This is a genomic window from Burkholderia sp. JPY481 (assembly GCF_038900515.1).
Classification (GTDB): Bacteria; Pseudomonadota; Gammaproteobacteria; order Burkholderiales; family Burkholderiaceae; genus Paraburkholderia; species Paraburkholderia youngii.
The window spans coordinates 1-57,671 of sequence record NZ_JAYMRT010000005.1 but is presented as its reverse complement, the minus strand read 5'-3'; the positions used below and the strand labels follow the sequence as shown (position 1 = coordinate 57,671).

Genomic DNA, 57,671 nt, shown 5'->3' with positions numbered 1-57,671 from the left:
TTGACCATCAGCATGACTCGACAGAGCTGATTCTGATTCTAGAGGGCGTGTTTACTGATGATGACGGTACGGATTTTCTTCCGGGACAGGCGGTATCGTATCCAGCGGGGTCGCGGCACAGTACATCGTCGAGAGAAGGTTGCACCGTTTTGGTCGTGGCTCATACCGGGTCGACGATAGTCTCGCAATCACAAGACACCTATGTCTGACGCAGGGAGAACATGTCAGACAGCCCGTCATCGCCATCGGCAACAATACACAATTACCATCAGCCCAGTTTGACTGGAGGGGCGAGATGAAACCGGCAACTGCGAGGACGAAAGGATACCGGCGGCTCATCCCTTCGGTGACCGCCCTCGTCGAATTCGAAGCCGTCGCGCGCCACAGCAGCTTTACTCTGGCTGCTGATGAGCTCGGAGTGACCCAGGCTGCCGTTAGTCGCCAGGTCAAATTTCTGGAGGAAACGCTTGGGACCCGGCTCTTCAATCGCCTGCATCGTTCAATCGAACTGACTCAGGAAGGTGAAGCACTGTATCTGGTTGTCGCTGACTCGATGCAGAAAATTGCCGGCGTTTTCGACCGGCTATCCAGCGGGCCGGTCCAGCAGGAACTGGTGCTTGCGGCAACGTCCGCCTTCTCGCATTTTCGCATCATGCCCCGGCTGGCGTCCCTTAAGGAGGCTCAACCGAATCTCCAGCTGCGCATCTCGACGCAGATGTTTACGGCTGACCTTCGACCCAAGGAGATTGATGTCGCCGTTAGGTTTGGAAACGGGCGCTGGGGCGATGGCTCGGCAACCCTGCTTTTTGACGAGGAAGTCTTTCCCGTCTGTTCGCCGCGGTGGGTGGAAACGAGAGCCATGCCGGAATCGCTGCAGGAGGTCGCCAACGCCGCTCTCATAGAATCGGATTCGACTTCTGAAGGCTGGATGGGATGGGAAGAGTGGTTTCAGGCTTTGGGCTTCCGGCCAGTGCGGCTGAACTTCGCCTTGCGTTGCAGTCTTTACACGGATGCAATCGAAGCTGCACGCTATGGCCAGGGCATCGCCCTTGGCTGGGGGAGACTGGTCCACGACCTTATCGAGGCTGGCGAACTCGTCCGTCTGCCAGTCGAGTCGCTCAAAGTGAGCGATTCGTATTACGTCATAGTGCCGCACGGACGCACCATCGCCCCGGCAATTGAGGGTCTCATCGACTGGCTTCGGCAGGACTCTGGCGACGCCTGAAGCGCTCCGACGCCCGATGACACGGTCCAATCCGGTCTGGGCTTTCGCATAACTTAAAGTAATGCCCGACCGAAAATAAAGCGCATTGACGCTATTTCTCGGCAATCCAATACTGAGGTCAGCGGGAACAATCGAAGTCCCGAAACCCCTGAACATTGGAGAAGACGATGTCTGACGTGCAACCCAAAACCCATGGTGAGTTGATTCGAAGCCGTCAGCCCGGCCACGGTATGCCCGGTGGGCTCTTTGGCCGCCAGGATGTTTTCGAAACGGACGTCGAGGTTTTTTTTCACAAGCATTGGATTCTCGTCGGCGTGACAGCGGATGTTCCCGAACCGGGCGATGTCTCAACCGTGGACATTGGCAAGGCCTCCATCATCATTGTCCGCGACGACGACGAAAACATCCGGACCTATCGCAACGTCTGTCGACATCGCGGCGCGCGGCTCAAGGAAGCCGGGAAATCGACGGTTGGCATGCTGGTGTGCCCTTATCACCAGTGGACCTATGATCTTGACGGAAGCCTGCGCCACACGACGCACATGGGGAAAGACTTCGACCCGACCTGCCGCAGTCTGACTCCGGTGCACACCAGGATTATCGGCACGCACATCTTTGTGTGTCTTGACGAGAACGCGCCCGAAGACATCTCAAAGCTCGAAGAAACGATGACGCCGCGTTTCGCACCGTACGATTTGCGGAACACGAAGATTGCGTTCGAGCAGGAAATCATTGAGAACGGCAACTGGAAACTCGTGATGGAGAACAATCGCGAGTGCTATCACTGCCAGGCTACGCATCCCGAGCTGACGGCGTCGTTTCTGCCGGAAGACTTCGGTTTCTGCCCGGAGAACCTGAGCGAAGAATCGTTGCGTGCGCTCGAAGACTACAAGACGCGTAACGCAACGTGCCAGACAAGCTGGGAGCGCGACGGCTTTATTGGCGAGACCGTCGAGTGGCTCGACGAAGATGCGGTGACCCAGTTCCGGACGCAGCAGCTTGTCATCGCGGGCGAAGGCGAGTCGCAGACCATCAGCACCAAGGTCGCCAGCACGAAACTGTTCGCGAATCTCACGCGACGCGACCTCGGCGACCAGCATCTGTGGACACACAACTCATGGACTCACGTCATGAGCGACCACGCGGTCGTGTCTTACATCATTCCGCTTGCCCCAGACAAGACGCTGGTGCGCTCGAAGTGGCTCGTCCATCCCGATGCGATTGAAGGTGTCGATTACAACGTCAAGGATTTGACTGAAGTCTGGATTGCGACCAACTCACAGGACAAGCACCTGGTGGAAATCACGCATGAAGGTACGCAAGACCCGGCATATGTGCCGGGTGTGTTCTCACCGTTCACCGAAGCCTACGTCGACCAGTTTTCACGCTGGTATGCAGCTCGCCTGAGCGCGCACGGCATCTGAAGCAGAGTCACCATCATGAATTCTGTAGAAAAATTGATTGACCGGGCGCCAGAGGCTGTCGACCGACTCACTAACGCAGGAACCTGGGAAAGCGGTGCCCGCCATTGGCCGAGTAGTGAACAGCAAACGCTGACGTGTTGCCGCGTCGTTGACGAAACGCATGACGTAAAGAGCTTCGAGTTCCGCACGGAGGATGGTTTGCCAGTGCGATTTGAGCCGGGGCAGTTCATGACGGTGTCCGCGACCGTACAGGGACAATCGGTCGAGCGCTGCTACACCATTTCTTCTCCGCCAACGCGTCCCTATCTGGTGTCCATTACTGTCAAGCGCATGCCCGGCGGCGTCATGTCGAACTGGCTTCACGACAACATGAAGGCGGGAAGCCAGTTGCGCGCATACGGCCCGTCCGGAACATTCACGTCTACGGCTTCTGCTGCGCCCAAGTCACTCTATCTATCGGCCGGTTCGGGAGTGACACCACTGATGTCGATGACACGGGCGAGCATCGACCTTGGGCTTGACCGGGATATCGCATTTGTGCACAGCGCGAGGACGCCTGCCGATATCGTTTTTCGCGCGGAACTGCAGAGACTGGCGAAGCTGTCGCCGCAACTGAAGCTGTTCTTCGTATGCGAAGGCGTCGGTGACGAAAGCGATTGGGCAGGCGCAACAGGTAGGCTTACCCTGCAACAGCTTTCTGAATGGTTGCCCGATTTCAGGGACCGAGAAGTCTTCACCTGCGGCCCTGCCGGCTACATGTCCGCAGTAAGAGATTTGCTGCGGGAAGGCGGTCACGACCCGGACCGTTACCACCAGGAAAGCTTCACTTTCGCACCGGCCGTACCACCGGAGCCTGCGCACGAAAAGAGCGGTGCGGCTCAGGAAGTATTCACGGTAAGGCTTTCGCGCTCGTCCAGGACGTTCACAATGAGCCCGTCTGACACAGTGCTGGCTGCTGCGAAGAAGAATGGCGTCCCGATACCGTCGTCCTGCAGTCAGGGCATATGCGGGACATGCAAAACCAGGGTGCTTGAGGGCACTGTGGATATGAAGCACAACGGTGGGATTCGGGAAAGAGAGGTTCAAAAGGGTCTCCGTCTGCTTTGCTGCAGCCGACCCACATCGGACCTCGTCCTTGAGCTTTGAAAGTGCGCTCCGAAGTCCTTACGCGATAGTACAGCTGTGCTGGCTGCGCTCGACGTGGAGGTTCTCCTAAGCATCATTAGGACTCCAATTTACACATCGACTAGGAGGGGTTACATGCTTAGCGGTGACACGATTGACGCGACTGATGTCGTCGATTATGCGCGAACGGAGCAGACGCTCCTTGATGTTCGCGCCTGGCGACTGTCACGCGTGCAGGAGCAACTTAAGAAAGATAACTGTCCGGCGATTCTGCTATATGACCCCGTCAATATTCGCTACGCAACGGATACCTCGAACATGCAGATATGGACGGGACGAAACCCGTCCCGGTATGTGATGGTGTTCGCGGATGGCCGCGTCATCGGATGGGAGTTCCACAGCTGCAAGCATGTATGGGACGGTTTAAATCTGGACGTTGAATTGCGAAGCGCAGTGGGCTGGTCGTTCTTTAGTGCTGGCGGCAATGCAGAAAATCGTGCGGAGGTCTGGGGTGAAGAAATCCTCGATGTCTTGCGTGCGCGCGCACCGAACGAAACGAGGTTGGCAGTGGACCGGCTTGACCCGATGGGTGCCGCGTTCCTTGCGAAAAGAGGGGTGACCCTTCTGGACGGCCAAGCCATGATGGAATTGGCGCGCTCAATCAAGTCGCCTGGCGAGTTGGTCCTTATGAGCGAGTCAATCCGTGCATGCGAAAGCGGAATTGAACGCATGCATCGTGAGCTTCGTCCGGGAATGACTGAGCAGGACCTCTGGGCTCATCTTCACTACGAGAATATCCGTCATGGCGGAGAGTGGATTGAGACGCGACTGCTGGCATCCGGCGACCGTACGAATCCATGGATGCACGAGTGCTCATCGCGGGTTTTGCAGTATGGCGAGTTGCTGGCTTTCGATACTGACATGGTGGGGCCGAATGGCTACTGCTCTGATATTTCCAGGACATGGACCGTCGGCCACACGCGGCCGTCTGGCGACCAACGTCGTCTCTACGAAATAGCCTATTCACAGATTCATTTCAATATGGATTTGCTCCGTCCAGGCATGACCTTCCGTGAGTTTTCCGAGAAGGCTTGGAAGATTCCGGAAATCTACGTCAAAAACCGATACAGCTGCGTGGCCCATGGCATTGGCATGGTCGATGAGTATCCGCATATCGCGCACCAGGTTGATTGGGAAAGTGGTGGATATGATGGTCAGTTCGAGTCAGGCATGACTCTATGCGTCGAAAGCTACATTGGTGCAGAAGGAGGAACTCAAGGGGTGAAACTTGAGCAGCAGGTGGTCTTGACCGACCATGGCTGCTTGCCGCTGACATCGTACGGGTTCGAGACCGAGTGGCTCTGAAGTGCTCACGGCGAATCCGCAACCGAGTTGGCAAACACAACCAGGAGACATTATGTCAGGAAATCGTGGAGTTGTTTATGTCGGACCGGGCAAGGTTGAAGTGCAGAACATCGCGTTCCCCGAACTGGTGGACCCGGCCGGTCGAAAAGCTAACCATGGCGTCATTCTTCGCGTAGTCGCGACCAACATCTGTGGGTCGGACCAACATATGGTGCGTGGGAGAACCACTGCACCCGCGGGCCTTGTACTTGGTCACGAGATTACGGGTGAGGTAATCGAGGTAGGCTCAGATGTCATGACCCTACAGAAAGGCGACCTTGTATCTGTACCGTTCAACGTTGCGTGTGGTCGCTGTCCGATGTGTAAGGCACAGAACACCGGTGTCTGCCTGAATGTGAATGCTGCGCGCGCTGGCGGCGCCTATGGCTACGTTGACATGGGCGGCTGGATTGGTGGTCAGGCTGAGTTCGTGATGGTCCCGTACGCGGACTTTAACCTGCTCAAATTCCCAGACCGCGACCGTGCGATGGCGAAGATTCGAGACGTCACCTGCTTGTCCGATATTCTTCCAACGGGATATCACGGTGCGGTGACTGCCGGCGTACAGCCTGGGGCAACCGTTTACGTTGCTGGCGCAGGGCCCGTTGGGATGGCGGCTGCTGCATCCGCGAGACTTCTCGGCGCCGCTGTGACTATCGTTGGTGACGTGAACCAGAAGCGGCTGGAGCATGCCCGACGTGTCGGATTCGAGACCGTCGACCTATCGGAAGACGCATCTCTCGCGGAGCAGATTGCGAGTTTGCTCGGCGAGCCGGAGGTGGACTGTGCCATCGATTGTGTAGGCTTCGAAGCGCGCGGGCATGGGCACTCGGGGTCTCAAGTCGAAGCGCCCGCGACGGTTCTTAACTCCCTCATGGAAGTCACTAGAGCTGCCGGCAGCATTGGTATCCCGGGGCTGTACGTGACCGATGATCCGGGTGCCGCCGACGCAGCGGCACAAAAAGGCAGTCTCTCGGTGAGGTTGGGGCTAGGCTGGGCGAAATCTCACTCGTTCTTCACTGGCCAGACGCCTGTCATGAAATACAATCGGAACCTCATGCGGGCAATCTTATGGGACCGACTGAACATTGCAGAGGTTGTCAACGTTAACGTCATCAAACTCGATGACGCGCCGGCTGGATACGCCGAATTTGACTCGGGTGTCCCGAAAAAATTTGTCATAGACCCGCACGATAATTTCAGGACAGCGGCGTGATTCCATGGCGGTTTCTAGCTCAGTAGCGGCGAACTGTCTTAATTGAAGGGACTCTTCTCCAAGGAAGGGTTGGTGCCGGCTTTCGCCGGCATTTTTTTCTTCAGAGAAATTCTTGCCTGGATGCTGGGCTCCTCTGCTCGCAGCCATTCTATCAAGGTCGCCACCGTCGGCGTGGTTGAGCGACGGTGCGGGACCACGGCGTAGTACGCATCTTTGGGCTTATATGTCCGCGACGAGACGCGCTCGAATCTTGTGGCTCGAGCGTTTGCGCGTTCTCTTCAGCGATGAACGTTCGCGCCATGGTGGACCCGCGTCTGAGTCGGCTCCGGCACCAACAGACGCGATGAAGCGCGTATTCCACGCCAAACCGAACGCTGATTCGACGGCAAACCGAGCACGGACTCCACAGGGCAATTCGTCGTTTACCGGCGAAACCCATGGGACTCGCCAAGACGAGGGAAAAATCTGCCAATCGGAAGCCCACTGCGCTGGTGGCCCCGCGCCTTTGGCAGCGCCGCCGGCTGACTGCCTGCATCCGCGAAGCCCCGCTCGGTCGGCTACCGGAGCACCAGAAGCCCGACGATTCTGCAGAGACTGACGTCAATATCGACGAGAGGAAGGTGGGAGCGAAATTCGCCGAACTCTATCCGCTATCGGCCAGGTGGCATACCGGCTGTAACTGACGTCGACCCGGGCACCACCGCCTTGTATGGCGGCGTCGCGGAGACCAGCAGACCGCCCTTAGACGAGCTGATTTGTGCCTTCCTGGCTCGGTCGCCGACCGGTAGTCCACCCCGTCGCGCGGGGCGCACCATCAAAGCGGCGACAGCCTCAACCTGGAACTTTCCCTGGCGCTTCTGCAAGGCAAACTTTATATTTTCATCTTGCAACTATTTGTATCTGTAACTAATATGGCATCGGGTCGCGTACAGGAATCGACCAAGGCGGGCGCGTCACGAAACGTATCTGGCTCAGCGCCGCCGGCCGACACTATCGGGGCCGCGCGGAGGAGGGTGGAGAGCTAGGTGAACCACACCAGCTTTGCAATAACAATAAATAAAGAAGTACTTAAATTGCTGCTTCCGGAAAGAACGCATCGCGCCTTCCGGGCTGCCGCAACTTTTCGCCGTTGATCACCGTGGACGTAAGCGCTAAGGCAATGCTCGGGTATCCAAAATATTCAAAAAGGGAAGCCCGGAGCGAGCCTCCCATGTTTCGTTTTCGCTGGAGAAAAAAGCATGTTGTCTCTTAAAGCTATCAAGTATGCGGTATCGACCGTTGCTTTCGTTCTTGCCACTTTCAACGCGCAAGCGAACGAAGTCGTAAAGATTGGTATTGCAGGTCCTCTGACGGGAGCTGAAGCACACTTGGGGAAAGACGTGGAGTACGGTGCACGTCTGGCGATCGACGATTTGAACCACCAGGGGCTTGTCATCGCCGGCACGAAGGTGACTTTCGAGTTGGTGTCAGAGGACGACCAAGGCGATCCAAAGACTGCGGTCCAGGTTGCCCAGCGACTGGTCGATGAAGGCGTGAAAGGTGTCGTGGGACATCTCAGCTCGGGTCCGACCATTGCTGCGTCGCGTATCTATGCGAGCGCCGGAATTCCGCAGGTGGCGACGGCGGCGACAAACCCTGTGTACACGTCCCAGGGCTTTCCTACAACGTTCCGCCTGATGGCGACTGACCGCCAACAAGGAGCAACGCTGGGGGCATTTGCACAGAAATTGGCCGGTAAGGGAATGGTTGCGATCATTGATGACCGCACCGCGTACGGACAGGGACTCGCAGACGAAGTCGCAAAGTATCTCGACGTACACCACGTCCCGGTCGCTGACCGTGAGTACACCAATGAAAAGGCCGTCGAGTTTTCATCGATCCTGACGAAGATAAAGGGGGCGAGCCCGACCGTGATTGTGTACGGCGGTGCGGATGCACAGGCTGGACCGATGGTGCGCCGCATGAAGACTCTCGGCATCAATGCAGCCTTTATCGGCGGGGATGCAGTCTGCACGGGTAACTGGGACTCGCTCTCGAGTGGGGCGGCGGAAGGTCAATACTGCACCGAAGCAGGCGCTCCCCATTCGGCGATGCCGAAGTATGGTGAATTTCAGGAGCGCTTCCAGAAGGCCTACGGGAAGATTGTCGCGTTCGCCCCTTATTCGTACGACGCGGTAATGATTCTTGCGAAGGCAATGCAGGACGCCAACTCGACCGACCCGAAGGTCTACCTGCATGCACTCGCCAAGGAGAAATACGACGGCATCACAGGGCATATCGAATTCACCCCGAATGGTGATAACGCTAATGGAACGGTCGTCGTCTACAAAATGGTGAAGGGCGAACTTACGCCGGTCACCCAGTAGCATTCTGCCCGGCCGAAAAATTCGGCCGTAGGCGCCCGCCTCATTCAGATCGCGGGTATTGCTCTAGTCCCCTTCGCGTGGCGGCGGGGACAATATCAGACGGCTAAGGACGCGGCATCGGGACTGTGGAAAGTTTGCACCGGCATGCCCGCAACATCACCGCGTGGTTTTGATCTGGACTATCCATCATGATGAAGATTGAGAATAGCGCGGCGCCATACGCCCGCGCCGTTTCGCCTTACGTCATAGGGCTGTCGACTTCTGAGGTCGCACAAAGAATCTCCGTCCCCGCAGAGAAGATCATCAGATTGTCGTCGAACGAGAATCCGTTGGGAGTACCGCCGGGTGTCGTGGAGGCAATAAAAGAGCAAATCGGCACGCTGAATCGATTTCCGGACAACGACGCCTGCAGGCTGAGGCAGGTACTCGCTGCACGGTTCGCAATACCAGAAAACTGGATAACGCTTGGAAATGGGAGCAATGAAATACTCGAAATGGCAGTTCGCCTTTTCGTTGAGAGGGGAGAAACGACAGTCTCATCGCAGTTCGCCTTCTCAGCATACCGGCTTGCGACCACGGCGATCGGTGGGCGCAACATTGTGGTTCCGGCAAAAAGCTACGGCCATGATCTGGAGGCCATGCGCCGTGCCGTCGCCGGAAACACAAAGGTACTGTTCATTGCTAATCCAAACAATCCGACCGGCACATTCATCCCTCGCGCGGAGCTAGAGTCATTCTTAAGCGATGTGCCTCGTCGGGTTCTGGTGATACTGGACGAGGCTTACACAGAATACCTCGCTGCGGGTGACGCGTATGACGGAATTTCCCTCGTCGAAAAGTTCCCGAACTTGCTCGTTTGTCACACGTTCTCGAAAGCTTTCGGTCTTGCCGGCATCAGGGTCGGCTTCGGCGTTTCGCAACCGGAGGTGAGTGCACTGCTAGACCGCATCCACCGACCTTTCAGCGTCAATAGCCTGGCTCAGTCGGCTGCTATCGCTGCGCTTAACGATGAGAGCTTTCTGCGCGAAACGGCGGAAAGCAACGCGCAAGGCATTACGCAGTTGACTGAAGGTTTCGACGTAATCGGCTTGCGCTACATCCCCCCGCACGGCAACTTCGTCTGCGTGCGCGTAGGTGACGCCCGGGGAGCGACGAAAGTGTTCGACAGCTTGCTCGCGCAGGGTGTCATCGTGAGACCTCTGGCGGACCACGGCTTGCCTGAATGGATCCGCGTGACGGTCGGGGCGCAGAATGAAAATCGAATTTTCCTTCAGGAACTTGCAGCCTCGCTAACTTGACCTAGGCAATTTGCGCCAGGTATCCAAGGTCATGGCGGCAATCTGGGTATTTGGGTTTTGATGGCGGCGATTTGCTGATGCCGCTTGAATTCATTCGTTTATCTCACTAGTGGGTGGAAGCGTCGATAGAAAGTCAACATAAATACAATTAGGGATGCAAATCAAATAGACGACCGTGGACAGATCATTTAGGTCTGTTCCAGGAATACGTGTGGCGATTATAAAAGCTTTCAAACATCCAATTACTGGAGATCAAATGAAAAAGTCCTCGATTCTCGCAATTTCTCTTGCTGGAGCCTTTTCGGTTCCGGCATTTGCGCAGAATAGCGTCACGCTGTACGGCATCATCGATGCCGGTATTACCTACACGAACAACGCGGGCGGCCACAGCCTCTGGCAGGCTCAAAGCGGGATCGCACAGGGTAGTCGCTGGGGTCTTAAGGGTACGGAGGAACTGGGCGGCGGCACAAACATCATCTTCCAGCTCGAAAGTGGTTTTAATGCGTTCAATGGATCCCTCGGACAGGGTGGCCTCCTGTTTGGCCGACAGGCATACGTCGGAGTCACGAACGCGGCATGGGGTACTTTAACACTCGGTCGCCAGTATGATCCGATTGTCGACATCGTTCAGCCGACGACGTTCAATGGACAGTGGGGCGCGCTGTATTCGCATCCGAGCGACATCGATAACACAGACAACGGATTTCGCGTGAACAACGCGGTCAAGTACGTGACACCGACGCTAAGGGGTTTCAGCGCGGAGGCAATGTACGCGTTCGGGGGCGTTGCTGGCAGTTTTGGTCAAAAAAGCACCGTTGCGGCTGGCGCAAGTTACAACCAAGGGCCGTTGTACGTGGGTGCAGCGTACTTCTACGCGAAAAACCCGGCCACGCAGTTCCAGGATGGGAATTTTCAGCCGAACGGGACCCCGGGCGTATCGAACGGGGAGGGTGCGTTTGGATACGTCGGTTCGCCGCGCAACATGCAGGTTATCGGTGCTGGCGGGACATACACGATCGGTCAGGCACAGGTCGGCCTCAACTATACAAATACGCGTTTTGACGATGCCAGCGGCGTGGTCGGGAATACGGTCACGTTCGACAATTACGAAATCTGGACCCAGTACCATCTGACGCCCGCGATTGCCCTCGGTGGTGGCTACACGTTCACGGAAGGTAAGGTCGATTACAACGACGCGAGACCCAAGTACAACCAGTTCAATCTGGTGGCCGACTACATGTTGTCCAAGCGTACGGACGTATATCTGACCGGTATCTATCAGAAATCGTCTGGGGGGGCGAACGCAGCGATCTACCAAGGCCTTGCGGGCAGCGAGTCAAGCACGACTTCGCAGGTGGTGGCGCGTATCGGCATCCGCCACAGGTTCTAACGCTCACGCCGACCACGAAGCGGCAATGCGGCTGAGACGATCAGCGCTGCGGCCGCGCAGATTGCAGTTGGGCTGCAGCACGGCGAAAGCCTTGCTGCAGCATAAGCGTAGTCCGCGTCGGCGCAGATGGTCGCTGCAGTCGGACGCGTGCTGGGGGGCACGTTTCACATGCGATCCTGTAGACGGCGTCGCCGCGACGGGGCAACGGTGGCTGAGACGCGCGATTGCGCGATGTAACGAACTTGTGGAACGGTGTCTGGTGCAGACCCTAATGTAATCCGACGACTGTCGGCCCAACATCTACGAGGGTAACCTGCGGACATATACCTTCGTTGGAGAAAGCAATGGGCGTTGAAATCGTCGGTTGGGCACATGTTCCGTTCGGAAAGCATGACGCTCTGAGTCTGGAAGACCTGATCGTGCACGCCGGCCGTGAAGCCATCGCGAGCGTCGATCTTCCTGCAGGTGCGGTGGACGGCATCTGGATCGGCAACCTGAATGGTGGCTTTGTTCCGGATATCTTTGCCTCATCGCTTGCGCTCAATTGCGATGACGGGCTTCGCTGGAAGCCCGCAGTGAGGCTTGAAAATGCGTGTGCCTCCGGGTCTGCCGCAATCTACGGAGCCTGTGACGCGATCGAGGCTGGGCGGGCACGAATCGCTCTCGTAGTCGGCGCCGAAAAGATGACGTCGGTTTCCGGATCGGAGGTTACGCGCATTCTTGGCGATTGCGGGTATTCCGGGGAGGCCGGAAATCCGCCCGGCGGGTTTCCTGGCATCTTCGGTAGCATCGCGATGGACTACTTTCGCGACTACGGCGACCAGTCGGTGGCGCTGGCGAAGATCGCGGCCAAGAACCACGCGAACGGTGCGGTCAATCCATGGGCGCACATGCGCCGCGATCTCGGCTTCGATTTCTGCAACACCGTTTCAGAGAAGAATCCCATAATCGCGCCGCCCTTGCGTAAAACGGATTGCTCGCTGGTCTCCGACGGCGCAGCGGCATTGATTCTTGCGTCTACCGATGTGGCCGCCGATTTCCCTCGGTCGGTCGCCTTTCGATCGCGCGTGCAGGTCAATGACTACCTGCCCCTGGCACGGCGTCGAGCCGTGGAGTTCCTGGGTCCCCGGAGGGCGTGGAAACAGGCCCTGGAGGTCGCCGGCTGCTCAATCGATGACATCTCGTTTGCTGAGGTGCACGATTGCTTCACAATCGCTGAACTGCTGAGTTATGAGGCTATGGGACTCGCGGCCGCCGGACAGGGCCATCGTCTGCTCGAGGATGGGGTGGTGATGCGGGACGGGCGACTCCCTGTCAATGTATCGGGCGGACTGAAGGCGAAAGGACACCCCATTGGCGCCACCGGGGTTTCCATGCACGTGCTTTCGGCCATGCAACTTACCGGGCAGGCAGGCGAGATGCAGTTGCCGCATCCCGAACTCGCCGGTGTTTTCAACATGGGCGGGGCAGCCGTTGCGAGTTACGTCAGCGTTTTGGAGCGCACTCGCTGACGCGTCGCAGCCGGACGGGGCCGCTAGCGTTCTCCTCTGAATGGTTATGCCGATGCGCGTGTGGGGCAAGGAGATCACACGGTATACATCGTCGTTTCACAGTACTACGAAAGAAATATCACACGACACTAAGCCAGCCGACTTATGAATGGTCCCAGGTGCTTGGATCTATGAGTCGAGGGAATCGCTGGCGAGTCTTTAATGAGCCCCGACAACTCCCGGCGTTTGGGAGCGTGGTGAATCTTGTGTGGCGGGACTGGGCGCGGTTCCGGCACGGCGGTTACGCGGAGAGAGTTATGCAAGATGAAAACGGCATGTCCGGAACCCTGAAAAAGCAGCTTGGTAACCGGCACATTCAACTTATAGCGTTGGGCGGCACGATCGGAACCGGTCTATTCCTGGGATCCGCTGGTGTACTCCAATTGGCGGGCCCATCGATGCTCCTCGGTTACGGCATCGGAGGTGTAGTGGTCTTCCTGATAATGCGATTCCTCGGGGAGATGCTTGTCGAGTCACCGGTGTCGGGATCATTCAGTCATTTCGCCGGAGAATATTGGGGAAACTTCGCTGGTTTCTTTTCCGGGTGGAATTGTTGCGTGCTGTACATCCTTGTGAGCATGCTTGAACTTACAGCCGCCGGGAAATTCATCCAGTTCTGGTGGCCGTGGATTCCGACGTGGGCTACGGTTGCGTTCTTCTTTGTCGTGATCAACGGCCTGAATTTTGTGAACGTTCGGCTCTATGGGGAGACGGAATTCTGGTTCGCGATGGTTAAGGTCGGTGCAGTGGTGGCAATGATTGTGATGGGCGCCTTCCTGCTGATTACAGGTTCGGGCCACGCCAGCGTAAGCAACCTTTGGAAGGCCGGTGGCTTTTTCCCGAGTGGCGTTCAGGGGCTTGTCATGGCCATGCCGTTCATCGTCATGTCTTTCGGCGGTCTCGAAATGCTGGGGTTCACCGCTGCTGAGACAGAGAACCCGACGAAGACGATTCCGAAGGCGATCAACCAGGTCCTGTTTCGTGTGCTGATCTTCTACGTTGGCTCGATGCTGGTTCTACTGTGCCTGACACCGTGGACCGACCTGGTCGCATCGCTGAACGCTCAAGGCGGGACTTTTAGCAACAGCCCGTTTGTCATGATCTTCTCGGTTCTTCACTTCAAGTTCACCGCAGATATTTTGAACTTTGTGATACTTACCGCTACGCTGTCTGTGTATAACAGCATGGTCTATTGCAACAGCCGACTGCTGTATGGGATGGCCAATCAGGGCCACGCCCCGAAGTCGCTGCAGCGCGTGAACCGCCGCGGCGTGCCGGTGGCGGCAATCCTTCTTCCAGGTGCGTTCACCGCAATCTGTATTTTGCTGAATTACGTGATGCCGGGTAGCGTCATCGAACTTCTGATTGCCCTGCTCACCGCCTGTTTGATATTCATCTGGGCGATCATCATTATTTCGCATCTCAAGTTTCGTCGCGGGATGCAAGCACGTGGGCAGCAGCCCCGGTTCCGGGCCTTGGCCAGTCCGGCAAGCAACTACGTATGCCTCGCGTTCCTGTGCGCCATCATCGGCGTCATGCTTTTCACTCCCGCCATGCGGCTGTCTGCGTGGGCCATGCCAGTCTGGCTTGCAGCCCTGTACGTGGTCTATTGCGCGCGGTCGCAGAAGGGGCAACGAGTTGATAGGGCACACACCCGCGCGGTGGCAACGTCCGGAAATGCCGCACTTCCGAGCCAGGAATCGTGACGATCGGTCGATAGCGTCCACGGCTCGTTCGGGACGAGTGACCTCCGCCTCGGGCGGCGCGATATGAGAGCGTTCAGCGGCTGCGGGTAGCGGCACGAGATATGACCGGTGGCCGCGCCGCGATTCCATACCGCCTTGGGGTGGGGTTCGTTGCGAGGCATCTTTCTGCGGTTGACCCCGAATGACTACGCGTCGTGAGTCATTGGCGTAGTCGTTGTCCGGTTCAGAAGACCATTGGAATTGGTGCGACTTTCACGAAGGGGATACCGAAGTGCATGTGTTTCCACACACTGCAATCGAATGGATCAAGCGACTGGTGTCTTATGACACGGTCAGCCGCAATTCGAATCTTGCACTCATTGAATCGGTCCGCGACGACCTGGCCCGGGCGAGTGTCCATTCAACGCTCAGTTATGACCCTTCCTGTGCGAAGGCGAATCTCTTCGCCACCATCCCGGCGTGGAACGGTAGCGTTCAGGGCGGAATTGTTCTGTCGGGGCATACGGACACCGTCCCTGTGGACGGACAGGCGTGGGACTCGGATCCGTTCAAGGCGGAGATCAGGGAGGGACGGCTTTACGGGCGCGGTACGTGTGACATGAAAGGATTCATCGGAACAGCGCTGTCGCTTGTCCCCACGATCCTAAAGACGGAACTCAAGCAGCCAATACACTTCGCCCTGAGTTACGACGAAGAGCTCGGCTGCGTGGGCGCTCCTGTCATGCTTAAGGACCTCGTGGCCCGAGGGGTGAAACCTGGCGGCTGTATCGTTGGTGAGCCGACGTCCATGCGGGTCATCGTCGCACACAAGGGCGTGAATACCTGGCGTTGTTGCGTCGAGGGGCATTCTGCCCATTCGTCTCTGACGCCGCGCGGCGCCAACTCAATTGAATATGCGGCAAAACTCATCTCTTTCATGAGGGATCTTATCGATGCCATGAAAGTGGATGGTCCGTTCGATAACGACTTTGACGTCCCGTTCAGCACCGCGCAGGTGGGAACCATTCGTGGCGGCATGTCTGTCAACACGATTCCGCAGAGTTGCGAGTTTGAATTTGAATACCGCAATCTCCCTGGCGTCGATCCCGCCGAATTTTTTGGGAGGATCGAGGACCACGTTGAGAGGACGCTTCTGCCCAGGATGCGCGCGGAGCACCCTTCCTCAAATGTGCGGTTCGTCCAGCTGGCGAAAGCGCCTTTCCTTGAGGCACAGGAAGAGGCGGCTGTCACGCAGCTTGTTCGCGCGTTGTCGAACGACAGATCACATCAGAAGGTCGCATATGGCACAGAAGCTGGCCAGTTTCAGGAAGTCGGTATCCCGGCGGTGATCTGTGGGCCCGGGGACATCCAGCAGGCACACAAGCCAAATGAATTCGTCGAGGTAAGTCAGGTCGCCGCCTGCGTCGATTTTCTGACCAGGGTAATCGGAAGCATTGCGCGCCAGGACATCGCTGCCGGCTCAACTGTAGAAGGATGATTAACCATCATGCAGAACGGCTTCGCGAACAGTCCTGCGTTAGAGCGCGATGCACCAGCGGCGTGGCGCATCATCATCCCCGCCTCCCTGGGCAATGCGTTGGAATGGTTTGACCTGGTGGTTTACGGCTTTTTCGCCGTGACCATCAGCAAGCTCTTTTTCCCAACGGGCAGCAGCGGAGTGTCGCTGCTTCTGGCGCTGGGCACTTTCGGCGTGTCGTTCTTCATGCGGCCGCTTGGCGCGATTGTGCTTGGTGTCTATGCCGACAGGGCTGGCCGCAAAGCGGCATTGATGATGTCCATCACACTCATGATGGCTGGGACGCTCCTGATAGCGCTGCTTCCGACGTATTCGAGCATCGGGTTGTGGGCGCCCGCCGGCATGGTAGTGGCACGGATGATTCAGGGTTTCTCCGCAGGTGGAGAGTTCGGCAGCGCCACGGCGTTCCTTGCCGAGCATGCACCTCGCAGGCGCTATTTTTACACCAGCTGGCAGGTCGCGAGTCAAGGCGTTACAACACTGCTGGCTTCCGGGTTCGGCGCTGCATTGAATGCGACGCTAAGCCCGGAGCAGATCAGCAGCTGGGGGTGGCGCACGCCTTTCGTTTTCGGCTTGCTGCTAGGGCCTGTCGCTTACTATATCCGACGGAACGTCGACGAGACCCCGGAGTTCACACGCGGTGAGCAGACGATCACTCCGTTGGCAGAAGCGATGAAGAGCGATCGGACGCGGCTGCTGTATGCCGTTGGGTTAGTGGTACTGGCGACGATCGCGACCTACTTCGTCCTCTACATGCCGACATACGCTGTACAACGACTCGGAATTGCGCCCCTTGGAGCTTTCCTCGCAACGCTTGCCGCAGGAACCACGCAGTTTATCGTCGCTCCCATTGCCGGCAGGATTGCCGATCAGCGTGGATGCCTCGGGATCATGAGCTGGTCGTCGACGTTGTATCTCTTACTTGCTTACCCGCTGCTTCTTTTGCTGAAGGCCCATCCCAGCGTCCTCATGATGCTGTCGGTGGAAGTCGTCCTCGGCGCGCTTGTAGCCACATATTTCGGCGTTCTGCCCGGACTCCTATCTGATCTTTTCCCCACGAGAACCCGCTCGACTGGACTTTCGCTTGCCTACAGCATTGCTGTCACGATCTTTGGCGGCTTTGCACCATTCATTATCACGTGGCTCATACAGGCGTTTCATAGTGATCTCGCGCCCGCATATTACGTGACGGTCGCAGCTGCGGTCAGCTTGGCCACGGTCAGCATGCTCCGCGCTCGCGGCGGGAGGGGCTGGGTAGCCGCGGACGTGTGACTGTCTCTGGCGGGGCTGTTTGTCGGCGGTGCCCGGATGTTCGCTGCGTCCGGCCGGTAAGAGCTCCGGATTCGGACCTGGGCGGGACGGCAGGTGGTGCGGACGCAGATATTTTTCCTTCATTGTGAAATAATTACAGCGCCGACCACTACCAGCCACAGCTCATGCGCGCTTCGACAGAATCCACCAGGCTCGATCTCGATTCTTGGCTGCCCTACCGTTTTTCGTTCATCGTCAATCATGTGAGCGCGAAGCTGCATACTTTCTGTTATGACAGGTTCGGGATGTCAGCGGCGGCGTGGCGCGTGATGGCGCACCTCGGGAACGCCCTGCAGCCACTGTCGGCGAAAGACGTTGCAGAACGGGCGGCAATGGATAGCGTCAGCGTGACGCGGGCCCTCAACCAGCTGGAGGATCTGGGACTGCTGAGCCGAAAAATTGACACCGAAGATCGCCGCCGGGTGACTCTACGGTTGAATAAAAAGGGACTCAGTGCGTATGAAGAAATCGTTCCGCTGGCGATCCAGCTTGAGGACGAACTTCTCGCAGGCCTGTCCGGGGAAGAGCGTGCGACGTTGGTCACGCTTTCCCTTCGGGTGTGGCGAAACGCAGAAAACGTAACCTAAGCGGCAGGGCCGCTGCTAACCGGCTCAAGCTTTCGGCCGCCGAGGCCGATGCACGGGTTTGTCCCAATGATTTCCTATTTTAATAATTTCATTTTGAAGCTAATATGCCTCTATGAATCGCCGGGTCGATGTGGCGGTGAGAGGCGTCGTTGGTTCGGCGTCGGCGCACCACTGGCCGTCGACGGGAATTGGGTTGCACACGGTCCAGCTTTGCGCAGGACCCACGCACGAAGCGGTTGACTGAGTGTGCCCCGCGGCCGTCGAGGCCGAGACCTCGAAAGCGGGGCGCAGATGTGTTCCGTTCTGGACGTCATGCGCCGCAGGAGCCGCCTGGCGTTCGCATTACAGGCTGATCAGCGCTAGGACGTTCCGTGAAGCGGGCGTTCGGGCGGTTTTATGCCGAACTCAATATTTTTCAGGAGATTTCTTTGAAACTTGCGACGCTACGCGACGGCACTCCAGATGGCAAGCTGGTGCTGGTCGACACCACCCGGAAAACCATGTGCGCTGTCCCGGAGCACGCCGCGACGTTGCAGCAGGCGCTTGACCGGTGGGATGCGGTCGCGGCGCCGCTGAGCGACGTTTACCGACGTCTGTGCGCGAACGAGGTGGACGGCATCCAGCCGCTCGATTTCGATGAACTCGTTGCCCCGCTGCCGCGTAGTTTCCAGTGGCTGGACGCCAGCGCGTATCTGCGCCACGTTGAGCTCGTCCGACGCGCGCGCGGCGCTGGGATGCCGCCCTCGGCGCTTACCGACCCGATCATGTACCAGGGGGTCTCCGCCCCCTTCCTTCCGTGGAACGGGGCCATAGAGGTGCTGGGCTCGAACTGGGGCACGGACTTTGAGGCCGAACTGGTCGTCGTGACGGGCGAGATCGCCGCAGGTGCGTCGAAGGCGGAGTGTGCCCAGGCAATCAGGCTGATCGGACTGGCGAACGACATCTCGCTACGCGGCCTGATTCCGGAAGAGCTGGCCAAGGGCTTCGGGTTCATTCATGGCAAGCCGCCGACCGCGCTGGGCCCGCTCTTTATCACGCCAGACGAACTCGGTGATCAGTGGGACGGTGAGCGAGCCCATCTGGAACTCCGCGTGTCGCACAACGGCACGACGGTAGGGAGCCTGCAGACGGGGGAGGACATGCATTTTTCGTTCGCCGATCTGATCCATCACGCGACCCGCACGCGCCCCCTTTGCGCCGGGACCGTGCTGGGTGCCGGGACGGTTTCGAACCAGCGTGAAGGCTCGGGTTACGGCTGTATCGCCGAGCGACGGGCCGTCGAAATGATTGGCGGCGTCACCCCTCTGGCGTCCTTTCTCGTCGATGGCGATATCGTACGGATTGAAGCGTTTTCTAACCGCGGGAACAGCGTGTTTGGTTGCATCGAGCAACGCGTACACCATGCCGCAACGTGACTGGCTGTGAATCTAATGGAAAATACACATCTGCTCGAGATCGTCGAGCCGTACGAAGGCGATCCCATCCTTTCGCTCAATGACGCTTTTAACCGCGATCCGCGGGAGGGGCGCGTGAACCTGAGCGTCGGCGTCTACTTTGACGACGCTGGGAGAATCCCGGTCATGGAGGCAGTGCGCCACGCCGAGACTGCCCGACTCGGCACCATTGGGCCGCGGCCGTATCAGCCGCTCGAGGGGGCGCTGAATTACCGCGCTGCCGTCCAGGTCCTCGTTTTCGGTGCTACGCATGAGGCCGTTGAGTCGCGACGTATCGCGACAGCGCAGACTCTTGGCGGGTCGGGCGCGTTGCGCCTTGGTGCGGATTTTCTACACCGTTACTTCCCCAAGAGCGGTGTCTGGATCAGCAATCCGTCCTGGGAAAACCATCGCGCGATCTTCGAGGCTGCCGGCTTCCCCGTCCAAACGTACCCGTACTTTGACGCGGCCACGGGCGGACTCGACTTCGACGGCATGATGGGAACGCTTTGCGAACTCGCGCCCGAAAGCATCGTGGTTCTCCACGCTTGCTGCCACAATCCGACTGGCGTTGACCTTACACGCGAGCAATGGGCAAAGGTGTTCGCCGTGGTAGCCGAAAGACGGCTGTTACCCTTCATCGACATGGCGTATCAGGGTTTCGGTGCGGGGCTGGACGACGACGCCTGGGCCGTTCGTACCCTCGCTGACGTCCGTCAGGGCGGTCGACCGATGCCGATGTTCGTCGCCAACAGCTTCTCGAAGAATTTCTCGCTCTACGGCGAGCGTTGCGGTGCGTTGAGTGTGGTCTGTGCGGACGAAGAGCAGGCGCAACGAGTGACCGGCCAACTGGCATCGACTGTCCGTCGTATCTACTCGGGACCGCCAACGCATGGCGGGCAGGTGATTACCTCCGTGCTGAACTCGAACGAACTGCGCGCCGAGTGGCAGGCCGAGCTCGACGCCATGCGCGGTCGTATCAAGCGAATGCGAAGCGAACTGCACGACGGCCTGCAGAAGGAACTGCACAAGCGTGGCGCGGAGGACAGGGCTGCAAACCTTCTTTCGAGTCTGATCGAGCAGCGCGGCATGTTCAGTTACACCGGGCTTTCTGCGCAGCAGGTAGACACGCTGCGCGACGAGTACGCGGTCTATCTGGTGCGTTCCGGTCGACTCTGTGTGGCTGGACTGAACGACGGCAATGTCGGCCGCGTTGCAGTCGCAATGGCCAATGTAGTGACCGCGGCGCTTTCCTGACGCGAATATCCAGAATCGGCTGACCGAGAGGCGGGCGGGCAGAGGGCATCCGTGTATCGGATGCTGGGTCCCGCCCAATCCACATGCGTTATCGACTCCTGGGGCATGCAGCCCCACGAGAAACGCTTGACAAGGAAGGTCCAATAGCCAACACTTAGTTTCAATATGAAACTATTTCAGTGTGTATAAAAGGGTGAATTCATGCGATTTGTGAAATTTGAGGGAAGGGCCCCGCGCCAGGCACATACCGGCATCCCGCAGGGGGTATACGAACGGGAAATGGGCAAGGCTGGCTTCGATGGCCCGGTCTCGCACATCTATCAGGCTCATCCTCCGACGGCCTGGTTGCGTTGGGAAGGCGTGCTTCGTCCGCGCGCCTTTACGACCAAGCGCCTTGCCGGCGTCGTGCCGTCGCTGTGGGACGCACCTGTTTTGGCCCGGAGCGCGTCGTTCGAAATGCGTTTCTGGCGGCACGATACGAATTCGGCTTTGTGCCGGAACGCAGACGGCGATCTGTTCCTGTTTGCGCATGTCGGTGGTGGTGTGATTTTCAGCGACTTCGGCTCGCTCGACTTCGAAGCGGGTGACCTCGTGTACTTGCCGAAGGGCACCGCATGGCGCGTGGAGCCGTCGACCGTTTGCGAGTGGTTGTCAATCGAGTCGGCGCAGCCGTTCGGTATCCCCGATCGCGGTCTGCTGGGTCAACACTCGCCATTTGATCCAGGCGTGCTTGAGACGCCGAAACTGGATGAGCGCTATGCGAAGCAGCGCGAGCAGAGCGAGTGGCCGCTCATGGTCAAGCGACGCGGTCAAATTTCAACCGTAGTCTATCCCTTCAACCCCCTGGATACGGTCGGCTGGAAGGGAAGCCTGAGCGTGATCAAGCTCAACTGGCGCGATATCCGTGCCGTGGCGAGCCACCGCTACCACGTGCCGCCAACCGCGCATTGCGCCTTCGCTTCTGCGTCAGTCGCGATCTGCGTTTTCACGCCGCGGCCGATCGAGTCGAGTGCTGATGCACTGAAGGTACCGTTCTTTCATTCGAACGACGACTACGATGAATTCGTTTTCTTCCACAGTGGTCGGTTCTTCAGCCGCGATAGCGCTGAGCCGGGCGCCCTGACGTTCCATCCGGCCGGCGTCCCTCACGGTCCGCACCCTCAGGCGTTCCGCAATGCAGAGCAGCGCGCGGGGCAGATAGCTGAAGAAGTGGCGCTGAACATCGACGTGGCCGAACCCGTCGAGATCGTCGCACCGCCGGCAATGGAATTGCACGATTACGCGGACTCGTGGCGTGGCTATCTTGAGCAGGAAGTAGCCGAAGCGGGTGCAACGATGGCCGAGCGGGCTGAACAGTAAAGCATTTGACGAAACTGGAAAATCTATCAGGAGCATTGGCATGACCGACTTTATCCCCACTACCGAAATCTGCTTTGTCGAATTCGCCGTGGCCGACGCCGCCGCGCTGGACGCACAGCTTCGTGCGATCGGTATGACGCTCGTTGCGCGTCACCCGTCGCGTGCGCTGACGCTCTACGCCCAAGGCAAAATCCTTTTCATCGCAAACGCTGAGCCGGATACGCACGCGAGTGCGTTCGCCGCAGTGCACGGCAACAGTGTTTCGGCGATCGGCATTGGCGTGCCGTCGTCCGCGCAGGCGCTTGTTGCCGCCGCGCGGGTGGGCATGGGTCGCCACGACGGTCCGCTGCGTCAAAGTTTCGATGCACCCGCGCTCGGCGGTATCGGCGGCAGCCTGCTGTACCTCGTCGACGAAGCCGCTATGGGTGCCATCCTGTCAGGATTTGGGGACGTGAAGCCGGCAGTGGGCGCGGGCCTGGGACGCATCGACCACATTACCCACTGCGTTGCCGAGGGGACCATGGGGCGCTGGGTAGCGTTTTACGAGCTCCTGTTCGGCTTCCACGTGTGTTTTGAACTGGAAGCGCGCGGCGAGCGTACCGGGTTCCGTACGCAAGCTGTCAAGAGTCCGTCGGGCGGCGTTGTCGTCACGGTGCTCGAGCCGACGGAACCCGCGTCGCAGATCCAGGAGTTCATCGACGAGTACCACGGCGAGGGCATCCAGCACATGGCACTCTCGACCGACGACATCTACGCAAGCGTTGCCACTCTGCGCGCGAATCATGTGGACTTCCTCAAGACGCCGGACACGTACTACGGCGGGCTGGAAGCACGCGTGCCGGGGCACGGCGAACCGGTGGACCGCCTCAAGCAGCTCGGCATCCTGCTCGATGGCAGTGACAAGGGCGAGGCTCCCGGCGAACCCGGCGGAACCCTGCTCCAGATCTTCACGAAGAAGATGATCGGTCCGATTTTCTTCGAGATCATCCAGCGCAAAGGTAACGAGGGTTTCGGCAACGGCAACGCCAAGGCCCTGTTCGACGCCATCGAAAAAGAGCAGGTCGCGCCGGGCGCGAACGCGTAAGTACCGGTTGCCGGCCTCGTATCTTGACCGGCGAGGCCGCACCAAAGCCACGCCTCCGGGTGGAAAACCTGAGGCGTGGCGTCAAACACAGAACGGAGCGCTGCGCCCGTAGAGCCACCTGGCAGCAAGTTCCGTCTTCGACAAGGCGCCCATCTGCAGCGCGTTCCCTCGGGCGGCGCCACGCATTTCGTCTATGTGGCGTCAACGTGCGAATCGCTCCTGAATTTCAGCAGCGCCGGGCAGCCATGATCCATGGAACAGCGCCAAACCCTGCACTTTGCGGAAAGTCCGCAAATCGTGGCTTTGTGTTGCTCTCCCCCTGAATTCTCAACAAATAGATCGCTAAAACTGTAGTGGGACTGTCCCGCCCGATGGAGAGTTAGAAATGGCGAGAGGCCGCCCAAAAGGGCAAGTCGTGATGAGCCTCCAGGATCGAGAGACGCTTCAATCGATGGCGTCACGCGACGACGTCAAGCCATCAATCGCACTTCGCGCAAGAATTGTTCTCGCATGTGCCGACGGTCTGGACAACAACTCGGTGGCAAGGACCAACAGCGTGGACGCACACACTGTTTCAAAGTGGCGCAACCGCTATATCGACTGCGGGGTCGATGGATTGCTGGATATGCCCAGAAGCGGCGCGCCGCGGAAGATCGAGCCTGCCAAGGTCCTCGCGGTTGTTGAAGGCAATGCTGGAGCGCACGGTAAGCCGCTGAGCATCCGCAGCGTCGCGCGGGAGTCGAACGTCTCGCCTTCGAGCGTCGCCAGAATCTGGCGAGCCTCGGGACAACCGGCGGCACGCCCCGCACATAAAGCGATGCACCAATCTTCGCCCCACGGCGATTCGCAAGCTCGCAGCAGCGAAGCGGATAGCTCTCCCGGTGGGACCTCCGCGGACCTGACGCTCGCGTTCCACATGGCGCCGGTGGGACTGCTCGTGTCTACGCGGCGCACGATCGTGTCGTGCAATGAGGCTTTCAGCAAAACGTTCGGTTATTCACTGAGTGAGCTCTCTGGCCGCTCTCTGGAGTGTCTCTACCCGTCTCACGACGAATTTCAGCACATTGGTGAACGCGCGGTGCTGGCGATGCGTAGGACCGGGTTTTACTCGGACGAGCGCATCATGCGGCGAGCCGACGGGAGCCTCTTCTGGTGTCACGTCTCAGGACGTTCAATTGACCACAATGATCCGTTTGCGTCGGCGATCTGGTCTTTCGAAGATATCTCTGCAGTTCGACGGGTCGTAACGGAACTCACTCAGCGCGAGCGAGAAGTTGCCCAGTTGCTCGTAACCGGTAGGAGCAGCAAGCAGATCGCCCGGGATCTGCGTATCAGTCACCGAACTGTCGAGGCTCATCGCGCGCGGCTCATGCGCAAATATGGCGTCGCTACAGTTGGCGAGCTCATCGGTAGGTTGGTTGGTGGCCATTGGAAAGACGATTGAGACTGTTGAATAACGAAACGAACTTGCGGTGCAGTTTCAGTGTAGACCCCAGGGTAATCGGCCGAATGGCAAATCGCACGGCAAGAAGGCATTGTTCTCCCATACAACGACTCGGTTGCCGTTAGTCCGGGTGGTAAGGATCTGGTGTTGGCGAGACCTGCAGCAAAAGGGCGAGAGCAATTGCACCACTCTCTCAAGTGGCCAGGCGGGTAATCCCCCGTCGGATGACTTGCTGGGATGATCTTCAGCCTGTAGCAAGGCATTCGAAGCGCGGACGTTGACGTAACGAATGTTCGATCGGAAAACATTCTTATAAACCAGGAGACAACGATGAGCCCGAGTGACTCGGTGGCAGACCCGACGTCCGGTCAATCCGCTTTCGCCGCACATGCAGGCGCTTCCACACGCGGGAAATTATTTCGGATTGTATTTGCAGGATCGCTGGGAACCTGCTTCGAAGCGTACGACCTTTTCCTCGTTGGCACTCTCGCGGCCGTGATGAGCAAGCAATTTTTTTCGGGGGTGAATCCAACCGCTGCACTGATTTTCACCTTGCTCGGCTTTGCATCGGGATACATGGTCAGGCCACTGGGCGCGATTTTTTTTGGCCGCATCGGGGACCGGATGGGACGCAAGCGTGTCTTCCTTATCACAGTGGCGCTCATGGGCATGGCGACATTCATGATCGGTCTGCTGCCGACTTACGCGGCCGCGGGCTTCTTTGCGCCGGTCTTGTTTGTGTCTTTGAGGCTTGTCCAGGGGTTTGCGCTCGGCGGCGAAGCCGGTGGTGCGATGGTGTATGTCGCTGAGCATGTTCCGGAAAACCGGCGCGCATTTCTGACGTCGTGGGTTCAACTCGCCCCGGTAGTCGGTCTGCTCCTGTCTCAAGTGGTGGTCCAGGCAACGCGTGCGGTGGTTGGGCCGGCTGAATTTCTTGCATGGGCGTGGCGTGTCCCCTTTTTTCTCTCGCTCGGGCTCCTGGCACTATCCGTCTGGGTGCGGACCCGCATGGGCGAATCGCCAGAATTTGAGCGCCTGCGAAGTGAAAATAGCGTTTCGCGTGCGCCTCTCAAGGAAGCACTCACCGGCCGCCGCAACGTTTCAGCTATGACATGCTCGCTGCTAGCGTTATGTCCCGGCGCGGCGGTCGCATTCTACTGTGCGTTCTTCTACACACCATTCTTCCTTACCGAAGTCCTTCGCATTGGTCCTGACACGACGAGCCTGCTGACGATTGGCGCATTGCTGGTGTCGATGCCGTTCTTTATCGTGTTCGGCGCGTTGTCGGACCGGCTCGACCGGAAACTCGTCATTTGCGCTGGTTTTGTCCTCGTGGTCCTCGGTTATCCCGCCATTTATCACGGTCTGGCTCACTTTGGAAACGCTGCCTTGGAGCGCGCCTCTGCGGCCTCCCCCGTCGTTGTGATTGCGGACCCCAACAATTGCTCGACGCAGTTCAACGTGATTGGCACATCAAAGTATCGTACCTCGTGTGACGTGGCAAAAAACGCACTGGTACGTGCGGGGATTAGCTATACAAATGAGGCAGGTGAGCCGGGCATGCCTGCAGTCGTCAAGGTGGGCGAGCAAACCATCCAGTCGTACGCCGCTGACACGCAGGGTTCGGCTGCGCGAGCCGCCGCACTTTCTACGTCACTGGCCGCTGCGCTCGATGCCGCAGGGTATCCGCGCAAAGCCGATGCTGCACAGGTCAACCGCGCGATGTTGCTGTTGCTGATGAGTGCGCTCGGCGTTCTCGCCGCGATGACGTTTGGTCCCCTGGCTGCGGCAATGACCGACCTTTTCCCACCGCAGGTGCGCTTCACGGCACTCTCGCTGAGCTATCACATCGGCTTCGGCTGGACGGGAGGGTTCCTGCCCGCGGCAGCATTTGCGATCGTTGCGGCGAGCGGCGACATGTATGCAGGCTTGGCGTACCCGCGAGTCGCTGCGCTTGTCGGCGCCGTCCTTATTCTGCTGTTCGTGTTGGCTGCGCGCGCACAAAGATTGAGCTGCGCACGCTGACAGGAATCACGCCGTCGCGCATGGATGATGCCAGGCACGCCGAGGATGTGGACTACCTCGTGCACGGTAATGTGAAAATTGTAGGGAGTTGAAGGTGCAGGGTAAGTATCAACACGAAAAGTTCGAATTCACGCGCCCCGCCGAGCTGAGCGGGGTGCAGGGCAAGCCCTACCCGGTCGTTGTGGTTGGTGCCGGCCCGGTCGGACTTACGACAGCAATCGATCTTGCAGTTCAAGGGAAGCCCGTTCTTCTTCTCGACGACGACTTCACCGTCTCGATTGGCTCGCGCGGCGTGGCATATGCGAAGCGCTCACTTGAAATCTTTGACCGGCTCGGCTGCGGCGAACAGATGGTGCGAAAGGGCGTATCCTGGAATGTCGGCCGGACCTTCTTCGGTGAAGCGGAAGTATTCAACTTTAACCTCTGCCCGCAGCCAGACCACCATCGGCCGGGCATGATTAACCTGCAGCAGTACTACCTGGAGGAATTCCTGCTTCGGCGTGCCGGTGAACTGCCCAACCTGGAGATCCGTTTCGGCAACAAGGTAACCGGCGTCACTCCACACGACGATTCCGTTACTTTGCAGGTGGAGACGCCGGCGGGCGATTACACGCTGGAAGCCGGGTGGCTCGTGGCTGCAGATGGTGCGCGCAGCCCCATCCGGGTCATGCTCGGACTGGACATCGAAGGCAAGGTTTTCAAGGACCGATTCCTGATTGCAGATGTCGTGATGAAGGCAGACTATCCCACGGAGAGATGGTTCTGGTTCAATCCGCCATTTCATCCCAATCAGTCGGCGCTGCTTCACCGTCAGGCGGACAACATATGGCGGATCGATTTCCAGCTCGGCTGGCAAGCCGATCCGGAAGAAGAGAAAAAGCCGCAGAAAGTCATTCCACGGATCAAGGCGATGCTGGGAGACGAACGGGAGTTCGAGCTCGACTGGGTGAGTGTCTACACGTTCCAGTGCCGCCGCATGCGTCGCTTCAACCACGGCAGGATTCTCTTCGTCGGGGACTCGGCACATCAGGTGTCGCCATTCGGTGGCCGGGGTGCGAATTCGGGCATACAGGACGCCGATAACCTGGTCTGGAAGCTCGCGCTTGTTATGGACGGCAAGGCACCGCCTTCACTATTGGACACCTATACCGAAGAGCGCGGACAGGCTGCCGACGAGAATATCAAGAACTCGACGCGTTCGACTGACTTCATTACGCCCAAGAGCAATGTTAGCAAGGCGTTTCGCAACGCCGTGCTGGAGCTCGCTGGGCAGTACGCTTTCGCACGGACCATGGTGAACTCGGGTCGCCTTTCCGTGCCAACTATCCTGGAGCAGTCCAGCCTCAACACACGGGATTCAGATACTTTCGCCGGCAGGATGGTTCCAGGCGCTCCGATGGCGGATGCGCCGGTCATCGACGGGAACCACACATGGCTGCTTGAGGCATTCGGGGGCTGCTTCGCGCTTCTCTACTACGCGGAGTCTGCGTCGGACCTGAAAGCTGCAACGGTTCAGGCACTGGCAGATCTGGGTCATGGAAAAATCCCGGTGCGTGCGGTCGTAGTCGCCAACGGCGATGGCGTTTGCTCCGAGATACACACACTGATCGATTTGAAGGGGCGCGTTCGTGAGCGATACGATCTCCTGCCAGGGAGTGCTTACCTCATCCGGCCCGACCAGCATGTCGTTGCGCGCTGGCGCCAGCTCGTTCCGGCCAAGGTGCGCGCCGCCGTCGACCTTGCCACATGCAACGCCTGAAGGACACGAGAATGGCCTTGATGACTGACCCGAACTTTAACGAACCCGGTAAGCGATTCTTTTATTCGTTCGTGCCGGGCGATGATTTCTACGAAGCGCTGATGGAGGCCCATCGGGAACTCACGGACGAGGAAAGCTTGGCGTTGAACGCCAGGCTGATTCTCGTTCTGGCGAATCACATCGGTGACCTGTCCGTTCTCCGCGAGGCCCTTGTCGTCGCGAGCGGCTATGGGCGCCCGGGCAGCGATCTTGTGCCAGCGAAGTGACTCCAATGATCGAAAGTGCAAGTCACCCGATGGAGGTGGAATGGAAGCTCGTTGAATTCGTGCTGGGCTTTCAACTGCGGGACGCTCCAGAACACGCAGTCGCAGTCGTGCGGAACATGTTGCTGACGACGATTGGCACCGCGATCGCCGGCGCGTCGGAGGAGGGGTGCGAGGCCATCCTGCAGTTCGTGAAGGCGCGAGACGGGGCAGGACGGGCTTCCGTATTCGTGTATGGCGACGCCGTGTCGGCAGGTGGTGCTGCGTTGGTGAACGGCGTGATGTGCCGTGCGCTCGACTTTTGCGATGCGATGGCACCGGGGCTCCATATCGGATCGTCACTTCTTCCAGCAGCCTTCGCAGCAGTCGAGCTTGCCGGAGGCTGCTCGGGCGAGGATTTCCTGGCTGCGTTGGTAGTCGGAGCGGAGCTTGCCTCCCGAATGAATCTCACTGAGGCGATGTACGCCGGCGCCGATCCCACGGGTGTGGCCGGCGTGTTTGGCGCTACTGCGGCGGTGGCGAGAATACTTAAGCTCAACAGGCAACAGACCCTCCATGCGCTGGGATTGGCATTCAACCGGGCGGCCGGTAGTTTCCAGAGCAACATCGACGGTTCTTTGGCCGTTCGACTGATACAAGGCTGGGTGGCCGAATCAGGCGTTGTTTGTGCACAGCTGGCCCAGCTCGGTATTACGGGGCCGAAGCGTTTCCTTTCCGGCGTATACGGGTATGCGCACCAGTTTGCCAAGCGCAATCGCAAACCGGAAGAATTTGTGGAAGCACTCGGAGGACAGTATCGACTGGTACACACCGTCTTCAAGAAATATCCGAGCTGCGGTCTTACCCAAGGCGTTACCGAACTGGCCCTGCGTGCTCGTAATGAACTCGGCGTCGAGCCAGGGAGCATCCGCAGGATCGAGGTCATGCTGCCGCCCTACGCATTCCGGCTCGTCGGGCACGATTTCGAACTCGGCGACAACCCACGAGTGAATGCCCAATTCAGTGCGAAATATTGCGTCGCAAATGCAATGCTACGGGGCTCCTCCGAGTTAGGTCATTTTACGAAGTCAAGTATTGCGAATCCGGAGTTACTCGCGTTCATTGATCGGATTGAAGTGATATCTGTCGAGGCCATGCAGGAGCGCCATCACACCGCTGTTGATATGTATATCGAAACCAGGAACGGTAGATCCTGGAGCACGGCGCTCGAAATTGCACCGGGATTTCCGGGTAACGCCCTGCGGGATGAGAACCATCTTGAACGCTTTAAAAGCTGCATGCGCTACGCCAACCGCGGGCTTTCTCAGCAGAAGATAGACCAACTGATGCACAGCGTTCTTGCAATTGAAGAGCAATCCGATGTCCGGGAAATACTTCCCCTGACGCGGGAATATCGAAGCGTCGCATGATCGCGTTGAACCTCTGGCGTGAATGCGTCAATCGGGCAGGAATGGCCGCATAGGCACCGCCCGGACCTGATTATTGTTGAAAGTGAGATCACAGAGATGAGCAAAGTATTCCCGAGTGCAGTTGCCGCGCTCAATGGCATCGTCGCGAACGGCCAGACGTTCGCCGTTGGCGGCTTCGGGCTGTGCGGCATTCCCGAAGCCCTGATCGCCGCATTGCGCGATACGGGCGTGAAGGGCATTACCTGCATCAGCAACAACGCAGGCGTCGACGGCTTTGGTCTTGGCGTACTGCTGGAGACGCGCCAGATCAAGAAAATGATCTCCTCCTACGTGGGCGAGAACAAGGAATTCGAGCGCCAGTATCTGTCGGGCGAACTCGAACTCGAATTCACGCCGCAAGGCACGCTCGCCGAGAAACTGCGCGCCGGCGGCTCGGGCATCCCCGCGTTCTTCACAAACACCGGCTTCGGCACGCAGATCGGCGAAGGTAAGGAAACCCGTCAGTTCGGCGAGAGGCACTTCGTGCTCGAACATTCGCTCACCGCCGATGTCGCGCTGGTCAAGGCATGGAAGGCCGACAAGGCAGGCAACCTGATCTATCGCCGCACCGCGCGCAACTTCAATCCGATGTGCGCGATGGCCGGCCGCATCACCGTTGCGGAAGTCGAAGAGATCGTCGAGGTGGGCGAGCTCGATCCGGACGCGATCCACACGCCCGGCATCTTCGTGCAGCGCATCGTGCTGAATGCACATCCGGAAAAACGCATCGAACAACGCGTCGTCCGCGCGAAAGGAGACTGATCATGGCATGGACTCGTGACGAAATGGCCGCGCGCGCGGCGAAGGAACTGCAGGACGGCTTCTATGTGAACCTCGGCATCGGGCTGCCGACGCTCGTGGCCAACCACGTGCCAGCGGGTATGGAGGTGTGGCTGCAGTCGGAAAACGGCCTGCTCGGCATCGGCCCGTTCCCGACCGAGGACGAAGTCGACGCGGACCTGATCAACGCTGGCAAGCAGACCGTGACGACGCTGGCGGGTTCGTCAATCTTCTCGTCTGCGGACTCGTTCGCAATGATCCGCGGCGGCCACATCAACATCGCGATCCTCGGTGCGATGCAGGTGAGCGAGAAGGGGGACCTGGCGAACTGGCTGATCCCGGGCAAGATGATCAAGGGTATGGGCGGCGCGATGGATCTCGTGGCGGGCGTCGGCCGCGTGGTCGTGCTGATGGAGCACGTGGCGAAGGGCGACCAGCACAAGATTCTCGAAGTTTGCACACTGCCGCTGACGGGCGTGGCCGTGGTTGATCGGATCATCACCGATCTCGGTGTGATCGACGTTACCCCGAAGGGGTTGAAGGTGGTAGAACTCGCCGATGGCGTGAGCGCTGATGAGATTCAACGGAAAACAAGCGTGCGGCTAGACGTAACGTCGATTTTTCGATCAGGTCCGCGCGGCGAAACCCCAGGCTTTGCGACTGCGGAGTAGGCCAAAATGGGGAATTCAATCTTTGATCCGAGGCACCTCTATCGATAAGTGAGGAGGTGAGTTCTAACTTAAACGACAGGAGCCACAGCGTGACGGGAAACTCCCTGTCTGAGCGTGCACCTCTGGAGCGACTGGCGGACTGTGCGCGCTATGCAGCGCCCCGCGCGTCGGTCTTCCTTCCCTACCGGGGTGGCATTGGTACTGTTCAATTTTATGGCCGTCAATATTACAGAGAGTCAGTATGACAAAGGCATTCTCTTCCCGGGATGATGTGGAAACCAAGGTCATTTACGCGCACTGCTTTCCGATCGATCTATCGTGGGCCCATGACGGAGCGGGTCACATCGCCCGGCCTCGCATCCGGACTGCCGAGTGCGATAGAGAGATGTGGGTGCAGTCGCAAGGTCGAGGCGCCGTATGAAGCTCTACAGCTATTTCCGGAGTTCGGCGTCGTATCGCGTTCGGATTGCGCTGAACCTCAAGGGCCTGCCGTACGAATATGTGCCGGTGCATCTGGTACGCAATGGAGGCGAGCAGCTTTCGTTGGCGTACAGGCACATCAACCCGGACCAGTTGGTGCCCACATTCGTCGAGGATTCGGGAACTCCGATCCCCCAATCGCTTGCGATCGTTGAATACATCGAGGAAACGCATCCAGAGCCTGCGTTACTGCCAACTGAGCCCGCTGCAAGGGCCTATGTGCGGTCACTGGCGCAGCAGATCGCGTGCGAGATTCATCCGCTGAACAACCTTCGCGTGCTCAAGTATCTGACGGGAAACCTGGGCGTGAGCGAGGAAGCGAAGAGCGCATGGTACAGGCACTGGGTGGAGGTGGGCTTCGATACGCTCGAAGCGCGGCTTGCCAGCGATAGCCGAACGGGCTCGTTCTGTTACGGAAATGCGCCAACGCTGGCTGATATATGTCTCGTTCCCCAAGTGTTCAACGCAGGTCGCTTCTCGATCGACGTGAGCCGCTATCCAACGCTCGCGCGCATCAATGCAAACGCTCTGCGACTTGACGCCTTTGCGCAGGCGGCGCCGGATCGGCAGCCTGACGCGGCATAAGGAGCAAGCCGAACGGCAACCAAACACCGACCTGAAGATGCCATTCCTTATCCATTGTATCTATCGGCCGGGGGGCGCCACCGCGCGCGTTCCGATCCGACGTGAACATATTCTATATATGTTGGACTGGCTGCCTGTGACCGTGTTTGGCTCCGCCATTCTTGGTAGTGACAGCAAAGAGGCGGTAGGGATGGCGGTGGTCCTTAATGTGGACAACGAATCCGATGCGCGGAGGTTCGTCGCTAGCGAACCATACTGCCGGTCCGGTCTGTTCGAAACTATCACTGTCAATCCTTTAGTGCAGATGACGCCACCGTACACGCGTGCCTTTCTTGAGAGGGAATTGGAGAAATGTCAATGACACGAAGGTCCCGCGAGTTGCTGTGAATATGGATGCCGAGCCCGGGGATCGAGATGGAGTACGCGGACGCCCGGAAAGCGAGCGAAAGACCGGTTATGCGGATTCCGGATTCTTGTTAATTAGCAAGCGTAGCGCCAGCGACGGTTTGACTGGAGATTGTCATCTTCAGACTAGGGTGCGGAACTGATCGACGACAACCCACGGTGTGAGTTCATCGATGAGGTTAAACGCCTGGTCGACGATAAGTGAGAGCACGTAGCGCAGATACGCGTCGGAATCGATGTCGTTGAGCTTTGCGGTGCTGGAGGCTGTAGATCGCGTCTGCACGCTCGCCGCCGGATTCTGTGCGAACGAACAGATACCTGAATATTGGAGTTGAATACATGCTTACTGCAGCCATCGTTTATCACAGCGGGTATGGGCATACGGAGGCCGTCGCAGCCGCGGTCGCGCGAGGCGTCGAAGCCGATGGCGTTTCAGCGGTGCTGATCCCGGTCGAGCAGATCGACGCACAGTGGGATTTACTTGAGCACCGAGCTGACGCGATTATCTTTGGCGCGCCGACGTATATGGGTAGTGTCTCGGCATCCTTCAAACAGTCCATGGACTCGTCCTCGAAGGTGTGGGGAAAATGGCGAGACAAGCTTGGCGCAGGCTTCACAGTCTCCGCGTCACAGAGCGGTGACAAGCTCGCGACGCTCCAGCGGCGTCATCGCGAGCGACAGGGAAACGGCGAGTGCGCTCGGGGCGCGCGTTGCGAGCGCTGTCAAACGCTGGGCAAGACAGCCCCGCTCTGAATAAAAGACTTGTATCAAACGGGCGGGCGAAATCTACTACGTGGTCCAGTTGATCAGTTGATCCGGTGAAGGATGAGGTTGTAGAGCCGGCGGGTCTGACCACTGCAACCCGTATGGATAAGTTCACGGCGATGATGCTGAGAACAGGCCTCATATCGATGATCGGAAAAGCGGAACGCGGGCCGGTCGCATTTAGATGCCATCAAACGGTACAAGGCGGCGTATCTCGTGGCCGCGGGCGGCGCATATATCGTATCGAAGCCGATCCGAAGCGCCTCCGTGGTTGCGTTTTAGGACAGGGCACTGAGGCGATCTACGAGTTCGACGTACGCGATATGCTGGTCACGGTCGCCGTCGACTCAGCGGGAGCGTCGGTGCACGATACCGGGCCTGCGGAATGGAAAGGGCGTATCGCTGGAATTCCCATAGTCGCGCGCTGACAAAGGGCAGTCAATTAGCCCGGCGCAAGCTAAGCCAGGGTCGTGATATGACGGTGCCTTTGCGAGTGTCAATGCGGAGGGAGCGTTAGACTGGATGACAAGGGCCAGCTCATCCGGCAGATCGTTTGTGACCTTTTTTCTGCGCGCCCGGACCATGCCATTTCTTCTCGTCAAGTAGCCGGTCGAACAGACGATTGCGGGCCGTATCATCCAAAGGCGACATGCCCAGCAAAGAGTGAAACGCGAGGCCGCTGGCAGCGAAGTAGCGCAGCAGCGACAAATCGGGGTCCGTCGCCTCGTCGTACAACGCCTTCATTTTCGCGTCGTCCGACGTCTTCATTTCATCCAGCAGGTTCGGACTCTCGATAAGTGCGGCGAGCACAGCCCTCGCCACGGAGTGCGGCTGATTGACCGATTCCCGGTAGATGGCGATCTGGGCCGCAAGGGTCGGTTCGGCTTTCGACGCTCCCTCCTTCGCCACATAGTCACGCGCAATCTGCTCGAACTGCTGCCGTTGATATTCGAGTAACGCACCCAGCACACCCTGCCTGGTGCGGAACTGATGCAACAGTCCGCCCTTGCTGATGCCGCTTTCGCGCGACAAAGAGTCGAAAGTCAGTCCGCCCACTCCTTCCCGGGTCAGGATGGCGAGAGCGGCATCGATTGCTTTCTTGCGGGATAACTCGGAGCGGGTCTGATTGTCCATTGTCGATATTGATGACGTCGCGGCAGGGCGGTGCTTGCCCGATTGCTGTCGCGTCGTGAAGGTGTTTGGCGGGCACCCGGCGTGGCGAATGCGGGACGGCAAACGACCCCCAACCCGTTACCGCAAGGGGGCAGTCGCCGTATTTCGGGGAATTGTACCGCCGCGGGCGGCATAAAAACAAACCGGGTAGACGGTTTACATTCAATTTGGACGATGCTACTGTTCGATCCCATTGGTTCACGCTCACTCCGGGCCCCGCCGCACGGCCAGGTTACCTCTTCAAGGAACACACTATGTTCACGCACAAGCTCGTCGCGCTTCTTCTTCCCGTCACGGCGGCGTTATCTCTCGCGGGATGCGCTGGCGTCCAGCCTGTCCCCTACACGGCTATTTCATCGTCGCGGCAATTGAAGCAGAACCGGGATGACGATTCGAGCCATGTGCCTTACAAGTACGTCGAGCCCGTCGTCTGGTCGCGATACACGCAAGTCGTGCTGGAACCTGTCGCCGTGTATCGGGGCGCCGACAACCAGTTCGGCGACATGAAAAACGATGACCGGACCGAGTTGGCTAACTACATGGCGGAGACTTTCGCGAAGAAACTGTCGAAACGGTTCGACGTTGCGAAGCAGGCCGGCCCGAACACGCTGCGGGTCAAGCTCACGCTGACCGGTGCGGAAAAGACAACGCCGATTGTCGGTCAGGTCATGCATTTCGACATCGCGGGCAATCTCTATAACGGTGTTCAGGCTGTCCGCGGAGGACAGGGCGCGTTCAGTGGGTCGGTTTCCTACGCCGTCGAGATCTATGACAGCAGCAGCGGCAAACTGCTGAAAGCCTACGTCTCGAAGCAGTACCCGAATGCAATGAATCTTCCGGCTGCCTTCGGCTCTCTGAGCGCAGCGAGAACCGGCCTGGATAAGGGCGCCGATGCGCTTGTAAGTCAACTCCACTGAATTTCTCGACCGGCAGGATCGCGTGCGGTGATTCCTGTCTCTGTCCAGATTTCCAAAGCACGTCGCGCCAAAAACTTTCTCGAAGGTGGTGCGACGGTACCGGACTCTCGCGAGATCACATCATGCATGGACTGACCGATGTCAACGTTGCATTCGCGTGCCCACCCTTAATGGTCGCGATTGTCTTTGCTGTGGCGTACCTGCTGGTCGGGATTCCAGTCCATTTCAGGCGCGGTGCGATCGCAAGGGACGTGCTCGGTACGTTGGCCGGCGTTTTCGCTGCACTCGTCTATATCACGTGGGTTCTCGGGGTCCATGCAAACATTCATCCCCCGCTACGGTGAGGCCGGTGATCTGATTGGCGGCACGCGGTACGCGGCATGACGGACGCGGCGTGCCGACCTTGCCCACGGGCAACTGGCGTTTCCCTGCAATAACCGGTCTGCTTGCCAACGACATAGAGGCCTTCTCTTTCAGGCACGGCCTGCAGGCTCGTAGGCCGACAACCGGACACGGAAAATGGATAAAACCATGTTGATTGCCTGTCACGAATGCGACTTTCTTCAAGCGATCACGCCACTCCCGGACGGCGGTGCGGCGCGATGTGCACGTTGCAACGCGGTTCTCTACAAAAGGTCGCCGGCCACGTTCAGTCGCGCTCTGGCGTATACGTTGGCTGCCGCCGTCCTGTTTGCGATTGCCAACTGTTTTCCGATATTCGGATTCCGGCTTCACGAAACGCTCGTTGAAACCACACTACTTGGGGCCTCTTCGTCACTCTACGCAGAGGGTATGTGGCCCATCGCGGGCCTGGTTTTGGTGACGACGCTGTTCATGCCGGCACTCAATATCGCCGCGATGATCTATCTGCTTCTCCCGTTGCATCTCGGCCGAATTCCCCAACGGCCCGAACAGGCGCTGGGTGTGCTTCGCCACATCGCACCTTGGGGAATGATCGAGGTGCTCGTGCTTGCCATGCTCGTGGCGCTCGTCAAACTCCAGCACATCGCAGAGGTCATTCCTGGAGTCGGGATCGGTGCATTCGTCGCACTGATGGTGTTACTGGCCGCCGCGACAGCCGCTTTCTCCAGCCCCGAGATCTGGGCGCGTATCGAGTCTCCTCCAGCACATCTCAGCATTTCACACGCTGTGTGGAGTGCTTCAACCGGGACCACGGCGGCACGGGCCGGTCTAGCCGCCTGTCAACTGTGCGGCGTGCTCTCAAAGCGGGTGGCGACGCATGCCTCCAACGGAACGTGTTCGCGTTGCGGCGCGGTACTGCATCTGCGCAAGCCAGACAGTCTCACTCGCACATGGGCATTCCTCCTGGCGGCCGCGATCCTGTACATGCCGGCCGTCCTGCTTCCCGTCATGATGACAAGTACCTTATTCGGCGCTCAATCCGACACGATTCTGAGCGGCGTTCTCTTTCTGTGGAACTCCGGGTCATGGTCCCTCGCCGTGATCGTGTTCATCGCAAGCATCCTGGTGCCGATCCTCAAAATCCTGTCCCTGGCTTTTCTCGCCTGGACCACCCAGTTGAGGTCTCCTCTCAATGCGCACGGGCGAACGCGCATCTATCGGCTGGTCGAGTTTGTCGGTCGTTGGTCAATGCTCGACATCTACGTGATCACGATTCTGGTGGCTTTCGTGCAGATCGGTGAAGTCGCGAAGATCGATGCCGGGCCCGGTGCGATCGCGTTCGGCGCGGTGGTCTTGCTGACGATGTTTGCCTCACTGTCATTCGACCCGCGACTCATCTGGGATGCCGTGGAGCTTGATGGTGAATAAACTGTCTGGAGGAAGCGATGACGGAAACGCACCGAACGTACCCATCGCCGTCGTGGCGGAGCCATCGCGTCGGCGTCTGCAGCTCGTCTGGCTCGTTCCGCTTGTCGCGGTTCTGATCGCTGGCGGACTGGCGGCGCAGTCGATCATGCAAAGAGGTCCGACCATCGCGATCAGCTTTGTTACGGGTGACGGAATCGAGCCCGGCAAGACAAAGATCAAATTCAAGGACGTTGATATCGGTGTGATCAAAAGCCTCGAGCTTTCGGACGATCACAAGACCGTGGTCGCCAGCGCGGAGATGTCACGCAACTCGGCCAGCATGCTCGTTGACGACACCCGCTTCTGGGTGGTTCGACCGCGAATTTCCGGCGGCACAGTGTCGGGTATCACCACACTGATATCTGGCGCTCATATCGGCATGGATATTGGCACATCGCATACGGCGCGCCGCGCTTTCGCCGGTCTCGAGTCGCCCCCCGTCCTGGCGTCCGGAACACCCGGACGCGAGTTCGTACTGAAGAGCGGCAACATCGGCTCACTGGATATCGGCTCGCCGGTCTTCTTCCGGCGACTTCAGGTCGGCCAGATCGTCTCCTACGCGCTCGACTCCGACGGAGCCGGCTTGACCATCCACGCATTCATCAATGCGCCTTACGACCGGTATGTGAAGAACGACACACGTTTCTGGCAAGCGAGCGGCGTCGATGTGACGTTGGATACGACCGGCGTGAAAGTTAGCACTGAATCGCTGGCATCGATCCTGATTGGCGGCCTGGCCTTCGAAAACCCGCCCGATTCGTCCGACAAGGTTGAGGCGCAGGCACAGCATCAGTACGAGCTTTTTGGCGACCGTAGCGAAGCCATGAAGCGGCATGACTCGATCGTCGACAAATACGTCCTGACTTTCAACGAGTCCGTGCGCGGCTTGACCGTGGGTGCGCCCGTCGATTTCCGGGGAATCGTCATCGGCGAGGTATCGGCGATCCGCGTGCGCTTCGATCCGATCAGGAAGGAATTCAGCATTCCCGTCGAGGTCAGCATTTTTCCCGAACGACTTATCTCTCGCGAAGATTGGCAAGGAAACGCCGGTAGCACGCCGTCGGACCGAAAAGCATTTGCAGACTACCTCGTATCGAAGGGGTTGCGAGCGCAGCTCAAGACCGCAAGCTTGCTCACCGGACAGCTTTATGTCGCAATCGATTTCTTCCCGGCGGCGCCAAAAGCGGCCGTCGACTGGAATGAAAAGATGCCGCAATTGCCAACCGTGCCGGGTAACCTCCAAGGCCTACAGGAGTCCATCACGAATCTCGTCGCGACGCTAAACAGGATACCCTTTGACGGAATCAGCGCGGATCTGCGCAGGACGCTCGGCGATGCGGACACATTGCTGGAGATCATCAATACCGATGTTGCGCCTGAGGCAAAAGAAACGCTGAGCGCGGCTCGTGAGGCGCTGACGTCCGCGAATCGCACGCTGCAGAGTGACTCGCCCCTGCAGCGGGAGACGGCTGAAACAATGCGAGAGTTATCGCGCGCTGCTGCGTCGGTCCGTTCGCTTGCGGACTATCTCGAACGCCACCCGGAATCGCTGATCCGAGGCAAGAGTGGGGACACGCCATGAACAGGTTGAAGTCGCTGTCATTGTCTATCTTCGCAGCGAGCTGTCTCGCCGCTTGTATCTCCCCGGTCGCGTCGAAGTTTTACACTTTGAGCCCTGTCCAGATTACCCAGCCTTCAACGGCCGCCGAGGGCGTTGCAATCTCGCTTGACCCGATCACGCTTCCCGAACTTGTCGATCGACCGCAAATGGTCGTGCGGCTCGATCCGAACCGGGTGTCGATCGATGAATTTGCTCGCTGGGCGGAACCGCTGAAGAACCAGATTCCGCGCGTGTTAGCCGCGGATCTCGCACAACTCATTCCAGGCGCGATTATATCAACGTATCCGCAGCACGCCGACGATAGCGCGTATCGTGTATCTGTGGACGTGCAGACCTTCGAATCGTCAGCTGAAGCGACGGTGATGCTAGCCGTGCTCTGGTCGGTGCGCGCGCCGAAGCAGGGGCATGGAGTAAGCGGACGCTCGGTTGTATCGCGAACCGCCTGTGGTTCAGGCTACGACGCCATCGTGAGCGCACACGACATGGCCCTCGGATCCGTTGCTCGCGATATCGCTGCGGCGACGTATTCGGTGGTGCATCAGTGAACCGCGAAGATGCATACCGAAATGCGGAACCACCCGTGCGCCAGTCGTTTCCGGAACAACTCCATGGTGCCAGAGGAATGCCGATTCGATTCTTTTGGTCGGACTATCGCCGTCGTTTGCAAGCGGAAAAAGGGCGATCATGTAACGGTTTCGCGACGAACCTCGATTTTGAATTATTCAGATGTCCAATTCGCACAATTGGAATAGTCTAGCTGCTGTACTGCGCGCGTAGCCCGATAAGTCGTCGTCGGGTGGCGACGTCGCCAGGATGATGAGGCGCGGCACGATGTCACTCCTATCCGAAGTAGTACGCGTACGCGCGATCGACCAGGCCGTTGCGCTTGACCCTCTCGAACGCCTTCGCCCACGCATCGCGATCGATGCCGTGCGAATCCGTTGACGCGGCAATGTACAGTGCGCGAGTCGCGAGCGTCTTGCCGACCACGAGTTTGCCCGGATGTCTCTCAATGCGCCACGCGTATTTCAGTTCGATGTCGGCGCTATATGCAGCGTTCACCTCGCCGTAGGCGCCCGCCTGCGTGAGGGCGGCCGCATTGCTGTAGCTCTTGAGATTTGAGAAGCCGCGTTTCGTTAGTTCGGCATGTCCCGTCGGGCTGCCAATGACACCAATTGCCTGAAGCACCTTGCCCGCGTCGTAGGAATCGATCGCACGCGAGCCGGGCCGCGACACGAAGACTTCGTCGATATCCCACACCTTCTGCACCCACATATAATTCGGCTCACGCTCGGGGGTTCGGGAGTAGGGGAAAAAGAGGATGTCGTGTCCCGCCCGCGCGTCGGCCTGTGCCTCCTGCCAGCCGACGAATTTCACGGGAATATCGCGCTTCATCTCGAGTGTCACCTGCTTGACGACGTCGAGGAAGAAGCCGTTGCGATCGCTGCCGGCATCCGGGTGCCGGGCCGGATCGATTGTATACGGCGCGTTGTCCGCGACTTCGATTTCTTCCGCTTGAAGAGGAAGGACGTGCCACCCGAGCGCAACCGCTGTCGCGCACACACATGCCGTCATGAAGATACGTTTCAACATCGCTGCCTCACTCAGTTCGCCGTGGAGAATTTGTAGATCGTGGTTGCAGTGAACCACTCTCCGGGCTGCAGCACGGTCGTGGGCCAATCGCGCCTGTTCGGCGAATCGTCCGGATGCTCGGCCAGCATCGTCAGGAAGCTGCGGAATCCGTAGATCTTTCCACCCTTGCCAATGTCCGTGCCCGGCAGCGCGTTGCCCGAATAGAAATGAATTGCGGGCTCGGTCGTGTATATTTCCAGCACGCGGCCAGACGTTGGCTCGTAGACGTGCGCGGCGTAGCTCAATTCACCGGCACGCTTGTTCAAGAACCAGTTGTGGTCGTATCCGCCCTCGGCTGGCGGGCTCGCGAGCTGCTGACCTTCCTTCAACTGCTCGTCCTTCGTGTAGATGAGGTCGGCGACGGGTGTCGGTTTCGTGAAATCGAACGGTGTGCCCTTAACGCTGCGGCGCTCGCCGGTCGGGATAAGCTTGATGACCGGCGTGAAGGTGTCGGCGTTGATCAACACGACGTGATTCACGATGCTCCTGCTTGCATCGCCGCTCAGGTCGAAACCCATGTGGTTCGAGAAGTTGACGATGGTCTTCTGGTCGGCCACCGCATCATAGGTAATCTTCAGCGCGTTATCGTCGGTCAGGGTGTAGACGACCTTCAGGCTACAGTTGCCCGGATATCCTTCTTCGCCGTCCTTGAAGTAATAGTTGAGTTGCAGCGTGTGATCGTCGAGCTGGCTCGCGTCGAACACACGAAAGCGCGAGCCCTTCGTGCCGCCGTGCAGGTGGTTCTAGCCGTTGTTGACGCTGAGCTGATATGGCGTGCCGTCCATCATAAACTGGCCTTTCGCGATTCGGTCCGCGTAGCGACCGATGATCACGCCGGTGGACGGGTTGTATTTGTTCCCGTCTTCGATCATATCGAAGCCCATCACGACGTCGCTGAGATTACCTCTGCGGTCCGGAGCCAGCAGTTCCACAACCTTGCCGCCGTAGTTCGTAATCTTGACGACCATGCCTTGCTTGTTTTCCAGCGTATAGAGGTCGGTCCTCTTGCCGTCGATCATGCGCTGATAGCCTTCAGGCTTGACGTCGACGTATCCCGCCGACGCCATCGCGAGTGGCGGCCAGCCGGCGATCAGGCAAAGCACCGCGCGAGTACGAAAATTGAGCATAGGGTTGTCTCCTGTCTGGAGTTTGCGCTTTAGCGCCTAATCCGGTTCCATGCAAAGCTGTTCTGTCCATCGCGGAGCCGGACGCTTTGTTGGACGAATTGACCACCATCGCGTAGGCAATGACGGCAATCAGATCGCTTCGATCATTGCTGTCGGTGCGAATAGCGAAATAGCAATGCGGACCAATGCGGCACTTTTCATGACGTCTCCTTGCGTGTTGTTGATCTACTGGATTTTTCGCAAGTGTGGACGTGTGCGAGTTGCTGCGCTAATCAAAAGATTTCAGCAAACGATAAGCACTGCTTATAAGATCCAGTGTGCACTGAGCGCGTTTTGCTGGGAGGCGGGGAGCGGCAGGACGGATGGCGAATACGGGAGTTCGCTGATGCGCGTCTTGCGCGCTTCACACCGGCGTGGCCTCGCCATGGAACAGCTGAAGAAAGTGCCGCGCGGGCGCGCTCAAAGGGCGATCGCGACGCACGATGCTGCCGTAGGAGGGGAGCTTGTGAGTGAACCTATAGTCGATCATGGCAACCAGTCCATGCTCGGCGTTGCGTTGCGCGACGGTAGCGGGAGTCGCGCCGAGCATGTGCGAGCGCGTCACGAGACTCATCGTGGTCAGGATGGAGCCGGTTTCGATCAGCCCGCGCGGCATCGGTCGATGATGTTCGCTGAATTCCCGTTCGACGACGTCACGTGCGGGGCTGCCGGCTGGCTGCAGAATCCAGGGGTAGTCAGTCAGCATCGCAAAATCGACTTCGCGTACCTGGGCGAGCGGGTGATCGCAGCCTGACACGATGGCGAGCGCTTCGTCGTCGACCGCGCGGAAGATGTACTCGCTGCCTTCACGGGCGTCACGGCCGATCACGACCTCAAGCACGCCCTCGTGCAATTGAGGCATCAGCCGATCGCTCGTATCGACTGCGATCTCGACCGTCATCAGCGGAAAGCGCGCCTTCAATTGCACGAGAGCCTCGGTCAATCGGCCAGGCGTTGCAGCCATGATGCTGCCCATGGCAAGCCTGCCCGCGCTGCCCAGCTGCAATTCCGACAGCTCGCGGTTGAGCGCTTCCATGCTGCCGCGAATGCCCCGGAAGTAGCCGAGCACGCGCTCACCCGCCGGGTTCAGGCGAAGGTTTCGACCGACACGCTCGAACAGCAACTGGCCGAGCGCGCTTTCGAGCTCGTGAAGCATCTTCGTCGCGGCTGGCTGCGTGAGCCCGAGCTGCTCGGCGGCTCCGCGCAGCGTTGAGCATTCCTCGATAGCGAGCAGCAACGCGATCTGCCGCATGCGCAAACGATTCAGCAACTGGGGGGTGGAGTCACGCCGGTCGATAGAACCCACTCTGATCACCTGTAGTTATCGATTCATCAATAGTTTTCAATTTACGCGCAGAAAGCGTCTACCTAGTATCAACCCTGTATCAAGTCGGCCGAGGGCGGCCGAATACCAGGAGACAGGCATGCGATTCCAATACCAGCCGGGCAGTGCCGGCCATCAGCCGTCGAGGGTGACAGGATGACGTCAACCTCGCGCCTTCCCGTCGTTGCGCTGACGCTCGGCGACCCCGCTGGCATCGGCCCAGAACTGATTGCGAAACTGCTGTCCCGGCCGGAAGCAATGACGCACGCCAACCTCGTGCTGATCGGCGACCGATGGCTCTGGGAAAGCGGTCAACGCATCGCGGGCGTGCAGATCGCGACCGAGCCGCTCGAGTCGCTCGCCCGCGTGCGCGACCGGCCGTCATACGCGCAGCCTGCGTTCGTCGAGGTCGACACGATCGACCGCGCGCAGGTCACCGTCGGCCAGGTCGGCGCGGCCGGCGGCCGCTCGGTGCTGAGCGTACTGAACATGTGTATGGACGCCGCGCTCGCCGGCGAAGTCGACGCGATCTGCTTCGCGCCGCTCAACAAGCACGCCATGAAGCTCGGCGGCCTGAAACACGAGGACGAGCTCCATCACTTCGCCGAATACCTCGGCGTGACCGGTTACTTCTGCGAGTTCAATACGCTCGGCGAACTCTGGACGTCACGTATTTCATCGCACGTCCCGCTGAAGGATGCGCCCGGGTATCTGAGCATCGGGCGGATCGAGCAGGCTGCCGAACTGATCTACCGGTCGTTGCTCGCGAACGGCGTCGCCACGCCGAAGGTCGCGATCGCCGCATTCAATCCGCACGGCGGTGACGGCGGGAGCTGCGGCAGCGAGGAGATCCAGATAATTGCGCCCGCGGTGCGCCGGCTGCAGGCGCGCAACTGGCCGACCGATGCGCCGTTCCACGGCCCATTCCCGGCAGACACGATCTTCCTGAAGGCACAGGCGGGCGACTACCAGGCGGTCGTGACGATGTACCACGACCAGGGTCAGATCGCGATCAAACTGCTCGGCTTCTCGCGCGGCGTGACCGTGCAGGGCGGGTTGCCCGTGCCGATCACGACGCCGGCGCACGGCACCGCGTACGACATCGCGGGAGGCGGCACCGCCGACGTCGGCGCGACATGGCAGGCATTGCTGATCGCGTGCCGGATGGGTACCGCGCACCGGCAGCAGACAATTTCCGCGTGACGGCCGAAGGCTTTCTCGCGACACCTCGAATCGAATCAAATCCTGGAGACACCACAATGAAAATCAAGTCTGTTCGCGCTCGCGTATTTCAATGGAAGGGCAAGACCGTGCCGCCGCAGGGCAATTTCTGCTCGAATGCGATGGATCTGTTGTACGCACCACAGGAAACGATGAGCACGTTTCGCTTTCACGCGTGGACCGTGGTCGAGGTCGAGACTGACGACGGCATCGTCGGCCTCGGCAACGTCGCGCTCGCGCCGCAGGTCGCCAAGGTCATCATCGACCAGTACCTCGCCCCGCTCGTGATCGGCCAGGACCCGTGGGACTACGAATACCTGAACCAGCGGATGTACCGTGCGACCCACGCGTGGGGCCGCAAAGGAATCGGCATGGCCGCGATCTCGGCCGTCGACATCGCGATCTGGGACATCCTCGGCAAGAGCGTCGGCAAGCCGGTCTTCAAGTTACTAGGCGGCCGCACGAAAGAAAAGATTCCCTGCTACTACTCGAAGCTCTATCGCACAGACCTGAAGGCGATGCAGGCCGAGGCGCAAAAATATCTCGACCAGGGCTTCCGCGCCTTCAAGACGCGCTTCGGCTACGGACCCGCGCATGGGCAGCAGGGCTTCGTCGAGAATCTAAAGGCTGTCGAGGCGATTCGCGAGGTGATCGGCTACGACAACGACCTGATGCTTGAGTGCTATATGGGCTGGAACCTCGAATACGCGAAGCGCATCCTGCCGAAGCTCGAGAAATACCAGCCGCGCTGGCTTGAGGAGCCCGTGATCGCTGATGACATCGACGGTTACGCGGAGCTGAACCAGCTGACGAGTATCCCGATCTCCGGCGGCGAGCACGAATTCACGCTGTATGGCTTCAAGCAGTTGCTGGACCGCAAGGCCGTGTCGGTCGTCCAATATGACACCAACCGCGTCGGTGGCATCACGATGGCGCACAAGATCAACGCGCTGTGTGAAGCGTATAGCGTGCCCGTCATTCCGCACGCGGGTCAGATGCACAACTACCATCTGACGATGAGCACGCTCGCCTCGCCGATGAGCGAGTACTTCCCGATGTTCGACGTCGAAGTTGGAAACGAGTTGTTCTATTACATTTTCGACGGTGAGCCGGTGGCCGAGAATGGCTTCCTGCAATTGCGTGACGACGTGCCGGGTCTCGGTCTCACGTTGAAGACCGAGTTCCTCGACCAGTTCGAGATCGTGGAGTGATGATGCGCAGACGTTATCAGGGCGTGTTTCCGGTCGCGCCGACGATTTTCACTGAGGACGGCTCACTCGACCTCGACGGCCAGCGCCGCTGCCTCGACTTCATGATCGACGCGGGCTCGAATGGGATCTGCATTCACGCAAACTATTCAGAGCAATTCGCGCTCGGCGACGACGAACGCGATCTGCTCACGCGGACGGCACTCGAGCACGTTGCGGGCCGCGTGCCGGTGATCGTCACAACGTCGCATTTCAGCGCGCGTATCTGTGCACAGCGCAATCGGCAAGCGCAGGCACTCGGCGCCGCGATGGTGATGGTGATGCCGCCGTATCACGGCGCGACGTTTCGGGTGTCTGAGACGCAAATCCACGCGTTCTTCAGGGAAGTAACCGACGGCCTCGACATTCCGCTGATGATTCAGGACGCGCCGGCGAGCGGTACAACGCTGTCGGTTCCGTTCCTCGCCCGACTCGCGCGCGAGTTCGCTGCGGTGTCGTACTTCAAGATCGAGACGGCAGGCGCCGCGTCGAAGCTGCGCGAACTGATCACGCTGGGCGGCGATGCGATCGAAGGCCCGTGGGACGGCGAGGAAGGCATCACACTGCTCGCCGATCTCGACGCGGGCGCGACGGGCGCGATGACAGGCGGCGGCTATCCGGACGGGATCCGGAAGATCACCGATGCGTACTTCGCGGGTCGCCGTGATGAAGCTGTCGCGCAGTACGCGCGCTGGCTGCCGTTGATCAACTACGAGAACCGTCAGGCAGGCTTTCTGAGCGCAAAGACGCTGATGAAGGAAGGCGGCGTGATCGGGTGCGACAAGCCGCGCGCGCCCTGGCCGCAGTTGCATCCGCAGATTCGCGCGGGCCTGCTCGACGCGGCACGCCGCCTCGATCCGCTCGTGTTCCGCTGGGGCAGCTGAATCGGCCGTCGTCGGCACGCGGGCAGCACGCCGCCATTGCACGGCGTCCGTGTCTTCACGCCGATCCGTGACTCCGCGACGGAAGGCCATCAAGAACGCCGCCGCGCCAATAACGAAACAGGAGACGTCATGAATTCGCTCAACGAGGTCAACGCGGCTTATGAAGCCGACGAGGCCGTTCCACATCGCCGCTGGCTGCGCGTCATTCCGCCGCTTCTTCTCGCCTGCGTCATCTCGTACATGGACCGTGTGAATATTGCATTCGCGATGCCTGGGGGCATGAACGCGGACCTCGGCATGGATGCGACGATGGCCGGGATCGCGGGCGGGATTTTCTTCTTCGGCTATCTGTTTCTGCAAATTCCGGGTGGCCACCGTGCTGCGCTCGGCAGCGGCAAGAAGTTCATCGCATGGTCGCTCGTCAGCTGGGCGGTGATATCTGGACTGACAGGCCTCGTCACACATACGTGGGAACTGCTGACGCTGCGCTTCCTGCTCGGCGTCGCCGAAGGGGGGATGTTGCCGGTCGTGCTCACGATGGTCAGCAACTGGTTTCCCGATCGCGAACGTGGACGCGCGAACGCGATGGTCATCATGTTCGTACCGCTCGCCGGCATGATTACCGCGCCGCTTTCCGGCTTCATTCTCGCGACGTACGACTGGCGTCATCTGTTCTTCAGCAGCGCTGCGCTGTCGGTGCTGTTTCTGGCCGTCTGGCTGCTCTTCGCAGACAACGGCCCGGAAACGGCTCGCTGGATTTCGCCGCGCGAAAAGGCGTACATCCTCGACGCGCTGCGCGCCGAGCAAGAGCACAAACGGAAGGGGGGGACGCCCGCCTCGGCGTCGTTCCGCGAGATGCTGGGCAACCCGACGATCTGGCTGCTGATCGCGATCAACTTCTGCTACCAGGTCGGCATCTATGGATACACGATGTGGCTCCCCACGCTGCTGAAGAATCTTACGCATACCGGCATGGCCCAGGTCGGCCTGCTCGCGACGATCCCGTACGTCGCGATGATCATCGGGATGTTCGCGACGTCGTACCTGTCCGACTTGACCGGGCGGCGCCGACTGTTCGTGCTGCTGCCGCTCGTCGGTTTCGCCGCGTGCCTTGCGCTGTCGGTGCTGACGCAGTCGACGATGGTGGTGTCGTTCGCGTTCCTGGTCGGCTGCGGCTTCTTCCTGCAGGCGGCGGCAGGTGTTTTCTGGGCGATCCCGCCGAAGCTCTGCAGTCCCGAAACCGCAGGCAGCGCGCGCGGGCTGATCAACGCGCTTGGCAACCTCGGCGGCTTCTGCGGCCCGTACGCAGTGGGCGTGCTCACGCAGCACGTCAGCTCGGCGGCCGGCGTCTACAGTCTCGCTGTTGTGCTCGCAGCGGCCGGCCTGCTTGCGCTTGCGCTGCCCAGGCGCTGCGAGGCGTGACGCGCCGCCCGGCGGCTCAACACCCAACCCGTCGCAAGGTACGGCGGCGAAACCCTTGAAGGAAGGAGATTCACGATGAACGAGATTCTGCTGCTGGTGCAGAAATGCGCTCACACTTTCAGCTTCTACGATCTCGAAACGAAGGCGGCGATCAAGCACATCGTGCTCCCGAACTTCCCGCATGAGTTCACCGTCGATGCTACCCGGCGCTTCGCATACGTCGGCATCTTTGGGATCGAGACCGCGTGGACGCGAGGTCAGGATGGTGATCACCGGATCGCCGAAATTGATCTGCAGGAACGCAGGCTGACCCGCATGCTCGACCTGTGGCCATTCTACCGTCCGCACGGGATGGCAAGCGACGGCGAAGGGCGTCTCTATGCGATGAGCGAGGCCAGCGACATTCTGCTCGTGTTCGATCGTCCGCGTGAGCAGGCCGTACCGAACCTGGCAGTGCCGTCCGGTGGCGTGAAGACGCATCTCGTGACACTGACGCGCGACGCACGACGTGCGTACGGCGTACATCTGCTATCGAACACCGTTACGCGGTTTGATCCTCGCGACGCAACCGTGGCGCCCCGTGCGGTGATGCCTGGGCCGCGCCCCGAGGGAAATGCGCTGTCGCGCGACGAGCGGACGCTCTTCGTGGCGAATCGCGGCGACGATACGCTTGTCGCGATCGACACCGAGACAATGACTTGCGGTCGCCGCGTGAAGACGCGCAGCGATCCGAACCGGATCTACCGGACAAGCGCACCCGATGGCCGCGACCTCCTGTTGTTGACGAATTCCGGTGAGCAGTCGATTTCGGTATTCGACGCGGAGCGACTCGAAGAGATCGAGCGCGTCGGGCTGCCGGCCAACCCGACGGCATTGTCGTTTCATCCGTCGCGACCGCTTGCCTACGTGTCGTTCCAGGACGACCACGTCCGGGAGCTCGATCTGACGAGTTGGCGTTTCGTGGGCGAGATATCCACGTTGCGCGAACCGGATGCGTCGTATGTCCTCGCAGGCGGCCGCTGATCCGCGCGCGGCCGACGTCGCGGCCGCGATGCCCGACGCGGTCGTCGACGCGCATCACCATCTGTGGCGGCTCAACGGCGACGTGCGCTATCCGTGGCTGCAGGAAGCGTACGATCCCGCGCATTTCATATTCGGTGACTACGCGGATCTGTGCTGCGATTTCGACGTCGACACGTTCCTGGGCGCTGCTCGCGGCGTGCCGGTTGTCGCGAGCGTGCATGTCGAGGCCGAGTGCAAACGCACCGATGCGCTCGCGGAGACGCGCTGGCTCCATACAGTCGCGGCCCGGCACCCGATTCCGTCTGCCGTGGTCGCGTGGGTCGACCTGCTCGCTGACGACGCCGACGAGCGCCTCGCCGAGCAGACCGCGTATCCGCTCGTGCGCGGCGTGCGTTTCAAGCCGCGCGCGTCGGCGGCGCCGGACGTCGCGCTCGACGGCGCCGGCACGCTCGACGATCTTCGCTGGCCGCGCGCGCTCGAACGGCTTGCCGCGCACGGATTGTGCTGGGATCTGCGCGTCCCGTTCTGGCATCTCGACCACGCGGCGAGGCGGCTCGCGGACGTGCCGGCGGTCGACGTCGTACTCGAACACGCGGGGCTGCCGTGGGATCGAACGGAGGCGGGCCTCGCGCGCTGGCGGCGCGGGATGGAGGCACTGGCCGCGCTGCCGCATGTGTCGGTGAAGTTGTCGGAATTCGGGCTGCGTGACGCCGCGTGGAACGAGACAGAGAGCCGCCGGATCATTGCCGACGCGATCACGATCTTCGGCGCCGAGCGCTGCATGTTCGCAAGCAATTTCCCGGTGGCGGGATTGCGGGTCGCGTATCCGGTGCTCGTGCGCACGCTCGCGGCCGCGATGGCGAGTCTGAAACTGGGCGATGCCGCGCGCCGCGCGGTCTGGCACGACAACGCGATCCGCATTTACCGGATCGGTCTTGATGAATCTCTCGCACAGGACGAAAAGGCAGGGCGATGATGAGGATCACCGGCGATATGTTGATTGGCCGCGCGGCAGTGCGCGGCACGGAAGGGACGCTGCACGCGTTCGATCCGGCACGCGATGTCGTGCTCGAACCGGCGTTCGGCACGGGCGGCGCGCACGACGTGGATCGTGCGTGCCGGCTCGCACAGGCCGCGTTCGATCCGTTTCGTTCGGTATCGCTCGACTTACGCGCACGTTTTCTCGAGACGATCGCCGAGAACGTTCTCGCGCTCGGCAGTGCACTGATCGAGCGGGCGCATCAGGAATCGGCGTTGCCGATCGGGCGGCTCGAAGCTGAGCGCGGGCGGACCGTCGCGCAACTGCGCCTTTTTGCGTCGTTCGTGCGCGAAGGGCGCTGGCTCGCCGCGACTATCGAGCCCGCTCAGCCGGAGCGCAAGCCGCTGCCGCGTGCCGATCTGCGTCTGCAGAAGATTCCGCTCGGGCCGGTCGCGGTGTTCGGCGCGAGCAATTTCCCGCTCGCGTTCTCCGTCGCAGGCGGTGACACGGCGTCCGCGTTTGCGGCGGGGTGCCCGGTCGTCGTCAAGGCGCATCCGGCGCATCTTGGGGCCTCGGAGCTCGTTGGCCGGGCGATCCAGCAGGCGGTGCACGCGTGCGGGCTGCCGGAGGGGACATTCTCACTGTTGACGGGCAGCGGCAACGCGATCGGTGAGGCACTTGTTGCGCATCCCGCGATCAAGGCGGTCGGATTCACAGGATCGCGCGCGGGCGGACTCGCGCTCGCGAATGTCGCCGCGAACCGGCGCGAGCCGATCCCCGTGTACGCGGAGATGAGTAGCGTCAATCCGTTCTTCGTTCTGCCCGGTGCGCTTGCGAAGCGCGCCGCCGACATCGCGCGCGGGCTCGTCGATTCGCTGACGCTTGGCGTTGGGCAGTTCTGTACGAATCCGGGGATCGTCGTGTTGCTCGACGGGCCCGATACGCAGACCTTCATCGACGCAGTAGCGCAGGCGCTCGGGCAGAAGGGCGCGCAGACGATGCTGACCGCCGGCATTGCGGCCGCATACGCGCGAGGCGTCGCCGAGCGGGGCGCGACGACGCATGTACGCGCGCTTGCGCATGGCGTCGAATCTGAGGCGCTGCATACAGGGCGGCCAGTGTTGTTCGCGACAACGCAACCCACTTTCATATCGGACCAGCAACTCGGGGACGAGATCTTCGGGCCGACGTCATTGATCGTCACCTGCGAGAGCGTCGACGAAATGCTCGAGCTCGCGGAGCATGTCGACGGTCAACTGACGGCGACGCTGCACGTCGAGGCCGAGGATCTCGCGCTGGCGCGGCGCCTGCTGCCGACGCTTGAGCGCAAGGCGGGACGGATTCTCGCGAACGGGTATCCGACTGGCGTCGAGGTTTCGCATGCGATGGTGCATGGCGGCCCCTGTCCGGCGACCTCCGATCCGCGCGCGACATCGGTCGGGACGATGGCGATCGAGCGTTTTTTGCGACCGGTCTGCTATCAGGACCTCCCGGCGGCACTGCTGCCGCCCGCACTACAGGATGACAACCCTCTCGATCTCTGGCGCGTGCGAGACGGCAAGCTCGGCAACGTGTAAATGGCGCAATACGCGATCGCGAACCCGGCGCACAGTCCGTCGGCGTCTGCGATCGCAGCGTTCGCGCGCTGCGTCATGTGGGACGGTCAACGTGGTGCGCCTCGGCAATCATCGTTCTATTTACGATTTGTGAGGTGACGTGGTCGATAGTGTTAAAACATAATTAATTAGGTATACATAGTATAAAAAGCATTGCGCATCTCTGATTTCGTGCGCAACAGGTCGTATCAGAACAACGGCGCATCGGTCGACTCCGCCCCGCGCGGGGCACTCGGCTGTCAAGATGACGACGGGCGTCTGGACTTGTAGCCGCTTCGGCCTGAAAGGCTCGGAAGACTTGGGAGGCGGCTCGAAAGCGATTTTCGAGCGCCCGTTTTACGGACTGAGCTCGCCGGAACGCTCTGGGCTGGTGACCGAATTTAAACCTTTAATGGTCCGATTGCCCGCTCAACACCTCGGCGCGCAGTCTGAACGATGGGATGATTAAAACAACTTTGTCTACATGAACGGCCCCAGCTGCTCACTTGCCTGGCGAGACCAGCTCGGCTTGCTTGAGCACTGCCACGATATGCTCCACCGAATACTGTTTGCGTTTTCATCGCCAAGCGCTGATTTCACCCCACGGCCAGGACGTGTCTGGCAACGTTGTATTTCGAAAGAAAGTATCGCGTCGGCAGCTAATCGAGTTCTTCAATCAGCGTTGATCCTTGGGCGCCCAAAACCGGCGATAGCCTATCCTGCCGTACCTCGTTTTTAATGTCGTCTTTTATTTACCGCCTAAGCACTTTCTGCGAGGTCGGCCGGGAATTTCCGTGAAGCGGCCAGATGCGTTCGCGGGATGCAACCCCTGAGTTGGCTGGTCTTCCTTTGCTCGTCCGCGCATCGTATCTCACGGTGGCGGCTGCCGATTGATCGAGTCTGCATACTGGGCAGGTCGATTTCTGCGACGTGATCCGGTCCACGGTCGATACCTGAATGTCATATGTCTGCGAGGGCTGTGGCTGAAGTCGGCAATCGCATGCGCTGAATCGTTGAGGTCAATTTCGCTTCGCGCGACTATTGATCTCCCAAAATCTGCCGGCTCTTTTCCCGAAAGTATGTCGGCAGGGCAACCGGGAGTTCGTGGGGTAGGGGATATAGTCTCCGAGACTATCTGTCTCTGTCGGTTCGCAACTCTATGGTTTGCTTCCTGATTGCCAAACGATTCAGCCCGTTGCTGATGATCGTTCTGGGCTCGTGCCGTCGTGAAGTCTCCTTCGCTACACTTTCCGGACAACAGCCCGGTCCGCTGCTCGTGCCAGGGGTGTCCAAAATATTTCTTTTATTCCGACGCGATCCGTCGAATTCCATGACGTTCCTGTAGCGAAAATCCGACCAAAAACAGGTGTTGACGGCGTCTTCGTGAGTGAACAAGATGGGATGAAGAGAGCACGACGGAGCGAGCCATGCCAGTTGCGAAAAGCTATACCCGGGCGCAATGGGATGAGCTTGTCCGCTCTCTGGAATCACTGCCGGTCAAGCCAGAGGCCGAGCAGCGCCTCTCTATTACCGATGCGATGAAGGAGATGCGTCTGGTGATCGGTGCGGTGAGGAAGAAGGGATATACGCTGGAAGAAATCGTTGAACACGCAAGGAGGAAAGGCGTCGATTTTAGTGTTGGCTCCGTCAAGTACGCGCTATATCCGTTGAAGAAAGACAGGCCAGTTCGACAGGCCGCAAAGGAATCGGCACGAGGCAATGCCGCGCCATCACCTCGTGCCAAGAGGGTAAGCAAGGACGATGTACCGCGCGCGGAGGCTTTCAGAGAGAATGAAAAGCAGGATGGGGGAAAGATGGGTAGCAGCCCGGGAAGCATGGTGATGCGTGACGCGTTCTCATTCGAGATCAGGCCTGACACCGAGAACCTTTAGAGGATTCAAATGGACATGACGACTTACCACATCTATCTCGTCGGTGGCAGCAAGGGCGGCGTGGGCAAGAGCTTTGTTGCGCTCGCGCTGGCCGATTATCTGCTCCGGCGGGATATTCATGCGGCGCTGGTGGAAACGGATACCGCCAACCCGGACGTGATGAAAGCAGTCCAGGATGAGATGCGTTGCATCGCCTATAACCTGGACGATGCAGACGGCTGGATCGGCCTCGTCAATTTCTGCGATGAGCAGCGGGACGCGGCGATCGTTGTGAACACTGCGGCGCGGAGCCAGACGGGTGTTGAGCAGTTCGGTGCGACACTGGCCGGTGCGCTTGGCGAGCTTCGGCGCCGGCTTGTTGTCCTGTGGGTGATTAATCGGCAACGCGACAGCCTCGAACTGCTGAGCGCTTTCAGCGAGACGTTCCCGGACGCGGTAACGAATGTCGTGCGTAATGGCTACTTCGGTGCGGCGGACAAGTTCACGCTGTATCAGGGATCGCAGCTTCGCCGTTCCGTCGAATCGCGCGGTCACTCACTGGACTTTCCCGATCTTGCGGATCGGGTTGCGGACGAGCTTCGCAGTCAGCGCATGTCGATCCGCAGGGCGGCGACGACGATGCATATCGGTGAACGGGTCGAGCTATTGCGTTGGCGTTCGTTGTGCGATGCCATGTTCGCGAAGGTAACGGTCGATGGATAACAGGCAGGGCAGGCCGGTGGATACGCTTGCCTGTCTGTTTCTCGACGTCACGGGTGAAATGCCTGACAACGCCAGTGTGCTGCGAATGCGGCGGGAATCGAGTGCGCTCAACCTCCGCGATAACGATGCGTTGTGGTCTGTGCTGGTCATGCTCGAACATTACGGGCGACTCTACGAAGCCATGCCGGAGCGTATCCGGCAGGCGGGCGCGGGAAGTATGGATCTCGTGCGGACAGAGGTGCGGGCAGCGACGGATGCGTTGATGACGCAGCATCGTGACGCGCTCGCGCGCTGCAAGGCGACGATCGAACTGGCGGAGCAAATAACTGCCGAGCACGAAGCGTGCTACCGGACCACGCTTGCGGCGCTGAACGACGAGGCGCTGGCTACACTAACGCAGCGGGCAGCGAACCACATTGCCCGCGTTGCTGGTAACCGGCTCGTGGGGGCGACGACTATCGCCGTACGTGAGCAGCAGAAACGGATCGATGCGGCGCTCACGTCATTCGGGCACGTCGCCATGCGGCGACTCGTGCGGGCATGCTATGGGCTGGTCGTCGGTGGGCTCATTGTGATGCTGGCGGCGGCGGGTGCGGGCGCGCTGGCCGGATGGTGGGCGGGCGTGCATTGGGGGCGGGCAGAGGGCTCGCCGTCTGCCCGCACGGATTACACGTCGTTTGTGTCACCTTCCATGAAGTCAGCGGCGTGACGAAGCACGTTTGCTGCCGTGTCGTTCTGCTCGAAGGCGATCATCGGTGCCCGGTAGCCTTCATCTTCGGCGCGGGCAAGGGCCATGTCGTAGTGCTGGCCTTCGTTGTATTGCAGATCGGTGGCTTCAACGAAAGTCAGGTAGAGGTCGGGCGAGCCTTCGACATTGGTGGCGAGCACGGCCATGCGGATGCGGTTGGTCATAATGGGTTTCTCCAGTTCAGTCCGGCAGGCGGCGAATGCGGGTTTGCCGCCTGCTTTGCCTCGTTGCCGGGGCGAGGGATTGCATTACGTCGCGAGCGAGCGGGATTGCGTGCAATTCATGCTGTCCGAAGTCGGGAAGGGCCACGGCGTCAGCGGGCTACCGGCGGCGGGCGCAGCTCCTGCGTCGGTGGGTGTGTCGTTGGCGTGTTCTGTGCCGTTACTTGCATCCGGTTCCGCACCGGGGGTCTCGCCTTCCGGCGTTTCGTCCGCGCCGTCTCCGGTGTCCGCGTCGTCGCTGTCGGTCTCATCCTCGTCGTCACGGTTTTCCCATGATGATATGGCCGGGAATTCACGATCGGTGAGGATTTCAGGGAGCCATGCTGCCTTTGCGAGCCGAAGCTCCGCTGCTGCTGCCGCGTCTGCTTTCTTCATCTTTTCGAGGTCGATTGCGGCCTTGGGTGACACGGCGGCGGACACGACTTCCGCGATACGCGCCTTGCTGACATGATCGAAATACGTCGCACGTGTCGCTGTCCAGTACCGGGTCATGTCGAGGTTCAGCGCACTTGCGAGCGTGTTGATCGCAAGCGGCTTTTCTTCGGCCACGATTCCGTCGAGCAGGGTGCCGGTGCAGAACGCGAGCAGGTCGAGCAGCGTCGTGCCGGGATCCTGTTCGATTAGCCACGGCAGGAGGTCACCCCGCTTTGCGGGCAGTTCCGCAATCCAGCGGGCCCGCTGCGTTTCGATGGCATTCCATGCGGGGCTGGCGGACAGGTCGTCGGCGGCGCGCAGCAGGCTGTCGTGGTTGGTCTTGCCGGACAGTGCGAAATAGCTGCGTGAGGACGCGTGCCCGTAGTGCTCGGGCAGTGCCTTTGGAACCAGGTGGTGCAGCAGGGCGGCGAGCGCTACAGTGGGCTGCGCGACCAGTTCCGCGTGGACGGCAGCGGTGCGGTGTGCCGTGAGCCGCTGGCAGAGTTTCGCGCTGTGGACGGGTTTTACCTTCGGAGCCTTCGCGCATACGGTATCCGGGCCTTCGGCTGTGGCGGTGCCAGTGACGGTCGCGCCTGCCGCGTCGAGCGCGGCGCTATTCTCGCGTCGCACGAGGCCGCGTTCGATGACGAGTTCGCCCTGCGGCCCGACGATCACGAATGCACCCGCTTCGGCCATCTGCTGCGCGTCCCATACGAGCGCGCGGCTTTCGAGTGCGATGATCGCGGCATTGACCTGCTCCATTTCGTTGTTGAGCCGGTCGGCTTCCTCGTAGGCATCTTCGTCGCCCTCCGACAGTGCTTCGATCTTTTCAGCCAGTTCGTCCTGCTGCGCGGTGAAGGCGTCCATTTTGCGCTGTTCGTCGTCGGTGTATTGGCGCTGCACCGGGCGCAGCCTGCCGTGGCGGTTCAGTTCGGCAAAATCGCGTTCGACTCGCGTTTCCGTCCAGCCCCATCCCTCGGCCTGGACTTCGGCTGCAGCAGCGTCGAGCTTTTGCGCGACGAGCTTCTGCAGCAGTTCCGCATCGGCGATATAACCGGCGTTCTCGTCGTCGCTGAACAGGTCGCGACGCACGTAGCCGCCCGCTGCTTCATAGGCGGCGAGGCCAACAAAGCGTACGAGACGGCTACGGCTCGTGTCGATCTCGGCGCGCGTGATCGACTGCCGCAGGTAGTTCGGCTGACGTTGCCACTCGTTTGCGTCGAACCATATTTTTTCCTGCGTTTCGTGATCGTCTGCGAGGGCGAGCGCAGCAAGCTGATCAAGCGTGATTGCGTCGTCGCGCAGCAGCGTGAGCAGTTTGGTCGACTCGTTAGCGAGCCTCATGCGACGCCTGACCGTGAGTGGCGAGGCAGAGAACAGCGCCGCGATGTAATCGACACTGCGGCCTTCCTCAGCGAGCATCCGGTACGCGCGCAGCACGTCGAACGGGTCGAGTCCTTCGCGTTCGCTGTTCTCGATCAGCGAAATGGCGAGGGCTTCGCCTTCGCTGACGATCCGCACCGGCACCGGATAGTCCGCCGCGATATGGTTCTGCTCGTAAAGCAGGTCGAGCGCGGCTTTGCGACGCTGGCCCGCGCAGACCCCATACCGGCGCTGTTTGCCCCGCGATCCCTTCATCTCATGGACGACGAGGTTTTGAACTGTAACCTTGTAACAGTTACGCAAAAGAGTGCCTCGTAGCCTATATTTTGTGGCAGTAGTGTTGTTCAGGAGTGCTTTTATGGGACCGTGGACTCGCGACGAGATCGAAACAGCGCGAGCTG

48 protein-coding genes and 3 pseudogenes (1 of these 51 running past the window's edge) are annotated in these 57,671 nt (G+C 59.7%); 44 read left to right on the top strand and 7 right to left on the bottom strand.

Annotation, left to right across the window (positions count from 1 at the left end; translation table 11 throughout):
• From VSR82_RS14710 to VSR82_RS14575, 28 genes are all read left to right on the top strand, one after another.
• Nucleotides 1-209 carry the 3' portion of a cupin domain-containing protein gene (locus VSR82_RS14710; protein WP_498857822.1) on the top strand. It extends 211 nt beyond the left edge of the window, so only the last 209 of its 420 coding nucleotides appear in the window; its start codon lies beyond the left edge, outside the window; it ends in the stop codon at nt 207-209.
• A gap of 86 nt (nt 210-295) precedes the next feature.
• The gene (locus tag VSR82_RS14705; protein WP_498857821.1) at nt 296-1,225 is read left to right on the top strand and encodes a LysR substrate-binding domain-containing protein; all 930 of its coding nucleotides are present in this window, start codon (nt 296-298) and stop codon (nt 1,223-1,225) included.
• A 167-nt stretch (nt 1,226-1,392) separates the two neighbouring features.
• The gene (locus VSR82_RS14700; protein ID WP_498857820.1) at nt 1,393-2,649 is read left to right on the top strand and encodes an aromatic ring-hydroxylating oxygenase subunit alpha; all 1,257 of its coding nucleotides are present in this window, start codon (nt 1,393-1,395) and stop codon (nt 2,647-2,649) included.
• Nucleotides 2,650-2,664: 15 nt separating this feature from the next.
• Nucleotides 2,665-3,795, top strand: coding sequence for an FAD-binding oxidoreductase (locus VSR82_RS14695; protein WP_498857819.1), 1,131 nt, complete (start codon nt 2,665-2,667; stop codon nt 3,793-3,795).
• A gap of 114 nt (nt 3,796-3,909) precedes the next feature.
• Nucleotides 3,910-5,139 (top strand): M24 family metallopeptidase, encoded by a 1,230-nt coding sequence (locus VSR82_RS14690; RefSeq protein ID WP_498857818.1) that lies wholly within the window; start codon nt 3,910-3,912, stop codon nt 5,137-5,139.
• A gap of 52 nt (nt 5,140-5,191) precedes the next feature.
• Nucleotides 5,192-6,394 carry a formaldehyde dehydrogenase, glutathione-independent gene (fdhA, locus tag VSR82_RS14685; protein ID WP_498857817.1) on the top strand — a complete coding sequence of 401 codons (1,203 nt, stop codon included), beginning with the start codon at nt 5,192-5,194 and terminating at the stop codon, nt 6,392-6,394.
• Between the two features lie 437 nt (nt 6,395-6,831).
• Entirely contained in the window at nt 6,832-7,077 is a 246-nt protein-coding gene (locus VSR82_RS14680) for a hypothetical protein (RefSeq protein ID WP_498857816.1), read from the top strand.
• A 555-nt stretch (nt 7,078-7,632) separates the two neighbouring features.
• Nucleotides 7,633-8,760 (top strand): branched-chain amino acid ABC transporter substrate-binding protein, encoded by a 1,128-nt coding sequence (locus VSR82_RS14675; RefSeq protein WP_498857815.1) that lies wholly within the window; start codon nt 7,633-7,635, stop codon nt 8,758-8,760.
• A gap of 191 nt (nt 8,761-8,951) precedes the next feature.
• Nucleotides 8,952-10,058 carry a histidinol-phosphate transaminase gene (gene hisC / locus VSR82_RS14670; protein ID WP_498857918.1) on the top strand — a complete coding sequence of 369 codons (1,107 nt, stop codon included), beginning with the start codon at nt 8,952-8,954 and terminating at the stop codon, nt 10,056-10,058.
• A 256-nt stretch (nt 10,059-10,314) separates the two neighbouring features.
• Nucleotides 10,315-11,448, top strand: a complete 1,134-nt coding sequence (locus VSR82_RS14665; protein WP_498857814.1) for a porin — start codon at nt 10,315-10,317, stop codon at nt 11,446-11,448.
• A 344-nt stretch (nt 11,449-11,792) separates the two neighbouring features.
• Nucleotides 11,793-12,959 carry an acetyl-CoA acetyltransferase gene (locus VSR82_RS14660; protein ID WP_498857813.1) on the top strand — a complete coding sequence of 389 codons (1,167 nt, stop codon included), beginning with the start codon at nt 11,793-11,795 and terminating at the stop codon, nt 12,957-12,959.
• Between the two features lie 296 nt (nt 12,960-13,255).
• Nucleotides 13,256-14,704: an amino acid permease gene (locus VSR82_RS14655; protein WP_498857812.1), complete on the top strand. Its 1,449-nt coding sequence runs from the start codon at nt 13,256-13,258 to the stop codon at nt 14,702-14,704.
• A gap of 271 nt (nt 14,705-14,975) precedes the next feature.
• Entirely contained in the window at nt 14,976-16,181 is a 1,206-nt protein-coding gene (argE, locus tag VSR82_RS14650) for an acetylornithine deacetylase (RefSeq protein ID WP_498857917.1), read from the top strand.
• A 9-nt stretch (nt 16,182-16,190) separates the two neighbouring features.
• On the top strand, nt 16,191-17,492 hold the full coding sequence (locus VSR82_RS14645) for an MFS transporter (protein ID WP_498857811.1): 1,302 nt from the start codon (nt 16,191-16,193) through the stop codon (nt 17,490-17,492).
• Nucleotides 17,493-17,656: 164 nt separating this feature from the next.
• Entirely contained in the window at nt 17,657-18,118 is a 462-nt protein-coding gene (locus VSR82_RS14640) for a MarR family winged helix-turn-helix transcriptional regulator (RefSeq protein WP_498857810.1), read from the top strand.
• 371 nt (nt 18,119-18,489) lie between these two features.
• Complete coding sequence (locus VSR82_RS14635) at nt 18,490-19,533, top strand: fumarylacetoacetate hydrolase family protein (protein WP_498857809.1); 1,044 nt, start codon at nt 18,490-18,492, stop codon at nt 19,531-19,533.
• A gap of 30 nt (nt 19,534-19,563) precedes the next feature.
• Nucleotides 19,564-20,808: an amino acid aminotransferase gene (locus tag VSR82_RS14630; RefSeq protein WP_498857916.1), complete on the top strand. Its 1,245-nt coding sequence runs from the start codon at nt 19,564-19,566 to the stop codon at nt 20,806-20,808.
• Between the two features lie 279 nt (nt 20,809-21,087).
• Entirely contained in the window at nt 21,088-22,167 is a 1,080-nt protein-coding gene (locus VSR82_RS14625; RefSeq protein WP_498857808.1) for a homogentisate 1,2-dioxygenase, read from the top strand.
• Between the two features lie 40 nt (nt 22,168-22,207).
• A complete protein-coding gene (gene hppD / locus VSR82_RS14620; protein ID WP_498857807.1) occupies nt 22,208-23,251 on the top strand; it encodes a 4-hydroxyphenylpyruvate dioxygenase in 1,044 nt (347 codons plus the stop codon).
• Between the two features lie 418 nt (nt 23,252-23,669).
• Entirely contained in the window at nt 23,670-24,695 is a 1,026-nt protein-coding gene (locus VSR82_RS14615) for a LuxR C-terminal-related transcriptional regulator (protein ID WP_498857806.1), read from the top strand.
• Between the two features lie 330 nt (nt 24,696-25,025).
• Complete coding sequence (locus tag VSR82_RS14610; protein ID WP_498857805.1) at nt 25,026-26,720, top strand: MFS transporter; 1,695 nt, start codon at nt 25,026-25,028, stop codon at nt 26,718-26,720.
• A 94-nt stretch (nt 26,721-26,814) separates the two neighbouring features.
• Entirely contained in the window at nt 26,815-28,479 is a 1,665-nt protein-coding gene (locus VSR82_RS14605) for an FAD-dependent oxidoreductase (protein WP_498857804.1), read from the top strand.
• A gap of 11 nt (nt 28,480-28,490) precedes the next feature.
• Nucleotides 28,491-28,745: a DUF2783 domain-containing protein gene (locus VSR82_RS14600; RefSeq protein WP_498857803.1), complete on the top strand. Its 255-nt coding sequence runs from the start codon at nt 28,491-28,493 to the stop codon at nt 28,743-28,745.
• A 5-nt stretch (nt 28,746-28,750) separates the two neighbouring features.
• Nucleotides 28,751-30,151, top strand: coding sequence for an MmgE/PrpD family protein (locus tag VSR82_RS14595; RefSeq protein ID WP_498857802.1), 1,401 nt, complete (start codon nt 28,751-28,753; stop codon nt 30,149-30,151).
• 96 nt (nt 30,152-30,247) lie between these two features.
• Nucleotides 30,248-30,952, top strand: coding sequence for a CoA transferase subunit A (locus VSR82_RS14590; RefSeq protein ID WP_498857801.1), 705 nt, complete (start codon nt 30,248-30,250; stop codon nt 30,950-30,952).
• A gap of 2 nt (nt 30,953-30,954) precedes the next feature.
• A complete protein-coding gene (locus tag VSR82_RS14585; protein ID WP_498857800.1) occupies nt 30,955-31,641 on the top strand; it encodes a CoA transferase subunit B in 687 nt (228 codons plus the stop codon).
• Nucleotides 31,642-32,058: 417 nt separating this feature from the next.
• Nucleotides 32,059-32,706 (top strand): maleylacetoacetate isomerase, encoded by a 648-nt coding sequence (gene maiA / locus VSR82_RS14580; protein WP_498857799.1) that lies wholly within the window; start codon nt 32,059-32,061, stop codon nt 32,704-32,706.
• Nucleotides 32,639-33,067 carry a YciI family protein gene (locus VSR82_RS14575; RefSeq protein WP_498857798.1) on the top strand — a complete coding sequence of 143 codons (429 nt, stop codon included), beginning with the start codon at nt 32,639-32,641 and terminating at the stop codon, nt 33,065-33,067. The genes maiA and VSR82_RS14575 overlap by 68 nt, the downstream gene beginning before the upstream one ends.
• Nucleotides 33,068-33,232: 165 nt before the next feature.
• Here VSR82_RS14575 and VSR82_RS14570 read toward each other — a convergent pair.
• Nucleotides 33,233-33,428 (bottom strand): annotated as a pseudogene (locus VSR82_RS14570) (transposase domain-containing protein); the annotation flags it as partial.
• 22 nt (nt 33,429-33,450) lie between these two features.
• On the opposite strand from VSR82_RS14570, the pseudogene VSR82_RS14565 reads away from it, so the two are divergent.
• Nucleotides 33,451-33,774: pseudogene (locus VSR82_RS14565) on the top strand (flavodoxin family protein); the annotation flags it as partial.
• 155 nt (nt 33,775-33,929) lie between these two features.
• Entirely contained in the window at nt 33,930-34,304 is a 375-nt protein-coding gene (locus VSR82_RS14560; RefSeq protein ID WP_498857797.1) for a fumarate hydratase C-terminal domain-containing protein, read from the top strand.
• Nucleotides 34,305-34,413: 109 nt separating this feature from the next.
• Here the strand turns inward: VSR82_RS14560 and VSR82_RS14555 are convergent, their stop codons facing one another.
• Nucleotides 34,414-35,010, bottom strand: coding sequence for a TetR/AcrR family transcriptional regulator (locus tag VSR82_RS14555; protein WP_498857796.1), 597 nt, complete (start codon nt 35,008-35,010; stop codon nt 34,414-34,416).
• A 293-nt stretch (nt 35,011-35,303) separates the two neighbouring features.
• Here VSR82_RS14555 and VSR82_RS14550 point away from each other — a divergent pair, with 293 nt between their 5' ends.
• The 4 genes from VSR82_RS14550 (at nt 35,304) to VSR82_RS14535 (ending at nt 39,962) form a co-directional block, all read left to right on the top strand.
• A complete protein-coding gene (locus VSR82_RS14550) occupies nt 35,304-35,966 on the top strand; it encodes a DUF3313 domain-containing protein (RefSeq protein ID WP_498857795.1) in 663 nt (220 codons plus the stop codon).
• Nucleotides 35,967-36,485: 519 nt separating this feature from the next.
• Nucleotides 36,486-37,757 (top strand): paraquat-inducible protein A, encoded by a 1,272-nt coding sequence (locus VSR82_RS14545; protein ID WP_498857794.1) that lies wholly within the window; start codon nt 36,486-36,488, stop codon nt 37,755-37,757.
• On the top strand, nt 37,750-39,378 hold the full coding sequence (locus VSR82_RS14540) for a PqiB family protein (RefSeq protein ID WP_498857793.1): 1,629 nt from the start codon (nt 37,750-37,752) through the stop codon (nt 39,376-39,378). The genes VSR82_RS14545 and VSR82_RS14540 overlap by 8 nt, the downstream gene beginning before the upstream one ends.
• The gene (locus tag VSR82_RS14535; protein WP_498857792.1) at nt 39,375-39,962 is read left to right on the top strand and encodes a PqiC family protein; all 588 of its coding nucleotides are present in this window, start codon (nt 39,375-39,377) and stop codon (nt 39,960-39,962) included. The genes VSR82_RS14540 and VSR82_RS14535 overlap by 4 nt, the downstream gene beginning before the upstream one ends.
• A 295-nt stretch (nt 39,963-40,257) precedes the next feature.
• Here the strand turns inward: VSR82_RS14535 and VSR82_RS14530 are convergent, their stop codons facing one another.
• The 3 genes and pseudogenes from VSR82_RS14530 to VSR82_RS14520 all read right to left on the bottom strand — a co-directional run bounded on the left by VSR82_RS14530 (nt 40,258) and on the right by VSR82_RS14520 (nt 43,521).
• A complete protein-coding gene (locus VSR82_RS14530) occupies nt 40,258-41,097 on the bottom strand; it encodes a substrate-binding periplasmic protein (RefSeq protein WP_498857791.1) in 840 nt (279 codons plus the stop codon).
• Nucleotides 41,022-42,017 (bottom strand): annotated as a pseudogene (locus VSR82_RS14525) (aldose epimerase family protein). The gene VSR82_RS14530 and the pseudogene VSR82_RS14525 overlap by 76 nt, the downstream one beginning before the upstream one ends.
• Nucleotides 42,018-42,579: 562 nt before the next feature.
• On the bottom strand, nt 42,580-43,521 hold the full coding sequence (locus tag VSR82_RS14520; RefSeq protein WP_498857790.1) for a LysR family transcriptional regulator: 942 nt from the start codon (nt 43,519-43,521) through the stop codon (nt 42,580-42,582).
• Between the two features lie 174 nt (nt 43,522-43,695).
• On the opposite strand from VSR82_RS14520, the gene VSR82_RS14515 reads away from it, so the two are divergent.
• From VSR82_RS14515 to VSR82_RS14470, 10 genes are all read left to right on the top strand, one after another.
• Nucleotides 43,696-44,742, top strand: a complete 1,047-nt coding sequence (locus VSR82_RS14515; RefSeq protein ID WP_498857789.1) for a 4-hydroxythreonine-4-phosphate dehydrogenase PdxA — start codon at nt 43,696-43,698, stop codon at nt 44,740-44,742.
• Between the two features lie 56 nt (nt 44,743-44,798).
• A complete protein-coding gene (locus VSR82_RS14510; protein WP_498857788.1) occupies nt 44,799-45,971 on the top strand; it encodes an L-rhamnonate dehydratase in 1,173 nt (390 codons plus the stop codon).
• A 2-nt stretch (nt 45,972-45,973) separates the two neighbouring features.
• Nucleotides 45,974-46,891 (top strand): dihydrodipicolinate synthase family protein, encoded by a 918-nt coding sequence (locus VSR82_RS14505; RefSeq protein WP_498857915.1) that lies wholly within the window; start codon nt 45,974-45,976, stop codon nt 46,889-46,891.
• A gap of 129 nt (nt 46,892-47,020) precedes the next feature.
• A complete protein-coding gene (locus tag VSR82_RS14500; protein WP_498857787.1) occupies nt 47,021-48,313 on the top strand; it encodes an MFS transporter in 1,293 nt (430 codons plus the stop codon).
• A 75-nt stretch (nt 48,314-48,388) separates the two neighbouring features.
• Nucleotides 48,389-49,336, top strand: a complete 948-nt coding sequence (locus VSR82_RS14495) for a YncE family protein (protein WP_498857786.1) — start codon at nt 48,389-48,391, stop codon at nt 49,334-49,336.
• Entirely contained in the window at nt 49,314-50,312 is a 999-nt protein-coding gene (locus VSR82_RS14490; RefSeq protein WP_498857785.1) for an amidohydrolase family protein, read from the top strand. Before VSR82_RS14495 ends, VSR82_RS14490 begins: the two co-directional genes overlap by 23 nt.
• Nucleotides 50,312-51,892, top strand: a complete 1,581-nt coding sequence (locus tag VSR82_RS14485; RefSeq protein ID WP_498857914.1) for an aldehyde dehydrogenase (NADP(+)) — start codon at nt 50,312-50,314, stop codon at nt 51,890-51,892. Before VSR82_RS14490 ends, VSR82_RS14485 begins: the two co-directional genes overlap by 1 nt.
• Before the next feature lie 1,445 nt (nt 51,893-53,337).
• Nucleotides 53,338-53,802 (top strand): hypothetical protein, encoded by a 465-nt coding sequence (locus VSR82_RS14480; RefSeq protein WP_498857784.1) that lies wholly within the window; start codon nt 53,338-53,340, stop codon nt 53,800-53,802.
• A 9-nt stretch (nt 53,803-53,811) separates the two neighbouring features.
• A complete protein-coding gene (locus VSR82_RS14475) occupies nt 53,812-54,504 on the top strand; it encodes a nucleotide-binding protein (protein ID WP_498857783.1) in 693 nt (230 codons plus the stop codon).
• Nucleotides 54,497-55,213 carry a hypothetical protein gene (locus VSR82_RS14470; protein WP_498857782.1) on the top strand — a complete coding sequence of 239 codons (717 nt, stop codon included), beginning with the start codon at nt 54,497-54,499 and terminating at the stop codon, nt 55,211-55,213. The genes VSR82_RS14475 and VSR82_RS14470 overlap by 8 nt, the downstream gene beginning before the upstream one ends.
• Here the strand turns inward: VSR82_RS14470 and VSR82_RS14465 are convergent.
• Nucleotides 55,171-55,416, bottom strand: a complete 246-nt coding sequence (locus tag VSR82_RS14465) for a hypothetical protein (protein ID WP_498857781.1) — start codon at nt 55,414-55,416, stop codon at nt 55,171-55,173. The genes VSR82_RS14470 and VSR82_RS14465 overlap by 43 nt on opposite strands.
• Before the next feature lie 84 nt (nt 55,417-55,500).
• Nucleotides 55,501-57,525 (bottom strand): ParB/RepB/Spo0J family partition protein, encoded by a 2,025-nt coding sequence (locus VSR82_RS14460; protein WP_498857780.1) that lies wholly within the window; start codon nt 57,523-57,525, stop codon nt 55,501-55,503.
• Nucleotides 57,526-57,671 lie beyond the last annotated feature (146 nt).

Excerpts from the sequence above, each read along its gene's own strand:
- VSR82_RS14705 (WP_498857821.1), top strand. The coding sequence starts at position 296 with ATGAAACCGGCAACTGCGAGGACGAAAGGATACCGGCGGCTCATCCCT.
- VSR82_RS14700 (WP_498857820.1), top strand. The coding sequence starts at position 1,393 with ATGTCTGACGTGCAACCCAAAACCCATGGTGAGTTGATTCGAAGCCGT.
- VSR82_RS14695 (WP_498857819.1), top strand. The coding sequence starts at position 2,665 with ATGAATTCTGTAGAAAAATTGATTGACCGGGCGCCAGAGGCTGTCGAC.
- VSR82_RS14690 (WP_498857818.1), top strand. The coding sequence starts at position 3,910 with ATGCTTAGCGGTGACACGATTGACGCGACTGATGTCGTCGATTATGCG.
- fdhA (WP_498857817.1), top strand. The coding sequence starts at position 5,192 with ATGTCAGGAAATCGTGGAGTTGTTTATGTCGGACCGGGCAAGGTTGAA.
- VSR82_RS14680 (WP_498857816.1), top strand. The coding sequence starts at position 6,832 with ATGGGACTCGCCAAGACGAGGGAAAAATCTGCCAATCGGAAGCCCACT.
- VSR82_RS14675 (WP_498857815.1), top strand. The coding sequence starts at position 7,633 with ATGTTGTCTCTTAAAGCTATCAAGTATGCGGTATCGACCGTTGCTTTC.
- hisC (WP_498857918.1), top strand. The coding sequence starts at position 8,952 with ATGAAGATTGAGAATAGCGCGGCGCCATACGCCCGCGCCGTTTCGCCT.
- VSR82_RS14665 (WP_498857814.1), top strand. The coding sequence starts at position 10,315 with ATGAAAAAGTCCTCGATTCTCGCAATTTCTCTTGCTGGAGCCTTTTCG.
- VSR82_RS14660 (WP_498857813.1), top strand. The coding sequence starts at position 11,793 with ATGGGCGTTGAAATCGTCGGTTGGGCACATGTTCCGTTCGGAAAGCAT.
- VSR82_RS14655 (WP_498857812.1), top strand. The coding sequence starts at position 13,256 with ATGCAAGATGAAAACGGCATGTCCGGAACCCTGAAAAAGCAGCTTGGT.
- VSR82_RS14645 (WP_498857811.1), top strand. The coding sequence starts at position 16,191 with ATGCAGAACGGCTTCGCGAACAGTCCTGCGTTAGAGCGCGATGCACCA.
- VSR82_RS14640 (WP_498857810.1), top strand. The coding sequence starts at position 17,657 with ATGCGCGCTTCGACAGAATCCACCAGGCTCGATCTCGATTCTTGGCTG.
- VSR82_RS14625 (WP_498857808.1), top strand. The coding sequence starts at position 21,088 with ATGGGCAAGGCTGGCTTCGATGGCCCGGTCTCGCACATCTATCAGGCT.
- hppD (WP_498857807.1), top strand. The coding sequence starts at position 22,208 with ATGACCGACTTTATCCCCACTACCGAAATCTGCTTTGTCGAATTCGCC.
- VSR82_RS14615 (WP_498857806.1), top strand. The coding sequence starts at position 23,670 with ATGAGCCTCCAGGATCGAGAGACGCTTCAATCGATGGCGTCACGCGAC.
- VSR82_RS14610 (WP_498857805.1), top strand. The coding sequence starts at position 25,026 with ATGAGCCCGAGTGACTCGGTGGCAGACCCGACGTCCGGTCAATCCGCT.
- VSR82_RS14600 (WP_498857803.1), top strand. The coding sequence starts at position 28,491 with ATGGCCTTGATGACTGACCCGAACTTTAACGAACCCGGTAAGCGATTC.
- VSR82_RS14595 (WP_498857802.1), top strand. The coding sequence starts at position 28,751 with ATGATCGAAAGTGCAAGTCACCCGATGGAGGTGGAATGGAAGCTCGTT.
- VSR82_RS14590 (WP_498857801.1), top strand. The coding sequence starts at position 30,248 with ATGAGCAAAGTATTCCCGAGTGCAGTTGCCGCGCTCAATGGCATCGTC.
- VSR82_RS14585 (WP_498857800.1), top strand. The coding sequence starts at position 30,955 with ATGGCATGGACTCGTGACGAAATGGCCGCGCGCGCGGCGAAGGAACTG.
- maiA (WP_498857799.1), top strand. The coding sequence starts at position 32,059 with ATGAAGCTCTACAGCTATTTCCGGAGTTCGGCGTCGTATCGCGTTCGG.
- VSR82_RS14575 (WP_498857798.1), top strand. The coding sequence starts at position 32,639 with ATGCAAACGCTCTGCGACTTGACGCCTTTGCGCAGGCGGCGCCGGATC.
- VSR82_RS14555 (WP_498857796.1), bottom strand. The coding sequence starts at position 35,010 with ATGGACAATCAGACCCGCTCCGAGTTATCCCGCAAGAAAGCAATCGAT.
- VSR82_RS14550 (WP_498857795.1), top strand. The coding sequence starts at position 35,304 with ATGTTCACGCACAAGCTCGTCGCGCTTCTTCTTCCCGTCACGGCGGCG.
- VSR82_RS14545 (WP_498857794.1), top strand. The coding sequence starts at position 36,486 with ATGGATAAAACCATGTTGATTGCCTGTCACGAATGCGACTTTCTTCAA.
- VSR82_RS14535 (WP_498857792.1), top strand. The coding sequence starts at position 39,375 with ATGAACAGGTTGAAGTCGCTGTCATTGTCTATCTTCGCAGCGAGCTGT.
- VSR82_RS14515 (WP_498857789.1), top strand. The coding sequence starts at position 43,696 with ATGACGTCAACCTCGCGCCTTCCCGTCGTTGCGCTGACGCTCGGCGAC.
- VSR82_RS14510 (WP_498857788.1), top strand. The coding sequence starts at position 44,799 with ATGAAAATCAAGTCTGTTCGCGCTCGCGTATTTCAATGGAAGGGCAAG.
- VSR82_RS14505 (WP_498857915.1), top strand. The coding sequence starts at position 45,974 with ATGCGCAGACGTTATCAGGGCGTGTTTCCGGTCGCGCCGACGATTTTC.
- VSR82_RS14500 (WP_498857787.1), top strand. The coding sequence starts at position 47,021 with ATGAATTCGCTCAACGAGGTCAACGCGGCTTATGAAGCCGACGAGGCC.
- VSR82_RS14495 (WP_498857786.1), top strand. The coding sequence starts at position 48,389 with ATGAACGAGATTCTGCTGCTGGTGCAGAAATGCGCTCACACTTTCAGC.
- VSR82_RS14490 (WP_498857785.1), top strand. The coding sequence starts at position 49,314 with ATGTCCTCGCAGGCGGCCGCTGATCCGCGCGCGGCCGACGTCGCGGCC.
- VSR82_RS14485 (WP_498857914.1), top strand. The coding sequence starts at position 50,312 with ATGAGGATCACCGGCGATATGTTGATTGGCCGCGCGGCAGTGCGCGGC.
- VSR82_RS14480 (WP_498857784.1), top strand. The coding sequence starts at position 53,338 with ATGCCAGTTGCGAAAAGCTATACCCGGGCGCAATGGGATGAGCTTGTC.
- VSR82_RS14475 (WP_498857783.1), top strand. The coding sequence starts at position 53,812 with ATGGACATGACGACTTACCACATCTATCTCGTCGGTGGCAGCAAGGGC.
- VSR82_RS14470 (WP_498857782.1), top strand. The coding sequence starts at position 54,497 with ATGGATAACAGGCAGGGCAGGCCGGTGGATACGCTTGCCTGTCTGTTT.
- VSR82_RS14465 (WP_498857781.1), bottom strand. The coding sequence starts at position 55,416 with ATGACCAACCGCATCCGCATGGCCGTGCTCGCCACCAATGTCGAAGGC.
- VSR82_RS14460 (WP_498857780.1), bottom strand. The coding sequence starts at position 57,525 with ATGAAGGGATCGCGGGGCAAACAGCGCCGGTATGGGGTCTGCGCGGGC.